60 protein-coding genes, 4 tRNA genes and 1 pseudogene (1 of these 65 cut by a window edge) are annotated in these 54925 nt (G+C 54.0%); 42 read left to right on the top strand and 23 right to left on the bottom strand.

From position 1 onward, the window contains the following. From E3E25_RS10500 to E3E25_RS10490, 3 genes are all read left to right on the top strand, one after another. Positions 1-900: the 3' portion of an AAA family ATPase gene (locus E3E25_RS10500; protein ID WP_167893259.1), read on the top strand. The gene continues 6 nt to the left of window position 1, outside the view; 900 of the gene's 906 nt are visible here — the last part of the coding sequence; its start codon lies off the left edge, out of view; the stop codon is at positions 898-900. A 131-nt stretch (positions 901-1031) separates the two neighbouring features. Next, positions 1032-1937 carry an Mrp/NBP35 family ATP-binding protein gene (locus E3E25_RS10495; RefSeq protein WP_167893258.1) on the top strand — a complete coding sequence of 302 codons (906 nt, stop codon included), beginning with the start codon at positions 1032-1034 and terminating at the stop codon, positions 1935-1937. Between the two features lie 87 nt (positions 1938-2024). Then, positions 2025-3392, top strand: coding sequence for a hypothetical protein (locus E3E25_RS10490; protein ID WP_167893257.1), 1368 nt, complete (start codon positions 2025-2027; stop codon positions 3390-3392). Here E3E25_RS10490 and E3E25_RS10485 read toward each other — a convergent pair. From E3E25_RS10485 to E3E25_RS10475, 3 genes are all read right to left on the bottom strand, one after another. Further along, positions 3376-4110, bottom strand: coding sequence for a DUF2110 family protein (locus E3E25_RS10485; protein ID WP_167893256.1), 735 nt, complete (start codon positions 4108-4110; stop codon positions 3376-3378). The two genes, E3E25_RS10490 and E3E25_RS10485, sit on opposite strands and share 17 nt — an antisense overlap. A gap of 43 nt (positions 4111-4153) precedes the next feature. Beyond that, entirely contained in the window at positions 4154-4687 is a 534-nt protein-coding gene (gene tfe, locus E3E25_RS10480; RefSeq protein ID WP_167893255.1) for a transcription factor E, read from the bottom strand. A gap of 142 nt (positions 4688-4829) precedes the next feature. After that, a complete protein-coding gene (locus E3E25_RS10475; RefSeq protein ID WP_167893254.1) occupies positions 4830-5114 on the bottom strand; it encodes a hypothetical protein in 285 nt (94 codons plus the stop codon). Positions 5115-5287: 173 nt separating this feature from the next. On the opposite strand from E3E25_RS10475, the gene E3E25_RS10470 reads away from it, so the two are divergent. Genes E3E25_RS10470 through E3E25_RS10460 form a run of 3 tightly spaced genes read left to right on the top strand, consistent with a single transcriptional unit; the run spans position 5288 to position 7864 of the window. Continuing rightward, positions 5288-6262 (top strand): ABC transporter ATP-binding protein, encoded by a 975-nt coding sequence (locus tag E3E25_RS10470; RefSeq protein ID WP_167893253.1) that lies wholly within the window; start codon positions 5288-5290, stop codon positions 6260-6262. Continuing rightward, positions 6259-7059, top strand: coding sequence for an ABC transporter permease (locus E3E25_RS10465; RefSeq protein ID WP_255496526.1), 801 nt, complete (start codon positions 6259-6261; stop codon positions 7057-7059). The genes E3E25_RS10470 and E3E25_RS10465 overlap by 4 nt, the downstream gene beginning before the upstream one ends. After that, the gene (locus E3E25_RS10460; RefSeq protein WP_167893252.1) at positions 7046-7864 is read left to right on the top strand and encodes an ABC transporter permease; all 819 of its coding nucleotides are present in this window, start codon (positions 7046-7048) and stop codon (positions 7862-7864) included. Before E3E25_RS10465 ends, E3E25_RS10460 begins: the two co-directional genes overlap by 14 nt. Here E3E25_RS10460 and E3E25_RS10455 read toward each other — a convergent pair. Further along, positions 7851-8741, bottom strand: a complete 891-nt coding sequence (locus tag E3E25_RS10455) for an ADP-dependent ribose-1-phosphate kinase (protein ID WP_167893251.1) — start codon at positions 8739-8741, stop codon at positions 7851-7853. The two genes, E3E25_RS10460 and E3E25_RS10455, sit on opposite strands and share 14 nt — an antisense overlap. Positions 8742-8857: 116 nt before the next feature. Here E3E25_RS10455 and E3E25_RS10450 point away from each other — a divergent pair, with 116 nt between their 5' ends. Further along, entirely contained in the window at positions 8858-9451 is a 594-nt protein-coding gene (locus E3E25_RS10450) for a regulator of amino acid metabolism, contains ACT domain protein (RefSeq protein ID WP_167893250.1), read from the top strand. On the opposite strand, the gene E3E25_RS10445 is transcribed toward E3E25_RS10450, so the two are convergent. Beyond that, entirely contained in the window at positions 9441-9716 is a 276-nt protein-coding gene (locus E3E25_RS10445) for an acylphosphatase (RefSeq protein ID WP_167893249.1), read from the bottom strand. The genes E3E25_RS10450 and E3E25_RS10445 overlap by 11 nt on opposite strands. Before the next feature lie 70 nt (positions 9717-9786). Between E3E25_RS10445 and cutA the strand changes: the two genes are divergently transcribed. Together cutA and E3E25_RS10435 are read left to right on the top strand one after the other, a co-directional pair. After that, positions 9787-10098, top strand: coding sequence for a divalent-cation tolerance protein CutA (cutA, locus tag E3E25_RS10440; protein ID WP_167893378.1), 312 nt, complete (start codon positions 9787-9789; stop codon positions 10096-10098). Next, on the top strand, positions 10095-10682 hold the full coding sequence (locus tag E3E25_RS10435) for a DUF99 family protein (RefSeq protein ID WP_167893248.1): 588 nt from the start codon (positions 10095-10097) through the stop codon (positions 10680-10682). The genes cutA and E3E25_RS10435 overlap by 4 nt, the downstream gene beginning before the upstream one ends. A gap of 92 nt (positions 10683-10774) precedes the next feature. Here the strand turns inward: E3E25_RS10435 and E3E25_RS10430 are convergent, their stop codons facing one another. Further along, positions 10775-11611, bottom strand: a complete 837-nt coding sequence (locus E3E25_RS10430) for a universal stress protein (RefSeq protein WP_167893247.1) — start codon at positions 11609-11611, stop codon at positions 10775-10777. Positions 11612-11713: 102 nt separating this feature from the next. Here E3E25_RS10430 and gcvT point away from each other — a divergent pair, with 102 nt between their 5' ends. The 19 genes and pseudogenes from gcvT to E3E25_RS10335 all read left to right on the top strand — a co-directional run bounded on the left by gcvT (position 11714) and on the right by E3E25_RS10335 (position 32768). Beyond that, positions 11714-12910, top strand: coding sequence for a glycine cleavage system aminomethyltransferase GcvT (gene gcvT, locus E3E25_RS10425; RefSeq protein ID WP_167893377.1), 1197 nt, complete (start codon positions 11714-11716; stop codon positions 12908-12910). Positions 12911-13039: 129 nt separating this feature from the next. Next, the gene (locus tag E3E25_RS10420) at positions 13040-13867 is read left to right on the top strand and encodes a DMT family transporter (RefSeq protein ID WP_167893246.1); all 828 of its coding nucleotides are present in this window, start codon (positions 13040-13042) and stop codon (positions 13865-13867) included. Between the two features lie 39 nt (positions 13868-13906). After that, positions 13907-14047: transfer RNA gene (locus E3E25_RS10415), tRNA-Trp, on the top strand. A 357-nt stretch (positions 14048-14404) separates the two neighbouring features. After that, positions 14405-14641 (top strand): hypothetical protein, encoded by a 237-nt coding sequence (locus E3E25_RS10410; RefSeq protein ID WP_167893245.1) that lies wholly within the window; start codon positions 14405-14407, stop codon positions 14639-14641. 108 nt (positions 14642-14749) lie between these two features. Next, on the top strand, positions 14750-15877 hold the full coding sequence (gene fbp, locus E3E25_RS10405; RefSeq protein ID WP_167893376.1) for a fructose-1,6-bisphosphate aldolase/phosphatase: 1128 nt from the start codon (positions 14750-14752) through the stop codon (positions 15875-15877). A gap of 122 nt (positions 15878-15999) precedes the next feature. Then, positions 16000-17476 (top strand): annotated as a pseudogene (gene glpK, locus E3E25_RS10400) (glycerol kinase GlpK). A gap of 159 nt (positions 17477-17635) precedes the next feature. Beyond that, positions 17636-19123 (top strand): NAD(P)/FAD-dependent oxidoreductase, encoded by a 1488-nt coding sequence (locus E3E25_RS10395; protein WP_167893244.1) that lies wholly within the window; start codon positions 17636-17638, stop codon positions 19121-19123. Next, positions 19123-20379 (top strand): NAD(P)/FAD-dependent oxidoreductase, encoded by a 1257-nt coding sequence (locus E3E25_RS10390; protein ID WP_167893243.1) that lies wholly within the window; start codon positions 19123-19125, stop codon positions 20377-20379. The genes E3E25_RS10395 and E3E25_RS10390 overlap by 1 nt, the downstream gene beginning before the upstream one ends. Further along, positions 20376-20720 carry a DUF1667 domain-containing protein gene (locus E3E25_RS10385; protein ID WP_167893242.1) on the top strand — a complete coding sequence of 115 codons (345 nt, stop codon included), beginning with the start codon at positions 20376-20378 and terminating at the stop codon, positions 20718-20720. Before E3E25_RS10390 ends, E3E25_RS10385 begins: the two co-directional genes overlap by 4 nt. Positions 20721-20797: 77 nt before the next feature. Further along, positions 20798-22756, top strand: a complete 1959-nt coding sequence (gor, locus tag E3E25_RS10380; protein ID WP_167893241.1) for a glyceraldehyde-3-phosphate:ferredoxin oxidoreductase — start codon at positions 20798-20800, stop codon at positions 22754-22756. A gap of 159 nt (positions 22757-22915) precedes the next feature. After that, positions 22916-23134: a hypothetical protein gene (locus E3E25_RS10375; RefSeq protein WP_167893240.1), complete on the top strand. Its 219-nt coding sequence runs from the start codon at positions 22916-22918 to the stop codon at positions 23132-23134. Positions 23135-23146: 12 nt separating this feature from the next. Continuing rightward, complete coding sequence (locus E3E25_RS10370; protein WP_167893239.1) at positions 23147-24157, top strand: hypothetical protein; 1011 nt, start codon at positions 23147-23149, stop codon at positions 24155-24157. Between the two features lie 82 nt (positions 24158-24239). Then, positions 24240-25502 carry an NAD(P)/FAD-dependent oxidoreductase gene (locus E3E25_RS10365; protein WP_167893238.1) on the top strand — a complete coding sequence of 421 codons (1263 nt, stop codon included), beginning with the start codon at positions 24240-24242 and terminating at the stop codon, positions 25500-25502. A 62-nt stretch (positions 25503-25564) separates the two neighbouring features. Next, complete coding sequence (locus E3E25_RS10360) at positions 25565-27724, top strand: ABC transporter substrate-binding protein (protein WP_167893237.1); 2160 nt, start codon at positions 25565-25567, stop codon at positions 27722-27724. A 129-nt stretch (positions 27725-27853) separates the two neighbouring features. Further along, complete coding sequence (gene arcC / locus E3E25_RS10355) at positions 27854-28801, top strand: carbamate kinase (protein ID WP_167893375.1); 948 nt, start codon at positions 27854-27856, stop codon at positions 28799-28801. A 47-nt stretch (positions 28802-28848) separates the two neighbouring features. Beyond that, entirely contained in the window at positions 28849-29691 is an 843-nt protein-coding gene (locus E3E25_RS10350) for an ATP-dependent Clp protease proteolytic subunit (protein ID WP_167893236.1), read from the top strand. 142 nt (positions 29692-29833) lie between these two features. Then, a complete protein-coding gene (locus E3E25_RS10345; RefSeq protein WP_167893235.1) occupies positions 29834-30736 on the top strand; it encodes a coiled-coil protein in 903 nt (300 codons plus the stop codon). A 9-nt stretch (positions 30737-30745) separates the two neighbouring features. Continuing rightward, complete coding sequence (arcS, locus tag E3E25_RS10340; RefSeq protein ID WP_167893234.1) at positions 30746-32452, top strand: archaeosine synthase subunit alpha; 1707 nt, start codon at positions 30746-30748, stop codon at positions 32450-32452. Positions 32453-32483: 31 nt separating this feature from the next. Beyond that, entirely contained in the window at positions 32484-32768 is a 285-nt protein-coding gene (locus tag E3E25_RS10335; RefSeq protein WP_167893233.1) for a DUF2103 domain-containing protein, read from the top strand. 9 nt (positions 32769-32777) lie between these two features. Here E3E25_RS10335 and E3E25_RS10330 read toward each other — a convergent pair whose 3' ends face one another. Then, positions 32778-33218, bottom strand: coding sequence for an emp24/gp25L/p24 family protein (locus E3E25_RS10330; RefSeq protein ID WP_167893232.1), 441 nt, complete (start codon positions 33216-33218; stop codon positions 32778-32780). A 127-nt stretch (positions 33219-33345) separates the two neighbouring features. After that, positions 33346-33981, bottom strand: coding sequence for a hypothetical protein (locus tag E3E25_RS10325; RefSeq protein ID WP_167893374.1), 636 nt, complete (start codon positions 33979-33981; stop codon positions 33346-33348). A gap of 94 nt (positions 33982-34075) precedes the next feature. Here E3E25_RS10325 and E3E25_RS10320 point away from each other — a divergent pair, with 94 nt between their 5' ends. Both E3E25_RS10320 and E3E25_RS10315 read left to right on the top strand, forming a co-directional pair. Continuing rightward, positions 34076-34678, top strand: a complete 603-nt coding sequence (locus E3E25_RS10320) for a class I SAM-dependent methyltransferase (RefSeq protein WP_167893231.1) — start codon at positions 34076-34078, stop codon at positions 34676-34678. A gap of 44 nt (positions 34679-34722) precedes the next feature. Further along, positions 34723-34800, top strand: a tRNA-Gly gene (locus E3E25_RS10315). Positions 34801-34907: 107 nt separating this feature from the next. On the opposite strand, the gene lrpA is transcribed toward E3E25_RS10315, so the two are convergent. Beyond that, positions 34908-35333, bottom strand: a complete 426-nt coding sequence (gene lrpA, locus E3E25_RS10310; protein ID WP_167893230.1) for an HTH-type transcriptional regulator LrpA — start codon at positions 35331-35333, stop codon at positions 34908-34910. A gap of 69 nt (positions 35334-35402) precedes the next feature. Then, entirely contained in the window at positions 35403-36656 is a 1254-nt protein-coding gene (gene rlmD / locus E3E25_RS10305) for a 23S rRNA (uracil(1939)-C(5))-methyltransferase RlmD (RefSeq protein WP_167893229.1), read from the bottom strand. Between the two features lie 109 nt (positions 36657-36765). On the opposite strand from rlmD, the gene E3E25_RS10300 reads away from it, so the two are divergent. Then, the gene (locus E3E25_RS10300) at positions 36766-36981 is read left to right on the top strand and encodes a helix-turn-helix transcriptional regulator (protein WP_088181196.1); all 216 of its coding nucleotides are present in this window, start codon (positions 36766-36768) and stop codon (positions 36979-36981) included. A gap of 52 nt (positions 36982-37033) precedes the next feature. Beyond that, positions 37034-37867: a MinD/ParA family protein gene (locus E3E25_RS10295; RefSeq protein WP_167893228.1), complete on the top strand. Its 834-nt coding sequence runs from the start codon at positions 37034-37036 to the stop codon at positions 37865-37867. Here E3E25_RS10295 and pyrE read toward each other — a convergent pair. After that, positions 37823-38374: an orotate phosphoribosyltransferase gene (pyrE, locus tag E3E25_RS10290; protein ID WP_167893373.1), complete on the bottom strand. Its 552-nt coding sequence runs from the start codon at positions 38372-38374 to the stop codon at positions 37823-37825. The two genes, E3E25_RS10295 and pyrE, sit on opposite strands and share 45 nt — an antisense overlap. A 116-nt stretch (positions 38375-38490) precedes the next feature. Here pyrE and E3E25_RS10285 point away from each other — a divergent pair, with 116 nt between their 5' ends. Beyond that, entirely contained in the window at positions 38491-39228 is a 738-nt protein-coding gene (locus E3E25_RS10285) for a PrsW family glutamic-type intramembrane protease (RefSeq protein ID WP_167893227.1), read from the top strand. On the opposite strand, the gene E3E25_RS10280 is transcribed toward E3E25_RS10285, so the two are convergent. The 5 genes from E3E25_RS10280 to E3E25_RS10260 form a co-directional block, all read right to left on the bottom strand. Then, positions 39212-40891: an ATP-dependent DNA ligase gene (locus E3E25_RS10280; RefSeq protein ID WP_167893372.1), complete on the bottom strand. Its 1680-nt coding sequence runs from the start codon at positions 40889-40891 to the stop codon at positions 39212-39214. The two genes, E3E25_RS10285 and E3E25_RS10280, sit on opposite strands and share 17 nt — an antisense overlap. A 43-nt stretch (positions 40892-40934) precedes the next feature. Further along, entirely contained in the window at positions 40935-41837 is a 903-nt protein-coding gene (locus E3E25_RS10275; protein ID WP_167893226.1) for a pantoate kinase, read from the bottom strand. 68 nt (positions 41838-41905) lie between these two features. Further along, positions 41906-43501, bottom strand: coding sequence for a Na+/H+ antiporter NhaC family protein (locus E3E25_RS10270; RefSeq protein ID WP_167893225.1), 1596 nt, complete (start codon positions 43499-43501; stop codon positions 41906-41908). Between the two features lie 311 nt (positions 43502-43812). Next, entirely contained in the window at positions 43813-44400 is a 588-nt protein-coding gene (gene udg, locus E3E25_RS10265) for a type-4 uracil-DNA glycosylase (RefSeq protein WP_167893224.1), read from the bottom strand. Positions 44401-44409: 9 nt separating this feature from the next. Then, on the bottom strand, positions 44410-44769 hold the full coding sequence (locus E3E25_RS10260) for a hypothetical protein (RefSeq protein ID WP_167893223.1): 360 nt from the start codon (positions 44767-44769) through the stop codon (positions 44410-44412). Positions 44770-44928: 159 nt separating this feature from the next. Here E3E25_RS10260 and tes point away from each other — a divergent pair, with 159 nt between their 5' ends. Together tes and E3E25_RS10250 are read left to right on the top strand one after the other, a co-directional pair. Next, a complete protein-coding gene (gene tes, locus E3E25_RS10255) occupies positions 44929-46698 on the top strand; it encodes a tetraether lipid synthase Tes (RefSeq protein ID WP_167893222.1) in 1770 nt (589 codons plus the stop codon). Beyond that, on the top strand, positions 46698-47009 hold the full coding sequence (locus E3E25_RS10250) for a DUF3213 domain-containing protein (protein WP_167893221.1): 312 nt from the start codon (positions 46698-46700) through the stop codon (positions 47007-47009). The genes tes and E3E25_RS10250 overlap by 1 nt, the downstream gene beginning before the upstream one ends. A gap of 10 nt (positions 47010-47019) precedes the next feature. Here E3E25_RS10250 and E3E25_RS10245 read toward each other — a convergent pair whose 3' ends face one another. Next, positions 47020-48486, bottom strand: coding sequence for a DUF2139 domain-containing protein (locus E3E25_RS10245; RefSeq protein ID WP_167893220.1), 1467 nt, complete (start codon positions 48484-48486; stop codon positions 47020-47022). An 83-nt stretch (positions 48487-48569) separates the two neighbouring features. Between E3E25_RS10245 and E3E25_RS10240 the strand changes: the two genes are divergently transcribed. Together E3E25_RS10240 and E3E25_RS10235 are read left to right on the top strand one after the other, a co-directional pair. Next, a complete protein-coding gene (locus E3E25_RS10240; RefSeq protein WP_167893219.1) occupies positions 48570-48917 on the top strand; it encodes a CidA/LrgA family protein in 348 nt (115 codons plus the stop codon). Next, positions 48914-49588, top strand: coding sequence for a CidB/LrgB family autolysis modulator (locus tag E3E25_RS10235; protein WP_167893218.1), 675 nt, complete (start codon positions 48914-48916; stop codon positions 49586-49588). Before E3E25_RS10240 ends, E3E25_RS10235 begins: the two co-directional genes overlap by 4 nt. Here E3E25_RS10235 and E3E25_RS10230 read toward each other — a convergent pair. Further along, complete coding sequence (locus E3E25_RS10230; RefSeq protein ID WP_167893371.1) at positions 49556-49993, bottom strand: Tfx family DNA-binding protein; 438 nt, start codon at positions 49991-49993, stop codon at positions 49556-49558. The two genes, E3E25_RS10235 and E3E25_RS10230, sit on opposite strands and share 33 nt — an antisense overlap. Before the next feature lie 156 nt (positions 49994-50149). After that, positions 50150-50227: transfer RNA gene (locus E3E25_RS10225), tRNA-Tyr, on the bottom strand. Between the two features lie 76 nt (positions 50228-50303). On the opposite strand from E3E25_RS10225, the gene E3E25_RS10220 reads away from it, so the two are divergent. Genes E3E25_RS10220 through E3E25_RS10205 form a run of 4 tightly spaced genes read left to right on the top strand, consistent with a single transcriptional unit; the run spans position 50304 to position 51935 of the window. Continuing rightward, a complete protein-coding gene (locus tag E3E25_RS10220) occupies positions 50304-50882 on the top strand; it encodes a hypothetical protein (protein ID WP_167893217.1) in 579 nt (192 codons plus the stop codon). Positions 50883-50917: 35 nt separating this feature from the next. Further along, positions 50918-51142 (top strand): type II toxin-antitoxin system HicB family antitoxin, encoded by a 225-nt coding sequence (locus tag E3E25_RS10215; protein WP_167893216.1) that lies wholly within the window; start codon positions 50918-50920, stop codon positions 51140-51142. Next, positions 51120-51368: a type II toxin-antitoxin system HicA family toxin gene (locus E3E25_RS10210; protein WP_167893215.1), complete on the top strand. Its 249-nt coding sequence runs from the start codon at positions 51120-51122 to the stop codon at positions 51366-51368. The genes E3E25_RS10215 and E3E25_RS10210 overlap by 23 nt, the downstream gene beginning before the upstream one ends. Positions 51369-51377: 9 nt before the next feature. Continuing rightward, positions 51378-51935, top strand: a complete 558-nt coding sequence (locus E3E25_RS10205; protein ID WP_167893214.1) for an aldolase — start codon at positions 51378-51380, stop codon at positions 51933-51935. A 53-nt stretch (positions 51936-51988) separates the two neighbouring features. On the opposite strand, the gene E3E25_RS10200 is transcribed toward E3E25_RS10205, so the two are convergent. The 3 genes from E3E25_RS10200 to E3E25_RS10190 form a co-directional block, all read right to left on the bottom strand. Beyond that, positions 51989-52240: a UPF0147 family protein gene (locus E3E25_RS10200; protein ID WP_014013138.1), complete on the bottom strand. Its 252-nt coding sequence runs from the start codon at positions 52238-52240 to the stop codon at positions 51989-51991. Positions 52241-52350: 110 nt separating this feature from the next. Next, a complete protein-coding gene (gene cobO / locus E3E25_RS10195) occupies positions 52351-52878 on the bottom strand; it encodes a cob(I)yrinic acid a,c-diamide adenosyltransferase (protein ID WP_167893213.1) in 528 nt (175 codons plus the stop codon). A 129-nt stretch (positions 52879-53007) separates the two neighbouring features. Beyond that, a tRNA-His gene (locus E3E25_RS10190) sits at positions 53008-53084 on the bottom strand. Between the two features lie 141 nt (positions 53085-53225). Here E3E25_RS10190 and E3E25_RS10185 point away from each other — a divergent pair. Next, on the top strand, positions 53226-53852 hold the full coding sequence (locus E3E25_RS10185; protein ID WP_167893212.1) for a hypothetical protein: 627 nt from the start codon (positions 53226-53228) through the stop codon (positions 53850-53852). 84 nt (positions 53853-53936) lie between these two features. On the opposite strand, the gene E3E25_RS10180 is transcribed toward E3E25_RS10185, so the two are convergent. Then, complete coding sequence (locus tag E3E25_RS10180; RefSeq protein WP_167893211.1) at positions 53937-54686, bottom strand: biotin/lipoate A/B protein ligase family protein; 750 nt, start codon at positions 54684-54686, stop codon at positions 53937-53939. Positions 54687-54925: the final 239 nt, after the last annotated feature.

Raw genomic sequence — 54925 nt, 5'->3', positions numbered from 1 at the left:
AAACCTCTGAATCCAGAGGATGAGAAAAGGAGAAAGAAGCTGTTTGAAATCGCCGATGAGTTAAGGGAACGAACCAAAAAACAGGGCCCTGAGGAGGGCTTCAGGGTCGTGATAACGGGCAAGGGTGGAGTTGGAAAAACCACAATGACGGCTATTCTCGCGAGGCTCCTAGCCAGGGATGGCTACCGTGTTCTGGCCGTTGATGAGGATCCTCAGATGAATCTCGCACACGCCCTCGGCGTTCCAAAGGAAGTGCGCGATAAGATAGTCCCCCTCAACAGAAACTTGGATTACATAGAGGAGAAGACCGGAGCAAGACCCGGTACCAACTGGGGGCTCTACTTTTCGCTTACCCCCGACGTCAGGGACGTCGTTGACCGCTTCGGTGTCGTTGGACCTGATGGCGTCATGCTCCTCGTCATGGGAAGTGTAGTTCAGGCCGCGGCCGGCTGTCTCTGCCCCGAAAATGCTCTTCTCGATGCCGTCATCAAGTACATAAACCTCCGGAAGGGCGAGATAATCCTGATGGACACGCAGGCCGGGCTGGAGCACTTTGGAAGGGCCCTAGCTAAGGGCTTCAAGCAGGCGGTTATACTCACAGAGCCAACCTACAACTCCGTTCAGGTGGCGGTTGATGCGGCGAAACTGGCGAAGCAGTTGGGCATAGAGCACATCCACTTGGTAATCAACAAAGTGAAGAAGAGTACTCACGTGGAAAAGGTCGAGAGAATCCTGAACGAGCTCGGCTTCAACGACTTCACCACGAAGACGGTGATCCCCTACGATGAGATGGTGGAGGAGTACGACCCGGAGATAGAGGCAATACTCGCCAATCCCGAGTCACCGACCTACGTGAAAGCCCTAGAGCTGAAAGATATCCTCCTGAAGTACGCGGAGTAGTTAACACGCTGCTCTCTCTGTTTCTTTCAACTTTCATCTCACAGCCTGATACCCATATATGTATAATACTGTAAAAGTTTTGGACAAAACTTTTAAGCACCTTAGGCCAACCTAAGCCGGAGGTGAATTAGATGACCATCAAAGCTCCCACACTCAACATAGGCGGACTGGGCGCTGATCCCCTCACCCAGAGGATAAACGAGAAGCAGGAAAAGTGGACGTACAAGATAGCCGTCCTGAGCGGTAAGGGGGGCGTTGGAAAGAGCACCGTTGCGGTTAACATCGCCGCCGCTCTGGCAAAGAAGGGCTACTTCGTCGGAATACTCGACGCCGACATACACGGACCGAACGTCGCCAAGATGCTCGGCGTCGACAAGGCCGAGGTTCTGGCCGAGAAGATGGAAGACGGCAGGTTTGAGATGATACCCCCGATGAACGACTTCCTTGGCCAGACAACCCCGATCAAGGTCATGAGCATGGGCTTCCTCGTCCCGGAGGATCAGCCGATAATCTGGCGCGGTTCGCTCGTCACCAAAGCCATCAAGCAGCTCCTCGGCGACGTCAAGTGGGGTTCGCTGGACTTCATGATAATCGACTTCCCCCCGGGAACCGGCGACGAGATACTCACCGTTACCCAGACCCTCAAGCTCGACGCCGCTGTGATAGTCACTACCCCTCAGGAGGTCGCTTTGCTCGACACAGGCAAGGCCGTCAACATGATGAAGAAGATGGAGGTGCCCTACGTCGCTGTCATCGAGAACATGAGTTACCTCATCTGCCCGCACTGCGGCAACGAGATAGACATCTTCGGCAAGGGTGGCGGAAAGAAGCTCGCCGAGAAGGAAGGTGTTGACTTCCTCGGAGAGATTCCGATAGACCTCAGGGCCAGAGAGGCCAGCGACGCGGGGATTCCAATAGTTCTCTACGAGGACACCGTGGCGGCGAAGGCCTTCATGGAGATAGTTGACAAGCTCGTGGAGAAGCTTGAAGCTATGAAAGGCGAGAAGGAAGCCCCCGATGAATCCAAGGGGGAGTAATCCTCTAACGAATCCTTTTCCTTCTTTATCGACTTCCTCTGCATTAACTTTTTAACCACTTCTGGGTATCTCACTGGGAGGGATACGATGAAACGGGCCCTCGTTCTGGTAACTCTAATCATCCTAACCGCCCTTCCACTGGTCTCCGCGGAGAGGTTAAGTTACTATCCCAGCCAGGATACGTTTCAGGCATTTCTAAACTCAAGCTCAACCTACACTGTCATAGCGGGTAACGATGATTGGGCAAGGGGATGGGCGTACTACGTGGACGAGAGGCTCTACACGATAAAACCCCACGGCAATGATACCTTGGTTCTGGTCGGAAACGTCTACAACAATCCCGCGATGGCAAAGATTTGGAACCTCACGGGGCTCCCCGCCAACGCTTCCCTTCTCCCCTCGATCGTCGTCCTCAACGGCACAGTCCTCATAACCGGCTCCGAGGACAACATCTACATAACCGAGAGGGCCTTCGAAGGGCTTTGGAATCCCCCTCGCGGCTCGGTGGTGGCTTTTTTAGCGCTCCTATCCATCATCATCCTGACGTTCCTGCTCGCCCTGAGGCGCGACAACAGCCACGCGGGCAGCTTCTATATCCTAACCGCATCGCTCTTCATCTTATGGTACCTGACCGCCCAGAGACCCGTCCTGACGGAGCGGTTCCTGCGCTACCTCCTCCAAGCGGTAACATTCGCCGTGGGCGGTTCTCCCGAGTCTCCCCTCAGCATGATAATGGGGTTCATCTTCAGGTTCGTGCCCCCCATCGAGGAGAACGTAATCTTCGTCCACTGGATTCTCATCCTACTGATAGCATCGTTCTCCTTCTACCTGGCACCCAAGAGGGCTCGTGAGCTCGGCTTTATGATATTCGGGCTTACGTTCGTTGCCCCCATGTTCAGGGAAAACCTGTATCACATCAACGGTAGCGCCCTCGGACTGGCGGGTCTCGCGATAACCCTCGCGATAATAAGCAATGTGACATTCTCCCCGGAGAAATGGAAGGCCCTGCTCCAGACCTTCGTTCTCTCGGTGTTCACACTGCTTACGGTGGCTATAAACCCATATCTGGCCTTCATACCAATAGCCTTCGTCATCACGTTCCCGAAGAGGCACCTGAGAAACTACGCGTACCTGCTGATAACAGGCGCGGGGATTCTTACCATGTACCTCCAGTTCGGAGTTCCCGTTGGCCTTCCGAAAGGAATGGACCCGCACGGATGGGGGTATCTGGAGAGGTTCCTGTTCAACAGCGCCCTAGCCCTGGTGACGATGGCCTACACGATGACCAAGGGAGAAAGGGGAATAAAGATGAAGGGCCAGAGTGCTTTCCTGCTCCTGATGACGATCCTGTACCTTCCGGTGTCGCTGTTCGTGCCCTCACTGTTCCCCTACTGCTTCATCCTTATCTCAGCCCTAACCGTGAGGCTAATCCACGGACTCACTCCCGGAACTTGACGGCCCCTATGAGGGTCCCCCTGAGGTGCGGACCGATTTCCTTGATTATTCCAGGGGCCTGGGTGCCCTTCTTGAGTATCAGGAGAGTTTCCATGAGACCCAACTCCTCTATGCGCTTCACGTCCCGTCCGTGGCCCGTTTTGATGAGGGCTTTTTCAATGTTCTCACTCACGGTGCCGGCTATGAAGAGTTTGTCGTAGCCGTCGCTGAGCCAGGTCTTTATGCGTTTTAACTGAGCGTCGCTGAAGGCCAGCTCGACTTCCCTGGCACCGAATTCAACCTTGGTAACGACGACCTCCACGGGCAGGTTGTCCACCCAGCCGAAGTCCCTTATCATTTGCCTTACCGGCATCTCACCGAAGGTCTCTTTGAGGTAGTAGAGGGGCAACAGTGCATCCTTCGGCCTGGGCGTGAAGATTCCGATGTCCACATAGGCGCCGTAGCCAACCTTGCCAAGGTCCACGAAACGACCGCGGTAGGTCTCCCCCTCTTTAACCGCGCTCAGCTTGTAGGGAACCTCACCGAACTCCTCGCGAACGAGGTTCGCGCTTATCTCCTCGTCCTCGCCGCTCAGAGACACCTTAATCCAGTTCTTCTTAACCGCTGAAAGTTTCCATTCGACTTCCAAATCTCCAAGGAGAGCCTTCAACTTCTTGTCAAGCTTAAGAAAGCCACTCCTATCCCCGTAAACCTTTTCAAGAATAACTACTTCCTGCATACTCACCATCCCCGAAGTTCATCACCAACCGTTCAAACAGGCATCACTTCTTCTTTTTGGGCTTCTTCCTGAGGCCAAGCTCTATCTCGAGCTCCTCGATGCGCCTCTTGAGCTCCTCAACCACCGCAGTGTTGTCGTACTGCATGAGCATCTGGCCACATATCGGGCACTGGAACTCGTACTCCATGGCCTCGTCAAAGGTCAGCTTCGGATGCCCCGGCGTACCGCAGTGGTAGTAAATCTCGCTGGTCTCTTCCTCCAGCATTTCCCGGAGCTTCTTCAGCTCTGCCATCTTCTTAGCCCTGATTATCTCTGGCAGCCTCTTGGTTTCAAGTCTCCAGTAGTAGTAATACCAGCCAGTTTCCTTGTCCCTTATGCGCTTGAACTCAGCCAGCCCCTGATCGTAGAGCATGTAGAGGACCTTTCTGACAGTGTTGACCCTAATGCCAGTTATTTCGGCGAGCTCTTCGTCAGTGGATTCCTTCTTCTTTTCGAGAGCCTTGATTACCTCAACGGCCTCCTCACCGCCCATGTCCATCGCAAGCTCAAGGAGCTCCTTGTTTTTTCTCCTCGCCACCATTAACGACCTCCAGAGAATATTCAACCATGCTGGATTTTAGCACATAAATACTGTCCAATAACAAACTATGTGAGCTGGGGTATATATAGGTTTTTGTCATATTTACAACGCCAGTGAACAGAAAAGAACGTTGAATGGGCTAATCGGTGAAGTACTCGTTAAGCAATTCCTTCGCGGAGGGCTTGTAGAGTTCGAGAACCTCTATGTCCTCAATAACGTTACCTTCCCTGAGTTTGAGCTTGACCTTGCCCCCGTAAACCTGAAGGTCGTCTAACATGCCGTAGATGGCATCTTCCGCCTCAAGGGGAGTTTTAAACTTCATTATATACTCCCCATCCTGAGTGATGAGCTTGACCCAGTACTCGTTCTTCCTTTTGAAGGGACGGGTAATCTTCGGCTTGAAGTTGTCGATTATGATTTCCAAGTGCTCCACCTCCAGCCCAAAGACTTTTTGGTCTCTCTAGGGCTTTTAGGTAGCGGATTTTTAAGGGTTTCCTAAGGCCCCTTAAATAACAATGATATCGACCATTATTTAAACGTTATGAGGCAATATTTTTATTGAAGTTTGAAGTTCACTAACTCGATAGGGGCTGTGTTATGTGGGCGATAGAGACCGAGGGGCTTAGAAAGAGTTATCCAAAGAAGATTCCCCTCCCCTTCAGGAAGGTAGAGTGGGTGGAGGCCGTAAAGGGTGTCAGCTTCAAAGTCAAGAAGGGGGAGCTCTTCGGACTCCTCGGACCCAACGGTGCGGGGAAAACCACCACGATAAAGATGCTGACGACCCTTCTGGAGCCCAGCGGGGGGACTGCAAGGGTTTTGGGGCTGGACATAAGGAGAGACGCCAGGGAAATCAGGAGGAGGATAAACCTCGTGGCCGAGGGCGAGAGAACCCTCTACTGGCGCCTGTCCGCCTATGAGAACCTCAAGTACTTCGCCAGAATATATTACGTCCCCAAAAGTGAGGAAAAGGAAAGAATAGAAAGCCTCCTTAAGCTTGTAGGCCTCTGGGAGAGGCGGAACGACCTGGTGATGAACTTTTCCCGCGGCATGAAACAGCGCTTGGCCATAGCCAAGGCGCTCATAAACGACCCCGAGGTTCTCTTTCTGGACGAGCCAACTCTCGGCCTCGACGTGCAGAGTGCGATATTCGTGAGGGAGTTCGTGAAGAGGCTCGTGAAGGAGGAAGGCAAGACTGTTCTTCTAACGACCCACTACATGGCCGAGGCGGAGGAGCTGTGCGACAGGATAGCGATCATCGACCACGGGAGGATAATAGCCATGGACACTCCTGGGGGCCTGAAGAGGCTCGTTAAGGACGAAGAGACCGTCGAGATCAGGGTAAGGGAGCTAAACCCCAAAAGTCTCAAGGAGAGCCCCTTCAGTATGGCGGTGGTTGAGGAGGACGCCTCGGCCGGAACAGTAAGGCTCAGGGCCCAGGTTGACGAGGAAGACCTGCCCCGGCTCGTGGAATGGCTCGTAAAACGGGGCGCCAAGGTGCTTTCGGTCGAGAGAATGGAGCCAACCCTTGAGGACGTCTTCATAAAGCTCACCGGAAGGGGGCTGAGGGATTGATACTGGCCGTTGTAGAGAAGGAGTTCCGGATGTTCTTCCGCTACCCTCTTAGGGTCATAAGCTCGATCCTCGTGGGGATAGTCTTCCTCCTCCAGTTCGTTTACTTCGGGCAGGCCGTTCTCGGAGGCAGATACTCGGCCCTGCTTGAGGCCTCCACGGGAATGGGAGACTATCCCACCTACGCCCTCATAGGCTATGTCCTCTGGTGGGTCTCCGTCTCGCCAATGGAGGCTTACGTCTGGGGCGTCAGGAGGGAGCTCCAGAGGGGGACATTTGAAACCAACGTCCTGTCTCCGGCGAGGCTTATCAGCCTGCTCTTCGGGCTCTCGCTGAGCTGGCTCCTCATGGATTCCATCCTCATGGCGATAGTCTTTGTCATGGGGGTAATAATCTTCAAAATCCCCATAACCGCGGTCATCGTCCTGAAGTCCCTGCCGGCTATAGCGGCCTCACTCCTGGCGTTTTTGGGCTTCGGCTTTGTATTTGCCGGCTTAGTTATGCTCCTGAAGAACATCGGGCCCTTCGCCCAGATATTCGAGTTCGCAATGCTGTTCCTGTCAGGCGTCTTCTTCCCCCTCACTGTAATGCCAGCGCCTATTCAGGCCCTCTCCAACCTGTTCCCGCTGACCCATTCGGCACAAATCGTCAGGACGCTCTTTGCAGGCGAGGGGTACCCCGCAGTCTCAGGTTCCGTGGCGTGGCTGATGCTCCTGATACCCGCCTACTGGGCCATTGGCTACCTGCTCTTCCGGTGGGCGGAGAGAACGACGAGGGTGATCGGGTATGGTGGCTACTGAGCTCAGGGCCCTCTGGGGGGTGGCCGTTAAAAGCTGGCGCATCTTCCTGAGCTACAAGCTCTGGTTCGTCAGCGATATAGCCCTCGGCTTCTTCTTCGTTGGACAGGCCCTCCTCATAGGGATAGGCCTCACAGGGGAGAGAAACTCGGAGGCCCTCCGCGAGCTGACCGGCTACTCGGACTACGTAACATTCGCCGTCCTCGGCTTCATGGTTCTGGGGTTCGGGCTGACGTTTCTCAGCGGTTTCGTCTGGAGTGTCGTCGATGAACTCTACGCCGGAACCCTTGAGTACTCCTTCGCCGCCCCGATGAGGAGAATAACCTTCTTCCTCGGCAACGTCCTCACGAGACTGCTCCTTTCATTCGCGTACATGTCGCTCTACGTCCCCCTGTTCGTACTCCTGTTCGGGCTGAACTTCGACATCGTGGCGTTCTCCAGAGCTATTCCGGTGCTCCTGATAGGGACCATCGGAATGGTGGGAATGGGAATGGCCACAGCCGGGATAGTGCTCTATCTGAGGGATCCAGGGCCGTTCATAAGCATACTGGAGATGCTGGTGTTCGCGCTGAGCGGTGCGATGTACCCCATCTCGATACTCCCCGGCGGACTGCAGTTCCTGGCCAGAATACTGCCATATGCACCCACAACTGAGGCCGTGAGAAGCGTCGTTGCCCACGGTTATGGGGCAGCTGCTATGGAGATAGCGTATCTTTCGGTTCTCTCGGCAGCATACGGCCTTCTCGGCTACTTGGCATATAAATGGAGTGAAAAACAGGCAAAAATCGTCGGCCTTAAGGCCTATTGAAGGGCAGCTCGATGCCCGTCTCTTCCGCGACTTCTATGACTCTCTCCAGCGGAACTATTGCACTTCTCGCACCGACCTTCTGAACGGTGAGATAAGCGAGCACCATGCCAAGTCTCGCTGCCTCTTCCAGCGACCAGCCTTTGAGGACTCCATATATAACCCCCGCGTCGAAAGCGTCTCCAGCTCCGGTCGAATCGATGACTTCCGCGCTGAGCCCGCGAACCTCGCGGACACTTCCGTTCTCATCCCTCACAAGGGCACCGCCGCCGTTGAGGGTGACCACGAGGTTCTTAGCCGAGCAGAGCGATAAATCGAGGGAACCGAACTTTCTCCTATACTCGTCCTCGTTCATCATGAGGTAATCAACTTTTTCCTCTATTTCCCTGGGTAACCGGGCCTCACCTATGTCAAGGGAGACCGTTACGTCTCTGGCACTTGCGAAGTTCACGACCTCAACTATGGTCTCCGGAGGGTTCGAAGAGAGGTGGACGTGCCTCGCCCCCGAGAGGTAATCGAAGTCTATCTCCTTCATGAGGTTGGCACCGGGATACTTCACTATCCTCTTGTCCTCTCCATGTATTATGGCAACGGCAACCCCCGAGGGCGCGTCCACTGTCCTGATGCCTCCAGTATCAACGCCCAGTCTTCTAAAGTACGAGATGTGAGCCTCTCCAATCTCGTCCCTTCCAACGGCCCCTATATAGCCAGTTCTCAGTCCAAACGTGGCCAGCCAGCTTATAGTGTTTGCGGCGGCACCGCCCAGACCGAAAAACGCGTTTTCGGCGTTGACCTTCTCGTGGAACTTAGGAAAGCGCTCTACGAGCAGTATGATATCGTAGTTGAGGTTGCCCACACCCACAACGTCGAACCTTGCCATGACCCTCACCTCTGAATAGAGAGATGGGCCGGGCATTGTTAATAAACTTGCGGAGGAATCCGGGGAAAGATTTAAATATCCATTCCTACCCACATATGAGTAAGAGGTGAACAAAAATGATGCTCATACTGGAGGCGTACTTCAAGAACTATCCCGCCAGGAGGAAGGTGGCGGAGTTCCTCTTTGAGAACGGCCTTAGCGTGAAGAACGGGAAAATATACCTCAGGAACGTGGAAGTTCCGATAAGCGAGCTCGCCAGGGTAATCGGAGTCAACAGAAAGATAGTCTATCACACCATAGAGTACATCGAAAAGACATACCCCCTTAAGCTTATCTTCGAGAGGCTCAACCCCCTTCCGAGCCTCATAGACGTCGCACCCCTGATGGGATGGGAGGTCCTGGAGATAGAACTGGAGAAAGAGGGCTACCTCAGGGGTTTTTCGGAGGTGCTTCGCCTGCTGTCAGAGAGCGGTGTCCCGGTTATGGAGGTATTCAGCAGGAACCTCAGGGAGGAGCCCACAAAGCTGTACATAGTCATAGACGGCACTCTGCCGGTCGAGGTCTTCATGAGGGTAAAGGAAATGGAGGGGTTCAGAAAGCTAATCCTCCATACCCCGGAGAAAGACAAGGAGAAGTTCGTCTGCAACTACTGCGAGGTCAAATACTGCCCGAAAAGGATCCTAATCGAGAGGCTAGAGGCTACCCCGTGACCCTGAACCCCTCAAGCCCCTCCGGTTCTTCCCATTTTACATCAACCCTCGTGACCCTCGCCAGGAGCGGGCCCTGGTGAGCCCAGCCGATCAGCGCCTCAACCCTCTCGGGGTCACCTTCTATGACAGCCTCGACGGTTCCGTCGGGCAGATTCCTCACCCAGCCGCTAACGCCGAGCTTTCTCGCCTCCCTCTGCATGCTCCACCTGAATCCAACCCCCTGAACGCGCCCGTAGATTCTAAGGTGAGCCCTTACCCTCCTCATACACCATCCCCTCGATGGTACTCCCACAACCGATTTAAGCTTATCCGTCGAGCTTAATCCGGTGGGGAAGATGGAGATGGTAATGGTTTACACAACCTTCCCCGACTGGGAGAGCGCCAAGAAGGTGGTTAAGGCACTCCTTGAGAAGAAGCTCATCGCCTGCGCAAACCTCAGGGAGCACAGGGCGTTCTACTGGTGGAACGGACAGGTGGAGGAGGACACAGAGGTGGGAGCACTTCTCAAGACGACCGTGGAAAAGTGGAAAGAGCTGAGGGAGGCCATAAGGGAGATGCACCCTTACGAGGTTCCCTTGATAGCCAGGATAGAGGTAGACAAGGTGAACAGTGAATACGCGGAGTGGCTCGAGAAGGTGCTGTCATGATAAGGAAAGTCAAGCCCCAGATACGCGTCGTTGGGTTTGACGATGGGACGTTCTCTTTCTCCTCCAAACTCGAACGGGAGAAGACGATTCTGATAGGCGTCGTTATGAAGGGCTCCCAGGAGGTTGTTGGCGTTCTCTCGCGCTGGATAACCGTCGACGGAAACGACGCCACCGAGGCAATGATAGACGCCGTCAACTCCTCCAGATTCAAAGACTTGCGCGTGATAATGCTGAAGGGAATAACCTACGCTGGCTTCAACATCGTTGACCTTGAAAGGCTCCACTCCGAGACGGGCCTGCCTGTCGTTGTCGTGGTGAGGAAGAGGCCAGACCTGGCGGCCATGGAAGGGGCGCTGAGAAAGCACTTCAGCGATGCCGAGGAGAGGATAAGCCTTCTGAGGAAAGCCCCATCCATAGTGGAGCTCGTCCCGGAGAGGCTCTACATTCAAGCCCTGGGCCTCGAAGCCGATAGAGCCGCCGAGATAGTCCAGGTGACCACCAAAACGGGCCTGATTCCGGAGCCCCTAAGGCTGGCACACATGATAGCCAGCGCCGTCATGAGGGGAGAAAGCACGAGGGAGTAGGTTTATAAGATGCCCCTGGAAAGAAAGAAACGGCCGATGATGGCAACAGGGTAGCTACCGAATCTTGATGTGGAAGCCGTTCCAGTCTGAGGTCAATCACACGGTACCAGCAGCACCGGGACTTTTGAGTCCCTCATAACCCTCTCAGCGGTGCTCCCTAGGAGCAGGTCCTTCAGGAAGTTTCTACCCTTCTTACCGATGACTATGAGCGTAACGTTCTTTGCCAGTGCGGTTCCTATTATCGCCTGACTTGCGCTACCCACGAGAACCTCAACATCAAACTGTGCCTTCACGCCCTTGGCGGATTTCCTCAGGTTGAGCTTCGCCACCTCTATGTTGCGCTCAAGCTCGTCCATCTTGCCGTAGTCCACGGAGTGAACGAGGATTCCCTTCTCTATGAGCTCCTCGAATTCCCTCACGGTCTTGATTATCTTTATCGAGCACTTCGAGAAGTCCAGCGTGACCAGAGGGCGCTTGAATATCGCCGAGCAGTCCACCGAGGGCTCGAAACCGTCATCTTTCTTCTGGTACTTCAAGAGGAGAACCGGCCGCCTGGTGGCCCTGGCGAGGTTGGAGGCGGTGCTGCCCAGGAACATGGTTCTCCAGATGTTCTCGCCGACGCTTGGGATAACGACGAGGTCTATGTTCCTCTCCTCCGCCACCTCGGCAATCTCAATTGATGGGATGCCTATCCTGACTATCGCGTTTACGGTTACACCATCGGTTTTGAGCTCCTCGGCGAGCTTCTCAAGCTTCTCCCGGTAGATATCCTCGAGCTCGAAAGCCTCGAACTCGGCAATGGTTATGTCAACGACGTGAATGAGGTGGAGTTCCCTAACCCCCATGGAGACGAGTTCGGGAATGCATGTGCGAAGGGCGTGCAGGGAAACGTCCGAAAAGTCGGTTGGATATAAAACCTTCTCAAACATCTTGGACACCCCGGTATTAATTTGGACGTTGATGCTTATTATCGTTGCCCATGCATTGGAAAGGGTTATAATGCCCACGGCCAACTCTCAACGGTGATTGCTATGGTTAAGAGGGTTCACATCTTTGACTGGCATAAGGAGCACGCCAGGAAGGTTGAAGTTTTTGCCGGCTGGGAGATGCCCATCTGGTACTCAAGCATAAAGGAGGAGCACTTGGCGGTTAGAAACGGCGTTGGAATCTTCGATGTCTCCCATATGGGCGAGTTCATCTTCCGCGGAAAGGACGCCCTTGAGTTCCTCCAGTACGTGACAACCAACGACATCTCAAAGCCCCCGGCCATAAGCGGAACCTACACCCTCGTTCTCAACGAGCGCGGAGCAGTAAAGGACGAGACCCTTGTCTTCAACATGGGAAACGACACCTACATGATGGTCTGCGACAGCGATGCCTTCGAGAAGCTCGACGCCTGGTTTAACACCATAAAGAGGGGAATCGAGAAGTTCGGCCAGCTCGACCTCGAAATCGAGAACAAGACCTACGACATGGTCATGTTCTCAATCCAGGGTCCTAAAGCTAGAGACCTCGCAAAGGACCTCTTCGGCATCGACATCAACGAGCTCTGGTGGTTCCAGGCGAAGGAGGTGGAACTCGACGGAATCAAGATGCTCCTCTCAAGGAGCGGCTACACCGGCGAGAACGGCTTTGAGGTCTACTTTGAGGACGCCAACCCGTACCACCCGGACGAGAGCAAGCGCGGAGAGCCGGAGAAAGCTTTACACGTCTGGAAGACCATCCTTGAGGCCGGAGAGAAGTACGGCATAAAGCCGGCCGGACTCGGGGCGAGGGACACCCTCAGGCTTGAGGCAGGTTACACCCTCTACGGCAACGAGACGAAAGAACTGCAACTCCTCAGCACTGACGTGGATGAGGTTACCCCCCTCCAGGCCAACCTCGACTTCGCCATCTTCTGGGACAAGGAGTTCATTGGCAAGGAAGCGCTCCTCAAGCAGAAAGAGCGCGGCCTCGGCAGGAAGATGGTGCACTTCAAGATGCTTGAAAAGGGCATCCCGAGGGAGGGCTACAAGGTTCTGGCCAACGGCGAGGTCATAGGTGAGGTAACCAGCGGAACCTCTTCACCTCTCCTCGGAATGGGCATTGGAATAGCCTTCGTCAAGGAGGATTACGCCAAGCCGGGCGTTGAGCTGGAGATAGAGATAAGGGGCAAGCCCAAGAAAGCCGTAACCGTTGCTCCGCCCTTCTACGACCCCAAGAAGTACGGGGCCTTCAGGGAGGAGTGATCCCTCCTCTTCTTTTCTCCAAAAACCTTTTAGGTAATGGGGGCGTTACCTGGTAACGGGGGCAGAACCAAATTTTGTTCGGAGAGTCAAAATCGCTGAATTTATATGTCCCGAGAATGAATTGAACCCATGTCCAAAAAACACGCCGTCGGTGCAGTTCTCCTGTGGTCAACCGTCGCAAGTGCCTTCAAGCTCTCACTCCGCTACATGAGTCCTCTCCAGCTCCTCTTCTACGCGTCCCTAACCTCGCTCGTGCTCTTTGGAGTCATCTACGCGAGGGAGTTCACCCCCAGAAAGGAAAACCTCCGCTCGGCCTACCTCGGCCTTATAAACCCCCTCCTCTACTACACCGTCCTCTTCTCGGCCTACGACAGACTGCCGGCCCAAGAAGCGCAGGCACTCAACTACACCTGGCCGCTGATCCTCGTCCTTCTCTCTATTCCCCTCCTCGGAAAGAGACCCGGGGCGGGGACAGCCTTCGGCCTGTTCCTCGGATTCCTCGGAGCTTTGGTGGTGGCCACGAAAGGAAACGTTGCCGACCTGAACTTCAGGGACCCCCTAGGAGTGGCCCTCGGCCTTGGAAGCGCGGTGGTCTGGGCAAGCTACTGGCTCCTCAACCTGCGCGATGATAGGCCACTCATCGAAAAGATGTTCTGGAACTTCCTTTTTGGATTCCTTTACATCTCCATCGTTGTGGTTGCAACCGGCAACTTCTCAGTGCCTCCCCTGGAAGGGCTCGCCGGAGCGGTCTACGTCGGTCTCTTCGAGATGGGAGTTACCTTCCTCCTCTGGTACCGGGCCGTTGAGGGGGATATGGCGTTTGCATCCAACCTGGCCTACCTGGTGCCGTTTCTCAGCCTGTTCTTCATCTCCCTCTTTGTTGGGGAGAGCATAGCCCCGGCAACGGTAGTGGGGCTGGCCATGATAGTGGGTGGCATCATCATCGGGAAGAGATAGCAAAACTTATAAACTCGGCTTGGGTAGGTTAAGCCGGATGGGGGCGTGGTGTAGCCTGGTCCATCATCGCGGGCTCCAGAGGTATGAGGACTTGCGGGTTTGCTGATTTGGGGATGAGCCTTTGGAGCTCTGACCCGGAGAAACCCGCGGACCGGGGTTCAAATCCCCGCGCCCCCACCAGTACAAACTTTTCTGGCGAAAAGTTTGATCAAAAGCTTGTGATTCTTTATTGAATGGCTGCTTTTGGAGTGGATTTTCTTCAATGGTTGTTTTTTGATATTGGGATTTGCTCCAAAGGCGCTTCTTAATGGGTTCAAGTTTTTTAGCGCTCCCTTGGAGCGCGGTTATAGTGGAACCCGCGTGAAAAAGCCTTATTCGAATGATTCCCTTTCTAAGTGGCCAAAATTGAGTTTGGAATCCAATTTAGGGAAGTCCTGCAGATGAATCACAAACTTTTGGTGAAGCTTTTTCCAAAAGCATCAGTGCCGGCGGAAGTTTTATTAACTTTGACTTACAAAAAGTTTACGAGGTGATACCATGGAGGAGCCCGTAAGGATAGGCCACGACAAGTTTTACATAGGGGAGGGGGAGACCGCCAAGAGGGAGCTTCGAGTGGTCAAGGTCAGTGACGACGTGATTCAGGTTCAGGAGGAGGTTCACGGCATCATCGCCCTAGTCGGTGCGAGCTCAAGCGTCAACATCAAGAAGGAGGAACTCAAGAACCTCATAAAGGTCGCCAAGGAAGAGTTTGGCTGGACCGACATCTGCGAATGAATCCTCTTTCCATTTCTGTGGAGAATTTGCCGCCCGCCTGGTATCATCGGCGGTGATATTAACGTTTTATAAGCATAAAAGTGCTTAAAAGCCATCGAGGTGATTGCCATGGCAGTTGGAGAGAAGATAACGATCAGCGTTATAAAGGCAGACATCGGCGGCTGGCCGGGTCATTCAAGGGTTCACCCCCAGCTCGTCGAGACTGCCGAAGAGGTTCTTGCCAAGGCCCAGGAGGAGGGTACCATAATAGACTTCTACGTTGCCACCTGCGGCGATGACCTGCAACTCATCATGACTCACAAGAAAGGTGTCGACAGCTCCGAGATACACGGCCTCGCATGGAGAACCTTTGAGGAGGCCACCAAGGTCGCCAAGGAGCTCGGCCTCTACGGGGCCGGTCAGGATCTCCTCAAAGATGCATTCAGCGGAAACGTCCGCGGAATGGGGCCAGGAGTTGCGGAAATGGAGATCACCCTGAGGAAGAGCGAGCCGATAGTCACCTTCCACATGGACAAGACCGAGCCTGGCGCTTTTAACCTGCCCATATTCAGGATGTTCGCCGACCCGTTCAACACGGCCGGCCTTGTCATTGATCCCAACATGCACATGGGCTTCCGATTCGAGGTATGGGACATAAAGGAGCACAAGCGCGTTATCCTCAACACCCCAGAGGAGCTCTACGACCTCCTCGCCCTCATCGGAGCCAAGAGCCGCTACGTCATCAAGCGAGTCTTCCCGAAGGAGGGACACAAGATACCGAAGGATGAGCCGGTCGCCGTCATAAGCACGGAAAAGCTCTACGAGGTAGCCGGCGAGTACGTCGGAAAAGACGACCCGGTAGCTATCGTCAGAGCCCAGAGCGGACTGCCTGCCCTTGGAGAAGTTCTTGAGCCCTTCGCATTCCCGCACCTCGTCAGCGGGTGGATGAGGGGTTCCCACAACGGCCCGGTCATGCCGGTCCCGATGCACCAGGCCAACCCGACGAGGTTCGACGGCCCGCCGCGCGTCGTCGCCCTCGGCTGGCAGATAAGCCCAGAAGGGAAGCTCGTCGGTCCGGTTGATCTCTTCGATGACCCGGCCTTCGACGGCGCCAGGCAGAAGGCCGTCGAGATCGCCGAGTACATGCGCAGGCACGGCCCGTTCGAGCCCCACAGGCTCCCGATGGAGGACATGGAGTACACCACCCTCCCGGGGATTCTGGAGAAGCTCAAGGACAGGTTCGAGCCCGTGGAGTGATCTCCCTCTTTATTTCCTTGCCTCCACTATTCTCCCCATAAAATCTTATAACCCGTGAGCACCATAGCCCTCAATATACATCCTCCAGCCAGGAAGGAGAGCAATGTACATCGGTGGTTGAAATGGGCGATGATAAGTTTGTTCTCTCCCTCGATGAGGGAACCACAAGCGCCAGGGCGATTGTCTTCGACAGGGAAAGCAACGTCCGGGGCATCGGGCAGTACGAGTTCCCGCAGCACTACCCCCGGCCCGGCTGGGTCGAGCACAATCCAAAAGAAATCTGGGAAGCCCAGTTCAGGGCGATAAAGACCGCACTTGAGAGGGCCAGAACGGATAGCGGCGATAGGCGTCACAAACCAGCGCGAAACCACGATAGTCTGGGACAGAAACGGAAGACCGCTCTACAACGCGATAGTCTGGCAGTGCAGAAGAACCGCGGAGATGGTAGAGGAAATAAAGAGGGAATACGGGGAGGTTATCAAAGAGAAGACCGGCCTGGTTCCGGATGCTTACTTCTCGGCGTCAAAGATTAAGTGGCTCCTCGACAACGTTCCAGGCTTAAGGGAGAAGGCTGAGAGGGGAGAGGTTCTCTTTGGGACGGTCGATACGTTCCTAATATACCGCCTGACAGGGGAGCACGTGACCGACTACTCGAACGCCTCAAGAACGATGCTGTTCAACATAAAGAAACTCGACTGGGACGACGAACTCCTAGAAATCTTCGAGATTCCAGAAGGGATTCTTCCCGAGGTCAGGGAGTCGAGCGAAATTTATGGCTACACAAAGAAGGAGCTTCTCGGCGCGGAAATCCCGGTGAGTGGAGATGCCGGCGACCAGCAGGCGGCTTTATTCGGCCAGGCGGGTTTTGATGCTGGAATGGTGAAGGCAACCTACGGAACCGGGAACTTCATCCTGGCAAACACCGGTAAAACCGTCCGCTATTCCGATAACCTCCTCACAACGATAGCATGGGGCCTCAACGGAAAGGTCATCTACGCCCTTGAGGGAAGCATATTCGTAACTGGGGCGGCCGTCCAGTGGCTCCGCGATGGAATAAAGATTATCAATCACGCCTCCGAAACAGAGAAACTCGCAAGGAAGATTGAGAGCAACGAGGGCCTTTACTTTGTCCCGGCCTTCGTTGGATTGGGAGCGCCTTACTGGGACCAATTTGCAAGGGGTCTAATAATCGGCATAACGCGCGGAACCGGCAGAGAGCACCTCGCGAGGGCGACGCTGGAGGCGATAGCCTACCTCACCAGGGATGTGATCGAGGAGATGGAGAGGCTCGTCGGAATTAAAGAGCTGAGGGTTGACGGTGGGGCAACCAAAAACGACTTCCTGATGCAGTTCCAGGCGGACATACTAAACAGGCGCGTTGTGAGACCCGTCGTGAAGGAAACAACAGCTTTGGGGGCGGCCTATTTAGCGGGCCTCGCCGTTGACTACTGGGAGAGCCTTGAGGAGATACAGAGGTTGTGGAAGTCAGAGAAGGTGTTCGAGCCAACTATGGGCGAAGAAACGAGGGAAAAACTCTACCGCGGATGGAAAGAGGCAGTGAAGAGGGCCATGGGCTGGGCAAAGATCATCGGAAGTTAAGCACCACCCGCTGCACTAATTTATCCATTATATCAATGTTCCCCCCTGTCCTTTCTTTTAATGTCCCAAACGGTTCTTTCCAGCCTCATTTAGAAAACCTAAGGTTTAGGAAAGCTTTAAAATGTTAAAACCATTCTCAAATCAGCTGGAGGGAGGACTATGAAAACCAAAGTTGCCATAATTGGAGCGGGCATAAGCGGGGCCAGCATAGCACGCGTCCTGAGCAGGTACGAGAACCTCGAGGTTCATCTAATAGAGAAGGCCCCTGACGTTGGCTGGGGCGTCAGCAAGGCCAACACGGCTTTGATCCACGGCGGTTACGACGACGATCCTGACAGGTACCCGACGAGGGCCAGGCTGTGCATAAGGGGAAACAGACTCTGGCACCGGTGGGTGAAAGAGCTTGAGATTCCCCACGTCTGGAATGGTGCTCTGATAGTTGCAACCAAGGAGGAGGACTTCGACGAGCTTGAAAAACTTTTGGAGCGCGGAAGAAAGAACGGCGTCCCCGAGATGAGGATTGTCGATAGAGAGGAGCTTTTCCACCTCGAGCCGGGCCTGACGCGAGAGGCTATTGGAGCGCTGTGGGTTCCCATAGTCGGGCAGATTGGGCCGATTCCGGCGGTTATAGCGATAACCGAGAACGCGGTAGCGAACGGCGTCAAAACCCACCTCGAGACCGAGGTTAGAGGTATAAAGGTTGAGAACGGAGAGGTAAAAGGAGTTGAGACAAACAACGGCTTCATCGAAGCTGACATAGTAATCAACGCCGCCGGTCTCTATGCTGACAAAATAGCGAGAATGGCCGGGATAGACTACTTCGAGATACACCCGAGGAAAGGCGAGTACTGGATTTTTGACGACGACGTTCTGGGTCCGAGGAGGGTCCTCTTCCCGACTCCAACTCCAATAAGCAAGGGGATAGTGGTCACCACGGAGATTTCTGGACACTTGATGATAGGACCGAACGCCCAGGATCTGCCACCTGAGGAGAAGGAAAACCTCGCCACCACCAGGGAGGGGCTTGAGCAGGTCTGGGAAGGGGCCAAGAAGCTCTGGCCGCAGCTACCGCCGAGGAGCAAAGTCATCAGAACCTTCGCCGGCTTAAGGCCTGAACCAACGGGAGGGGACTTCATAATTAAGGCTGAAGAAGAAGTCTGGGGCTTCATCAACGTAGCGGGCATTCGCTCGCCCGGGCTGACGAGCGCCCCTGCAATAGCTTACGAAGTGGCGGGGATAATTCAGAGAGACCTCGGGATAGAACTCAAGGAGAAGTCCAAGTGGAACCCCTACAGGAAGGAGATAAGCCACTTCTTCATGATGAGTCCCGAGGAGATTAACGAAGCGGTCAAGAAGAACCCCTCCTATGGAAAGATAATCTGCAGGTGTAACAACGTGAGCGAGGGAGACATCTTAGAGGCCATCGAGAGAATGAAGTTCATAGGCGTCAAAACGCCGAGCGTTGACTCCGTCAAATTCAGGACGAAGGCCACAACAGGCACATGCCAGGGAAGCTTCTGCAGGCCGAAGATAGTCCAGCTTTTGGCGAGGGAGTACGGCGTTGAGCCATGGAAGGTCACGCTGAAGGGTGAGGGAAGCGAGATTGGAATAGGCGACGTTAAGGTTCTCCTCAGGGGGGATGCCTGATGTTCCCAAGGATTCCGATGCTGAACTACGACGTCGTCGTCATCGGGGGTGGGCCGGCTGGAATGGCGGCAGCGATAAGGGCGAAGGAGCTTGGATTGAGGGTTTTGCTCCTCGACGAGAACGACTACCTCGGCGGAATCCTCCCGCAGTGCATTCACCCGGGCTTCGGGCTTCACTACTTCAAGGAAGAGCTGACCGGCCCGGAGTTCGCGTCGAGGCTCGCGAAGAGGCTGGTGGAGCTCGGGGTGGAGTACAGAACGGCCGCGAGGGTTTTGGAGATTAAAAACTACTCCGACTTAGAGAAGGTCGTAATCTTCACATCCCCGAGCGGTGCCTACGGGGTCTGGACTAAAGCTATTATCTACGCCGCCGGCGCTCGCGAGAGGCACGCCTTCGAGGTAGGTATAGTGGGCGACAGGGTTGCGGGAATCTACACCGCCGGAGAGGCCCAAACGCTGATGGACATCTACGGGGTTCTGCCTGGGAAGGAAGTCGTCATCGTCGGTTCAGGGGATGTCGGCCTGATAATGGCTCGCAGGTTTGCCCTTGAGGGGGCCAAGGTCAAGGCCGTAATCGAGCTGATGCCCTATCCGGGTGGTTTGGCAAGGAACGTCATGATTCTGAGGGACTTTGATATTCCTCTCTACCTGAGCCACAAGGTGGTGGAAGTTCGTGGTAAAGGAAGGGTCGAGAGGGTGAAAGTAGTTAAGGTTGACGAGAACCTCAGGGAAATCCCTGGGAGCGAGTCCTGGATAAGCTGTGACACGTTGATTATCTCCGCCGGGCTCGTGCCTGCCGTAAAGAAGCTAAAGGCAATAGGCGTTGAGATTGATCCCGCAACAGGTGGGCCAGTTGTCAACGACAGACTCGAGACGAGCGTTCCGGGGATTTTCGTTGCCGGAAACTCGCTCCTCATCAACGACCTCGTTGACTACGTTGCCGAGCAGGGTGAGTTAGCGGCAGAAGGAGCCAAGGAGTTCATCGAGAAGGGCGGAATAGAGAGCAGGAAATGGATTAAGGTTGAGAAGGACCAAAACGTCCGCCTTCTCGCCCCACACCACCTCAGCGGTGAGAGGGACGTTTACCTCTACCTCAGGGTTACGAAGCCGATGGAAGAAGTGGAGCTTAGAATCCCCGAAATCAGCAGGAAGATAAAGCTCCCGGTGGTCAAGCCAGCGGAGATGCTCAGGGTAAAGCTGAAGGCCGAGGAAATCAGGGAGGTAGAGAAGCTCACCGTGGAGGTGGTTAAGGGATGATTTACCGCTTCACCTGTATAGTGTGCCCGCTTGGCTGTTCGATTGAGGTGGAAGTGGAGAACGGAAAGGTCAAAGAGGTCAGAGGGTGCACATGCCCGCGCGGTGAGGAGTGGGCAATTGGGGAAGTTACGAACCCCAAGAGGGTCGTCATGAGCGTCGTGCCGGTTGAAGGCGGAGCGTTGCCGACGGTGAGCGTTAAAACCGTGGAGCCGGTGCCGAAGGAGCTGATTCCGGAGCTGATGGAATTCCTGGCGGAGTTGAAGCTCAAAGCCCCGGTTGAGGTTGGGGAAACAGTTGCCGAGTGGAACGGAATAAAAATAGTGGCCACGAGGGGGGCTTAGCCTCTCGTTTTTCAATCCTCAAAACTCTTAAATACATTGATTGTAAATAACACTGGGAGTGATACGGGGTGAGGGATATGAGGTTCACGGTTCTCAGGATCAACCTGAACGAAGGAAAGGTCGAAAGCGAGGAGCTGGAGAGGGATGGAATATACGGGGTTATAGACTACGGAATAGAAGTTCACGAGAGCCTGGAAACCCACAGCCTTGAACCATACGACCCCCAGAACATCATGGTAATGGGAATGGGGCCCTTCTCAGGCTCGACCCTGCCCGGGGCGCACAGGCTCATGTTCTTCTTCCGCTCACCGCTATACGGAACGCTCTTTCCATCGGCAATGGGCGGAGCCGCCTACGCCTTCAAGAACGTTGGCGTGGATTTCGTTACCTTTGAGGGTAAGGCCGAGAAACCCGTCGTTGTTCTGCTCTACAACGATGGAGAGAGCGTGAGGGTTGAACTCCACGAGATCGAGCTTGAGAAGGTCGTTGAAATCTGGAGGGGCTACAAGGATGAGGAAGGAGTCTATGCCCTCACTCAGTACCTCATCGATACCTTTGGAGATAAGTTCGACTTCGAATACCGCATAGCCGTTGTAGGGCCCGCCGCTCTAAACACCAACTACGGGGCGATATTCTCCCAGGCTCTGCGGAAGGGGGAACGGCTTGTAGGCAGCGAGGACTGGGCCGCGAGGGGTGGTTCGGGAAGCGTTTTGCTTAGAGCCCACAACGTCGTCGGAATAATCTTCGGCGGGAAGCCGAGGAAGAGAGCCTTCCCGGGAGAGGACATCGGCAACTTCAGAACTTCCAAGGGCATCGTCGAGGGCGTGCACAAGAAGCCCTACAACGAGATTATAAGCGAGAAGACCACCAAGTACCGCTTCAACCCCAAGCTCAACACTGGCGGAACCTTCGGCGGTAACTACCCTGCCGAGGGCGACTTCGTTCCGATACTGAACTGGCAGATGCCGTACATCAAAAAGGAAGAGCGCATAAAAATCCACGAGAACATAATGAAGCACTACTGGGAGCCCTTCAACGAAGAAGCCATAAAGCCCAAGAACTGGACGACGTGTGGCGAGCCCTGTCCGGTCGTGTGTAAGAAGCACCGCAGGGGGCACCACGTCGAGTACGAGCCCTACGAGGCCAACGGGCCGCTGAGCGGAAGCATCTCTCTAAGGGCAAGCGACATAAGCGTCCACGCGGCAGATGCCATGGGATTTGACGCGATAGAGTTCGGCGGAACGGCCGCCTGGGTGTTGGAATTAATCCACCGCGGTCTGCTCAAGCCGGAGGAAGTGGGCATAAGCGGAAAGCCGGAGTTCACCAAAGAGGCCCTTCTTGAGAGGCCGGTCGAGGCGAGTGAAATCAACGCCAAGCTCGTCGCCGAGCTGGCCCACCGCGTTGCCTTCGCCGAGAACGAGATAGCGAGGATAATCGGCCTCGGAAAGAGGAAGGCGAGCGTCATCTTCGACGAGCGCTTCAAGGACAGGCTCAGCTATGGAGAGAGCTTCAAAGACTACGGCGTCTTCGTTCCGCTCGGCGAGAACGGAGAGATGACGCCGACGATGTACTGGGCGATAGGCAACTACATACCACTCCCGATTCAGGGAAGGTACTGGACCTTCTACCAGTTCGGCGTCTTTCTTGAGCCGGAGGAGCTGGCGAGCAAGATAATCGCGAGCGCCCTCTGGGAGTTCTGGTACGACAACGTCGGCTGGTGCAGATTTCATAGAGGCTGGATGAAGCCCGTCCTTAAGGCCCTCTTCATGGACGCCTACGGCGAGAACGTTGACATGGAGGAGCACGCCAGGAAGCAGATTAAGAGGCTGATAGAGTACGCCAGAAAGGCCGGCTACACCCCAGTCTTCTGGGACAGCATGCGCGTCATAGACCTCGTCTCAGCAGGAAGCGAGGAGTTCGGAAACGAGCGCTGGGCCGAAAAGTTCAGGCTCGACAAAGTAGGCACGGCAAAGGAATACCTTGAGAGGGTTCTGGAGGCTTACAGCGAGATTCTTGGGGTGGAGTGGAGGTTTTGAAGTTTTTATATAAAATCCAGGAAATTAACGGTGATTATTCTAAAAATATTCTTAAATAACCGGTCTAAGTCGAAAATTTTTATAAAATCCGCACCTAATAAAAATCTTCGACCATAATTTTTAAATAGGTTAAGAGTAATATTGTTGGGGGGTGACTAGATGAGATTTACTGTGAAGAAGTTAACACTTCCTCATTCCGGTAGGATATATCTATGTGGAGTTGGAGCATGCCCATATTTTGAATTTAACCAAGGACAAATAATACTATACGACGACCTTGGGAAAGTGAAGATAGAGTCCACTAAAGACGGAATTAAGATAACTATTCCAAAAGAATATATAGAAGAGCTTCTCAAGAATGCTATACACCAGCAGTAATGGGGAACAAAAATGCCCAGAATTCTTAGTAGGGATGAACTAATACGATCACAAAAAGTTCATAATTTTTTCATTTTCTCATTTAAACATGCCCAAGTGATTTTATTGACACTTTTAATCATGACCTTAGTTTTAATGTTCTATGGGCACTATATTAATAATGAGTTATATGCTACGCAATTACCTCTTGCAACGTTCACTGGATTCATCGCAAGTTATGGAGCTGGGTATTTTCTAGCCACGGTAGTATCTTATATTGAAATCGAAGAGAGATACGAAGGATATCCCTATATCGCAGAAAACATTAAGCTTAATCTCAAGCTACTGGGAATTAAGAAAGAGACAGGGACTGATAACACCACCGAAACCAGATACACATATGGACTCAAAATTGAAGAGATACGAGAGGGGCAAATTATACGAGATGATTTGAAGGACTTTTTTGATGTATATCATTTTGACGTTCTTTATGGAAAGTGCGATAAAACTAACTTCGAAAGTGTATCAGTTTCTATTGGGAATAAAGTTTTTACACTAATAGACAAGAATGGCATTGATAACGACAGATGCAAATTCATATCAATCTCACCTAAGTGGATTAGGCTAGATATAGAAATAAAAATGGACAATGACGAAGAAATGCTCCAAAATATTAAGATTGGCAGGGATATAACTACAAAAGTTATAAGAAAGTCTAAGGAAGGTTACATCCTATACATCGAAAACGGAAAACTACCGACATTTAAGTTTGGATATTTAATAGTAGTCCCAACAGAAAAGATAACATTTTCAATAGATTTCTCTGAGCTTACAGAAGAACATAATCTATGGCCAAGAGGGGCAATATATAAGCAGGATAGAGGATGGGTAAAAATCCGGAGTAGTCATAGAAGTCCTCTTAAGTACAAGTATAGACTTAAAGACGATGGAAAGAGACTTGAGATACAAATAAAAAGAAACCCTAGATTGTTTGTTGGAGAACAATTAGAACTTGAGATTCAATTATCACCAAAGGAAGACTAACGATAGCCGTATAATTCTAACAAGCTCTGTAATGTCTCATACAAAGGCATCTAAGGACCCTGAAGTTTCACAGGTGATAACTATGCAAAGTATTGTAATAGGCTCCGGAATCGGCGGCCTTCTGACGGCCTCGTTCCTGGCCAAAAACGGCTACCAAGTTACCGTCCTTGAAAAAGCCCCCTACACTGGCGGTCGCTTCACCAACCTTGACTACAAAGGCTTCGGCCTCTCTACTGGAGCGTTCCACATGCTTCCCCACGGTGAGGACGGACCTCTGGCTCACCTCCTTAAGCTCCTCAACGCAAACGTTCAAATCGTCAATTCAAATCCAAAGGGCATGATTTTCTACAACGGGAGAACCTTCCACTATCGCGATGGCTGGAAGTACCTGAGCTTTACCGAGAAGGCAAGGGCTACAAAGCTCCTGCTCGACATCAAGAGGAACAAACTGCCGAAGGGAGAAGAGGCCGAGACGAGCGGGAGAGAATGGATAAGGGAAAGGATAGGCGACAACGAGTTCGTTGACCTCTTCATCAAGAGCTTCCTCGGCTGGGCCGACAGCGTCCTAGAAGTTCCTGCTGGTGAGCTGGCGAGGGAGATAAAGGCTGCCCTGAGGTGGGGCGGGCCCGGACTGGTCAAGGGCGGGTGTAGGGCGATAACCGGGGAGCTGGCAAGGATAACTGAATCCAAAGGCGGAAAAATCCTCACTAGGAAAAGGGCCGTCGAAGTTGACCCCGAGGCGAAGAGGGTCATCACGGCAGACGGTGAGGAGTTCGCCTACGATGTTCTCATCTCCAACATCGGAATAAAAGAAACCGTTGAGCTTATCGGAAGGGAGAACTTCGAGAAAAATTACCTCAAGCGCGTTGATTCCCTCAAGCCGAGCGAGGGGATAAAGTACAACGTGGCACTGAAGGGTGGGCCAAGGATAGGGAACACCGTCGTCTTCACCCTCGACACCGAGAGGATAAATGGTTACAACGAGCCTTCAAGCCTTTCTCCCGAGCTGGCCAAGGAAGGTTATACCCTGGTAATGCTCCACCACGCTTTGCAGGGCAGGAACGTCAAGGCAGAACAGAGAAAGGGCATCGAAGACATCTACAGAATCTTCCCGAACCTCGATAGCGAGGGAGAACTCCTGCTGGTACAGACCTACCTCGATGGGAATCCCGTTAACAGGGTCGCCAGCGGCCAGACCGTTGAGGACTTCCCAGTGGAGGACGTTTACATCGTAGGCGATGCATACAAGCCGCCGGGGGGAATCGAGGTTGAGGGCATAGCCCTGGGGGTCATGAAAACCCTTGAGAGGCTCGGCCTCGGTAACTTTTCAGAGTGGTACCTCTGAAGTTCCACCCCATACCGAAACTCTTTTTTATCATAAGTTCGTACCATGGAACGTGGTGAGAGATGAGGAGGGCGGCCGCTGTTACAGTCGTTATACTCCTTCTGACGGCTCTTCCCACGATGCATGCGGACAGGAGTGACCCCTTCAAGCTCCTCGGCCTTGAGTACTACCGTGACTGGGGCTCCGTTGGGGAGATTTCGAACCTCACGATGCACGGTCTCATAGAGTTCGCCAGGAACAACGTGAGCGACGAGTCTCAGTACCGGGACGTGATGAGACTCATAGCGGCCCTACAGGCCTACGAAAGCACGAGGATAGCGCTCATCGATGCAGGAAGGTTTTACATAGCCGGCAGTCGTGTGGAAAGCCCCTTCTACAGTCCTTACAGGGGCTTCGACGTCAGATGGACTCCGATGACTGCCAAAACAGCTGACGGGCTTTTAAGGGCTGCGTTCATGGTATACACCTGCGGCGTCCATAGGCCCTTCAACCCAGTAGCGGGTCTCGACCATTATCCTGCGCAGTTTCTCAGCAGGGCATTCGACAGGGGTACCTATCTATTCAACGGCACGTACGTCCCGTACAGGTGCACCTGGGAGATAAGCAAAAAATCCGGAACCGTTCCATCGGGGGTGGTTCTCTACAACCAGACTTTGGGATGGGTGAGTGTTAATGGAAGCGAGGATTACAGCGTCTCGATAACCTACCGCTGTGGCCTCGGCCAGTGGCAGAACGGGGCGTGGATGACTGGAGAGGACATCAAGAACTACATTGCGTTCCTCTACACCTGGGCCTACGAAGACTTCCAGGGCGACCCCTACTACGAACCGAAGCTGGAACTCGCGGAGAACCTGTCAAACATCGTGGGATTTTCCTTCAATGGGAACTCGTACACGGTCTATCTGAGGGCAAGGGAGCCACTGGTGGACGATCTCCTAGCCAGTAAATACCTGTTCTACCCGCAGCTCCCATGGGAGCTCTACTGGGCCATGGGTGAGCTGGTGGCGAATGAGGAACGCTATGGGATATACGGCACCAACTACGTTTTCATCCCTGAGGAGCTCTCAAGCTGGGGCTATCCAGAGGACGATTATCCGGTAGACCTCTTCGACAACAAGTCTCTGGAGGACCTCGATAGAGTCATCGTTAAGCTGATGACAGGAAAAGGGCCGGATATCCCCGGGATAGACTGGGGAAAGGCCTTCGTCAGGCTCATCCTCGACAGAACCTTCCACAGCATCTACGGCCACTTCCTCATCGGGAACGGTCCCTACGTCTTCGTCGAGGCGGCGCCGGAGAAGATCTCCTACAGGATGGAGCGCTTCAAGGGATGGCGGGACGTTGTTGGAGAGATCCTGCCCACGGAGGGGAGCGCCAAGACGATATACTGCGTGGGAACATCTTACGCGGACAGACTCATAGAGAAAGTTGCCGCCGGTGAATACGACGTCTTCTTGAAGGGTTACTCGACCGATTACTACCAGAAACTGCAGGAGTACGCCAAGGAGGGAAAGATCAAACTCTACCGTGCCTCCGATGGTGTGTACGGTGCAGTTTTGAATCCCTACGGGGAGAACGGTCTTCCAGTGATAACGGACGAGTATGGAAAGCCCCACTTCAACCCGTTCGCCATCAGGGAGGTGAGGCTCGCCCTCAACTACCTCATCAACAGGAGCGAGCTCGCTTCGGGGATTCCCGGGGCACTTCCGGCATTCGACAGGCTTGGCCCGTTTCATCCGGGGGAAGGCATCGTGGAGAACCTCTACGGGGCCTTCAACCTAACTCAGGGAGGGAACTCCGACTACGGCATGGCCCTTTTTGAGGAGGGAATGGAGAAGGCGAAACTCATGCTCAACGGCACGAACCACACCCTTGAGAGAATCAACGGAACCTGGTACTTCGACGGAAGGAAGGTCGAGATAATCCTCGCTGTGGAGGAAAGGAATCCCCGCTACCGGGAGCCCCACACTCTAGAGGTTGGGAACTATCTCAGGAGGGTCCTCCAGAGGCTGGGCTTTGAGGTTCGTCTGGAGTACTGGGACGTTTACCACATGTACGGATGGATATCAAAGGACGAAGGTGCCTGGCACGTCTACGTCATGCGCTCCTGGCCACCGTCTTCACACTGGACGGCGAGGCCTCAATTCGTTCCGTGGGGTTTCATTGACGTGCCCTCGGAGGTGACCGTGGGGGAGCTGCTCCGCCACCTCTCGGAGGAATGAGGGCCCGTTAGCTTTACCTTTGCCAACTTATCTTCCCTCCTCCCGAACCTTTTTCCAGTGAACAGGGCTGGCTCCTAACGAACGTTTTTATCCTCCCCCGCGTATCTATACACCCCGGAGGTGATGCTCATGAAGAGGGTTGTTATAGCCTTGGGCGGTAACGCTATTCTCCAGCGAGGCCAGAGGGGAACCTACGAGGAGCAGATGGCCAACGTCATGAAGACGGCCAAGCAGATAGTGGATATAATACTTGACGGTGACTACGAGGTTGTAATCACCCACGGTAACGGTCCCCAGGTCGGTGCTTTACTCCTCCACATGGACGCCGGTCAGGCTACTCACGGCATTCCTGCCCAGCCGATGGATGTGGCTGGAGCAATGACCCAGGGCCAGATAGGGTACATGATACAGCAGGCGATAAGGAACGAGCTGAAGAGGCGGGGGGTAGACAAGCCCGTGGCGACGATAGTAACCCAGACCATCGTTGACAAGGACGATCCAGCATTCCAGCACCCGAGCAAGCCGGTTGGGCCCTTCTACGACGAGGAGACGGCCAAAAAGCTCGCGAAGGAAAAGGGCTGGGTCGTCATAGAGGACTCCGGCAGGGGCTGGAGAAGAGTAGTGCCGAGCCCCGATCCAAAGGGCCACGTTGAGGCTCCGGTGATAGTTGACCTGGTGGAGAAGGGCTTCATCGTTATAGCCAGCGGGGGCGGTGGGGTTCCCGTCATCGAGGAGGACGGCCAGCTCAAGGGCGTCGAGGCGGTTATAGACAAGGACTTGGCAGGAGAAAGACTGGCGGAAGAGGTAAACGCTGATATCTTCATGATTCTGACCGATGTGAATGGTGCCGCTATAAACTTCGGCAAACCCAACGAGAAGTGGCTCGAGAGGGTCACCGTCGAGGAGCTGAAGAAGTACTATGAGGAAGGGCACTTCAAAAAGGGGAGCATGGGGCCGAAGGTTCTAGCTGCCATGCGCTTCGTCGAGTGGGGCGGGGAAAGGGCGGTTATAGCCCACCTCGAGAAGGCCGTCGAGGCCCTTGAGGGAAAGACCGGAACCCAGGTCATAAAGGGCTGAACCAAAGCCTATAAATATCTCCCCTTCCTTCTTTATTCGGTGATAACATGAGCGAGGCCGCCACCGGATTCTTCGGTTCGCTGCTGTGGTGGTTGTTCTTCATGTACATCTTGCTGTGGCCTCAGATGCAGTACAGGAGCCTGCAACTGGCTAGAGCCAAGCTCCTCAAAAGACTCTCGGAAAAGCGAAAATCAACGGTAATAACAATGATTCACAGGCAAGAAAGCATAGGACTCTTCGGAATACCCTTCTACAAGTTCATAAGCGTCGAGGACAGTGAGGAAGTCCTGAGAGCCATCCGTTCCGCCCCTAAGGATAAGCCGATTGATTTGATAATCCACACGCCTGGGGGGCTTGTTTTAGCGGCCACGCAGATAGCGAAGGCCCTCCATGATCACCCGGCCGAAACGCGCGTTATAGTCCCCCACTACGCCATGAGCGGCGGAACGCTGATAGCCCTCGCCGCCGACAAGATAATAATGGATCCCCACGCGGTCCTCGGCCCCGTTGACCCGCAGCTTGGCCAGTACCCCGGACCAAGCATCGTCAGAGCGGTCGAGAGGAAGGGCGTTGACAAGGTGGACGACCAGACGCTAATCCTAGCGGACGTGGCTGAGAAGGCCATCAAACAGGTTCGCGACTTCGTTTACAGTATCCTGAAGGATCGCTATGGAGACGAGAAGGCCAGGGAGCTGGCTCAGATACTAACAGAGGGTCGGTGGACCCACGACTACCCGATAACCTACGACCATGCAAAAGATCTCGGTCTCCACGTGAGCACAGATGTTCCCGAGGAGGTCTATGCCTTAATGGAGCTCTACAAGCAGCCGATGAAGCAGAGGGGCACCGTCGAGTTCATGCCGTACACCCAGAAGGGCGAGAGTTCCTGAAGGATTAAGTTTTCCCTTACTCCCACCTATTTTGGCCGACTCGCAAAATTTCAGCCAAAAAGTTTTTATTTACTCTTGCCGTTTTCAGTCCAGATGTTTGGAGTGAAGAACGCTGTTCTAAAAAGAGGGAAGGGGAAGAGAGATGCAAGCGAAAGTGGACCCAGAGGAAATTAAGAGGATCAAGAGGGAGATAGAGGCCCTTGAAAAGGAGAGAAACGAGATAAGGGCCAAACTGGAGGAGCTTGATAAGGAGCTTCAAATCTGGATTCAGAAGAGAGATGAAAAGAACAACGAGGTCAAAGCGCTTCGCCAGAAGGGGCGCGAGTACAAAGCCAAAAGGGATGAAATCAACCAGCAGATACAGGAGCTCAAGAAAAACCGCGAGGAAATAAACGCGAAGCTTGACCTACTCTACCAGGAGATACTCGAATACAGGACGAAGAGGGACGAGTACAACCAGCTTCGCAGACTTAAGATGCCGCCCGAGAAGATACAGGAGCGCATAGAGAAGCTGGAGTGGGAGCTCCAGACCAACCCGAACATAACTCCTGAGAGGGAGAAGCAGATAGTTGACCAGATTCAGGTTCTTGCTACCGAACTCGAGATACTTCAGCAGGCCCAGAGGTTCCACACCAAGCTCCAGGAGACCCGGAAGAAGGTGGACCAGCTCAAGAAGGCCAGGAGGGCAATAAGCATGGAGATACAGAAGTTAGCAAACCAGAGCCAGCAGTTCCACGAGCAGATGATAAAGGCCTTCAACCAGGCGGACGAGGTCAAGAAGGAGGCCGACGAGTACCATGCCAAGGTCGTCGAGCTCCGCGAGAAGATCAAGGAGGTCAGGAAGGAGCTCCGCGAGATCGAGAAGAAGATAAGGGAGTACGACGAGAGGCACAAGGAGCTCATAGCCTACAGGCTCGTCGCAAGGATGCGCTCCAAGAAGGACGCCAGCTTCGAGAAGGCCGTCGAGGCCCTTGAGAAGTTCAAGAAGGGTGAAAAGCTCACCCTCGACGAACTGCTCCTCCTCCAGAGGTACAACCTCGTCTGAGGCCTGGCTATGGAAGTCATCAGGCATGAGGGGCCTGGAAGGCTGGGCCTCGTAAGGCTTGGGGAGTACTCGTTCAAGACCCCCGCACTGGCAGGGGTAGACTTTACACTCTCTCCCTTCAACTCCTTCTTCTACCCCAAGGAGCCCGGGGAGTACGACTTCAACCTGGCCCCATCCATACCCCTCGGCTTCTACACGCCGGGCGATGTGATAGAGAAGGCCCTCGGGAGGCTCTGGAGCGTAAACTACGACGGCTTCAACGCCTTCTACCTGCCGGCTTTGAGAAGGACCTCCTACCTGGGCGAGTTCTTCAAGATAATCGAGCGCTACAGCTTCGATGCCGTCTATCTGGGCAACTCAAAGATTCTGGTGAGGGAGTACCGCTACTTCGTGAAGATAATCAGGGAGCTGCGCGAGAGGTTCCCCAACGTTATGATAATCGCCGATCTGGAACCGTTCTTCTATCCGCTGGCCGCTTACCTCGGCGTCGATGCCTTCGACACCCGCTCGCTCAAGCTCTACGACTTCGAGGGTAAGGGGTTCACCGGGTATAGCCCCTTCATCTGGAGTGAAAAACCCAACTCCCTCGACTTCGCCAGGGAGACGATACTCCACGTGAGGAAAGCCTTGAAGGAAGGGAAGCTCCGCTACCTCGTTGAGAACTTCTTCAGCACCCAGTACCACGCGGGAATACTCCGCATAGCCGATTTGGAGCATCACGACTACCTCGAGAAATACACGCCGATCCAGAGGGAGACCGTTTACTTCATAAGCGACGCCTCGATTAGAAGGCCGGAAGTTAGGAGATGGCATTCAAGAGTTGCCGAGCGCTTCGTCCCACCGAAGAACACCGAGCTGGTTCTCCTCTTCCCCTGCTCTGCCAAGAAGCCCTACTCCTTCTCCCGCTCCCACACCCTCTACCGGAAGGCGGTTAAGGAGGCCCTTGGCTCAGGAATAGCCAGAGCCCACGAGCTGATTCTGACTTCGCCCTTCGGTGTCGTTCCACGGGAGTGGCAGTGGTTAGCAAAGTACGACATAGTCGTCACCGGCCACTGGAACGAGGAGGAGATTAAACCGGCGGCCGAGCTTCTGGCGAAAACCCTTGAAAAGTACCCGAAGGACGTTCCGATAATAGCGCACCTGGATGAAGCCTACGTGGAGATAGCCAAGATGGCCGCTGAAATGACAGGCAGGGAGATAATCTTCACCCGCCTTGAGAACGGGACCACGAGCAAGGAGAGTCTCAGGTCACTAACTGAAACCCTCGGGGAGTTCGAGCTTGAGGGAACCAAGGAAGACAGGACGTACCGCTACTTCGAGGGCATAAGGAAGGTCTTCGACTTCTACTTCGGCGTTGGTGCCGGAGAGGCGGTTCTGCCGGACGGCGGGAAGGTCAAGGGCTCCAAGATGCTCCGCCTCTTCATTGACAACCAGCAGACCGGAACCTTCAAGGACGGCGTGATAAGCGTCACACCCTATGGAATGCAGAGGATATACGATGCCCTCGAGGCCTACTGGGTGAAGGTGGACTTCGAGCTCCGCGGTGACGTCTTCGCGGTCGGCGTTGACGAGGCCGATCCGGCAATAAGGCCGGACGACATAGTGGGCATAGTGAGGGACGGAAAGGTAACGGGCGTCGGGAAGGCGGTTTTGGCTGGAGAGGAGATGGTTAGAGCCAGGAAGGGTGTTGCGGTTAAGGTCAGGAAGAGGGCGTAACTCCTAAAAACCCGCTTTTCTATCTTCCCACATGCCGAAGCACTTCAAGAGGGGAGTCAAGAGGGAGCACCACTTCCTGAAGGGCCTTGAAAAGCCACTGGAGAGGATAGCAGCCATACCGGGAGTTAAGAAAGTCATTCCAGGCAGGATTTACGCGAGCGATTCGAGGGGCTTCGAGATAAAGGTCTCGCGAGAAACGACCACAGGGCTGAAGCTGATAGCCAAGAGCGACGGGAGCGTCCAAGAGGTATTTCTGGTGGTTGACAAGGCCGACAGGGAGAGGGTTTGGAGGGAGATAGAGAGAGTAGTGAGGTAAAGAATAAAACTACCCAATATATACTAATCTGGCATGCACAGTAACTTCTTTGGATGAGACTAACGAAAAAGTATTATCTAGTATCAGATAATATGTACCCTCCTTGTAAAGGTTAATTGTGGTATGTGCCCTCGTGACTTGACCACTATTGTATACAACTCTCCCGGTAGAATCAACAATTTTAACAATAATATCATCTCCTGAACCACCTCTAGCTTCAAACTCTAAATTGATCCTCACATCACTGGCACCATATGGAATACTAAAACTAAACTTTCGGGTGGTTCCTGGATCAACAGCATATGTACCACTAGCAATAGTTACCATTCTCTCATGGGGTACCGCTTCTTGAACAGTTTCCGGGGCAAATGCCATTAACCCCAAAAATATAATCAGTAGAATCCCAATCACAGCACCAATCCATATCAAGAGTTTTTTCATATTTGCCATAGTACCACCCATCTTATTAGTACCGTTCAGATTAAAAAACTTTTTGTTCCTACCACAATGTAGCAATCAAAAACATTGCTATACCGTTGATTAAGCTACAACGCACATAATAATTAACAATTCAAACTCAAAAATACCTCTCCCCCTCAAAAAACTCTATTAGCTCCTCGTCGCTTATCTCATCGTCAGCCTCGGTGTACCCAAGCTCCCTCTTCTGGAGTTCTATCAGGCCAGGCGTTAGTAAGAGCTTTCCGTTCAGCTTTGGCACCGCGTAGTGGAGCGTTATCTCGCTGAACTCGTCCAGCTTTATCGTCGGGTTCAGCTCGTACTCAATCTCCTCCAGCCTCTTCCCTTCGGCGATGAGCTTTGCCACTATCGCCGAGCCGTCTATGGAGAACTGCACGCTCCCGATGTGCCTGGCCTTCGCTCCTTCGATCTTCTCGGTTATGAACTTCTTTGTTTTTCCGGTGAACTCAAAGTCTCCGAGGATTCCACCCACGACGATTATGCTGTCCTCCTCAATGTCCTCAGGTTTCAGCTCCTCCTCCGCGAAGGGGTCGAGGATTATGAGCTTTGACCTGTTGAATGGGAACTCGGTAACGCTCTGGGTCAAAACGCTCCCCAGCTTCGCCAGCTCTTCCCTCTCGTGCGGCTCTACGTTGGTGAATATCAGCTTTTCCCCCCACCACTCGCTCGCGTGCTTGTACTCCAGCAGAACCCACTCCCTCAGCTCCTCAAGGTGCTCTATCAGCAGATACGGCATGAGCATCACCGGGGGGAGCTTTGGGGTCGGGCCTTAAAAGCCTGCCGACCCGGATCGGGGGAGGGTTTTTAATCTCAACGGCAGACCACCTGGTATGAGCTTCAGGGAGAAGTACGCGAAGCTGGGAGAGCGCTACGATGTCCTGGAAAAGCCCCTAGACAGGTTTTTCTGTCCACTCAGAAAAAAGGCGGCAAGCTTTGCCCGCGGAAGGGTCCTCGAAATCGGCGTTGGCGTTGGAAAGATGCTTCCTTACTATCCCAAGGACATCGAACTCCACGTGGTGGATGCCGTCCCGGAGATGCTTGATATAGCAAGAAAGAGGGCCAAAAAGCTCGGCCTGGAGGCTAGTTTTCACGTCATGGACGCCGAGAGGCTCGAATTTCCAGGTAAAAGCTTCGATACAGTGGTGAGTTCCTTCGTCTTCTGTACGGTTCCAAATCCTGAGAAGGCCATGAGAGAAATCCACCGCGTCCTAAAGCCCGGCGGGAGGGCGATTTTCCTTGAGCACACGAAGAGCGACTGCAGACTCTTGAACTGGCTGTTCCTCAAGCCCCTTGACGTTCTCCTTGGTCTGTTGCTGGACGACAACACGCTGAGGGAAACGCACCTTTTGGCCAGAAATTACTTCGAAATCGAGCACGAGGAGAGCCACTACCGGGGAATAGTCCGTCTCATCGTGGGGAGAAAGAAGGGATAAAACTTTTAAAGTTAGGGGATGCCCTATATTACGGGCTGGGCCGAGCGGTGGTAGTCTAGCCTGGTCTAGGACACCGGCCTCCCAAGCCGGTAACCCGGGTTCGAATCCCGGCCACCGCACCATAATATTCTCGTGGACACCTCTTCTCAGATCCAACAGTTTTTAGAGCAACTAGTATACTCGTATATAAGGCCAAAAACTGTAAAAATCCAAAAAGAGAAAGAAGGGCTCACTTCAGCTTCTCAAGGATTATTGCCGGGCAGACCTTGGTAACACCGTCTATCTTGCCTATTTTGTTGGAGATTATGTCGGAGAGGTCCTCCCCGTCCTTGGCCCAGACCTCGGTCATTATCATGTGGTCACCGCTGGTGAGGTAGACGCTCCTGACAAACTCAAACTCCTTGAGCTTGCTCGCAACGTCGAATATCTTCTCCGGCAGTGTGTCAACGCCAGTGAGGCTGACGAGGTTGTAGCCGAGCTTCGATGGGTCAACGACAACGGTGTACTGCTTTATAACTCCGGCCTCTTCGAGGGCCTTAACCCTCTTCCTTACGGCGGTCTCGCTTATGCCAAGAACCTTGGCTATCTCCGTGAACGGAGTGCGGGCGTCCTTGGTGAGCATTTCGATTATGATCCTGTCCCTTTCATCAAGCATTTTTCATCACCTCTGTTTAAAGTTATGGGGACTAGGTATATTAAGTTTTTGAACCTATTGGTTCTAAAGTTAAACCTTGAGTTTAAGTTTGACAACCGTCTCCACGTGAGGCGTGTGCGGGAACATATCGATTCCCACTGCAGTCTCTGGAGAGTAAACTCCCTCCAGTTCATCGAGATTAGCTCTGAGGGTCTTCGGATTGCAGGAGACGTAAACGATGCTTTGCGGTTTGTCTTTTAAGATTTTCTTTATCAGTTTGGGATGCAACCCCGCCCTTGGAGGATCAACGATTATCGTCTCGTATTCCGAAAGATTTTCGACGTTCTTGTCCTCACCAACACTGAAGGTCGCATCAACACCGTTCAGCTCAACGTTCCTGTTGGCCATTTCCACAGCAAAGGGGTTGGCTTCGATTCCCTCCACCTCGAAGCCCCTCTTGGCCAGGTAGATGCCGAAGGTCCCAACGCCGGAGTAGAGGTCAAGAACCCTCCCACCGTCGACCAGTTCGGCCACCTTCCTAACCAGCGTTACAGCGGCATAGCTGTTCGTCTGGAAGAAGCTGTTTGGATGGATCAGGTAGGTAACGTCGTCGAGCCGCTCCCGTATGAACTCGCTTCCCCAGAAGCGCTCTATCTCACCATACGAAACGTCGCTCTGCGTTCTATTGACGCTCCAGTAGACGGAAGTCGCGTAGTTGAAGTATTCCGGGAACTCCGGGGGGAGCTTCCCCGGGGAGGTTACTAGGTTAACCATCAGCTCGCCCGTGAACTTGCCCTCACGGATGACGATGTAGCGCAAAAAGCCTTCATTCTTCCGTATCTCGTACAGACTCAGCCTAAAGTCCTCTACAAACTCCCTGAGGGAGCGGAGAACCCTCCTGCTGGATTCGCCGAAAACTGGACACCACTCGATGTCAACCGCGTCCCACCAGGTACCGCGCCTTCTGAACCCAATTCCATTTGTCGAAATGACAACATCGATGCGGTTTCTGTGACCATAAATCACGGACGATGGAAGGACTTCGACATCGAAGCCCAAAATCCTGGACAATTTGTCGGATTTAAACCTAACCTGCTCCTCGTAGGGGATATGCTGGAGAAGGCAGCCACCGCACGTTCCAAAGTGGGGGCATTTGGGATCGACCCTGTTTTGAGAGGGTTCCACCACCTCAAAATCCGTGGCTATTAGTGTTCTCTTTCTCCGCCTCCATCTCCGGACTTCCACAACATCGCCCGGTGTGGTGAAAGGAATGTGAATTTCTTTTTTTCCCAGTCCCACGACGCCCAAACCTTCCATGTCAAGCCTCTCGACAACTCCCCGCATGGTTTTTCATCCAGTGGGCACCTTATAAATCTGCCCTTCGTACGTGTGCCGAACTCTACCCCAGAAGGTTTATTTAGTAGGAGAGAGTAATTAGATATCGGTGCCCTTGATGTTCGGCAGGCGTAAGGATGTTGTTTATAAGACCCTCGCTACCAAGAAAAGGGCCGTGGCGCTTCAGACGTTGAGTGCCGAGCTTGAGACTCCAATGCCAGCGGTTCTAAAAACCGTTAAGCAGCTTGAATCCGACGGCTTAGTTGAGGTCTTCTACGGCCAGAAGAAGGCTTCAATAATGGTCAAGGCCAAGACCATAGAGGATTACCTCTGATTACTTTCAATAATTTTTGCTGAGAATAACAAGGACCTCCGGAGGGCTAGAGGTGGTATCAGTCGTTATAACTGGAAGAGGCGGTGCAGGGAAGACCACCATGACCGCCAATCTAAGCACCTACTTCTCCAGGAATGGTTACAGAACGCTCGTCATAGACGGTGACCTGTACCTGCCAAAGCTTGCATTTCATTTCGGCATATACAACCCTGTCTACAACCTTCATACCCTCCTAAAGAACCCGGACATGAGGGTTCTCAACGCTGTGTATCATGATGTGAACACGGGAGTTGATGTTCTTCCAGGGAGTTCACGGCTGTACGACGTTCTTGACATTGACAACAAGCGCCTCAGGAATATAGTGCGGGAGATCTCGGCCAGGTACAGGCTGACGATAATAGACTCCCCCGTCGGAATACCCTTCGACACGATATCCACCTTCCGACTAGCCCAATACCAGCTCATCATACTCGAGATAGAGCGCTGTCCAATACACTCGGTACACAAGATGGTGGAGAACGAGGTCGTCAAGCTAAAGGCCCTTGGGGAAGCCTACGGCCTGAAGGTGGGTGTCATCATCAACAAGGTCAGGGAATCCTCGGCCAACATCGACGACGTGGTGGACTTCCTCGAGTACAGCGTCGACGTTCCAGTCGTCGGCATAATACCCCACGACTACAAGGTTCCGGAGGCAACGAACATGGGTCGGCCGGTCCTAGAGTACGCGCCGCACGCACCAGCTTCAAGGGCCATAAGCGAGGCCGGCTCGGTTCTTGACGAGTGGATATTCGGAAGGAAGAAAAGAAACGGCCTTCTCCACAGGCTTTACGAGGCGATACTTTCATTCCTTCACTCCGGCAGAGTCCCTGCGGGCAAAAAGCTCTGAAACCGTGACCAGGGGCATAAACAGGTACTCCCCCCCTATTCTCTCACCGGCCCCTTCCTCCCTGTCAACCACCACGCTTATAGCTGCTATCTCCGCCCCAGCCTTCTCCAGAACCTTAGCGGCTTTCAGAACGCTCCCGCCGGTTGTCGTAACGTCCTCAACCAGGAGTATCCTCTCGCCCGGTTTTACTTCCCCCTCGATCTGGCTTCCGGTGCCGTGTCCCTTGGGCTTCTTGCGGACTATGACTAGGGGCTTTCCGGTTTCCAGGGACAGGGCCGTCGCTATCGGCACCGCTCCAAGCTCCGGGCCAGCAATCCTGTCGAACTCGATGCCAAACGCTTTAGTCCTCTCTGCCATCAGCCTCGCGATTATCCTCAGTGCTCTCGGGTTGGTGGAGAGCTTCTTGACGTTGATGTAATAGTCACTCTCTTTTCCGGAGGTGAGAACGAAGCGGCCGAAGAGTATGGCTCCCTCGGAGAAGAACATGTCGATGAGTTGGCCTTTCATATCCTCCATTTTGGACACCCTCGTGTAAATTTCTTGATAGTTCTAGAGAAAAATCCACATCAAATTTAAAAAAGTTGGGGCCAACGTTAATAAGGGAGAATGGTGGAGAAAATACCATGCTCACGCCGGAGAAGGTCATCGAATACTACTTTGGTATCATAACCGTAGTCGGCGGTCTCTCCGTTCTGCTGGCAGTCAAGTACACCCTCCAGAGGTGGCGCTCTTTCCCGGAGAGCGGCTGGAAGGTTCAGGGATTCGCCCTCGGCATCCTTGGCCTCGTCATAGCCTCCGTCCTTGAGGCGCCCCTCCTGTTCCTCAAGACGTGGGTTGCGCTGGCCTTTGCTGCCGGAATAATTGAGGAGTCTGTGAAGCTCCTGCCCCTAAAGTTCTTCGAGCGCTCGCCGGAATGGGAGAAGTGGAAGCTCGTCATAGGTGCAGGCCTCTTCCTCGGGGTTATAGAGGGAATAATGTACACCGCGGGAATCTTCGCCCTGAACCAAGAACCATACTTAGTGGCCGTTAGAATAGTGCTTATGGGACTGCACACCATATGGGCGGCCATCTCGGTCGGCTTCCTGCTCGGCGAGAGGGGATGGAAGCGCTTCACGGGGCTGGTCTTCTCGATGATAGCGCATGCCCTCTACGACCTTCCCTCCCTGGCCATGGTGGACGGCTACTCCGGGACCGTTGTGGCGTATTTAGCTGGACTCTCAACGGGCTTCCTTCTCGTGACACCGCTCATGGCAAAGAAAGCCGCCGAACTGGCCGGAAAACTGGTTCCAAGGAAGGATGAAGAGACGGAAAAAATACGGGAAGACGCCGGAGAAACCGGGGAAATCAGCGCTTTGCCTTGAACCTCTCCTGGAACTCGTAGAGCTGGGCTATGCGCTCGATAGTGTCGGCCTCCTCGGGACTCTTGTCCTCCCTCAAGGCCACGTAGCGCGGGAAGCGGAGGGCAAAGCCGCTCTCGTACTTCGGACTCTTCTGTATCTCCTGGTAGGTAACCTGGATAACGACCTTTGGCTCTATCTCGACGAGCTTTCCTTCTTCACGGACTATGAGGGGCTTGAGCATCTTGGTGAACTCTGCTAAGTCCTCATCGGTGAAGCCGCTCCCGACCTTTCCGACCGGGACGAACTCGCCGCTGTGCGGGTCGAAGGCCGCAACTAGGAAGGAGCCGAGGAGGTGTGCGCGCCTGCCTTCACCCCATTCGGCACCTATGATGACCAAATCAAGGTCCTCCATCGTGGGTTTTATTTTCAGCCACTTCTTGCCCCTGTTCCCGGGCTCGTAAACCGAATCCAGGCGCTTCGCCATCAGACCCTCGTGGCCGAGCTCAAGGGCGTTCTTATAGAATTCTTCCGCCTCCTCGGCGCTGGTGGTTACCAGCTGCTCCGCCAGCCTTATCCGCTCCCCCAAGGAAATTATCTCCTCCAGCTTCTTCCTGCGCTCGGAGAAGGGTGTATCTATCAGCCCATCGCCGTCAACGTATAGTATATCAAAGAGGTTCAGCTCCAGAGGGATTTTCTCTATCATCTCCTCGATGTTGTACTTTCTCCTGAAGCGCCTAAGAACGTACTGGAAGGGCCTGGGCTTCCCGCCCTCACCCACGGCAACGAGCTCGCCCTCCACGATGGCCTTTTCGGCCTTTACGCTTTCCCTTATGGCGTCCACAACTTCAGGAATGGACTTCGTCACGTTCTCCAGCCTTCTCGAATAGATAACGACCCTATCGCCGTCCTTGTGAACCTGGACGCGCGCGCCGTCGTACTTTATTTCAAAAGCGGCCTTTCCGCCCATCTCCACCAAAGCCTCCTTCACGTTGGCCGCGTTCTGGGCAAGCATCGGCCTTATGGGTTTGCCCACCTGGATTCTGACCTTTGAGAGGCCCTCGTTGCCCTCGAGCCTGGCCACCCTCGCGACGTAGCCGAAGTCACTCGTGAGCATGTAGGCCCTCTCGACGAGCTCGGCCTTGACGCCGAAGGCGCTCGCTATGGCATCCCTAAGGATTCCCTCCGCAACGCCGGTTCTCATCGTTCCAAGAACCGTTCTGGCGAGGTACTTGCCCTCCTCGGGTTGGGCGTCCATGAAGAGATTCGCGAGATACTTCAGCTTCCTGTCCTGGCTCCCCTGACCCTGGGCTTCAGCCATCTTTACAAAGGTGTCGTAAACCCTCTTAATCGTCAGCGGCTGGGAGAAGAAGCTCTTCTGTTTTTTCTTCTTCAAAGCTAAGGCAACGCTCTCTCCCAAATCGCCGGTGTCCCTCACCGAGTTCTCTATCTCCCGCTCGGGAACGCCGGTAGCCATGGAGACGGCCTTTATGAGAAGCTTCTCACCGACGCCGAGTTCCCTCTCGTCCCAGTCGGGGAAGACCTTTCCGAGAATTAGGTACGGTACTATCTCAAGGAGCTCATCGGGGGTTCTCTTGAGAAAGTCAGCAACGAACTTGGTCTTTAAGGTCTTGAGGGTCGTTTTTTCCAGGCGCCTGTAAAGGTCAGCGAGTTCGGCGTATTTCATCTCCACCACCTGAATGGAGTTAGGGATAGGGAGATAAAAGGGTTTAGCCAATCCACCTTCCAACCTTTGGCTTTCCTTCGTGGATTTTGGCCACGTCGTAGGGCAGGTTGAGGTCGGAAACCACACCTATAGCATTCTCCACCTCATCTTCGCGGAGAAGGGCAAAGAGACCCCTTCCGAGCATTATCATGGAGCTGGGAGTGGAAATAACTTTGTCCAGTTCCTTCGCCAGCTCAAGGAGCTCGCCGCTCAGAAGGCCGGTTTTCTCCGCGAATTCCCTCGCCAAGAGCATCATCCTTTCCGGACTTGGACTCCCGAGGAGCTTTTCGAGGGCGAGCTTTCCTTCACGCTCTATCGCTTTAACGACATCCCCATCGAGCACCTCTCTGGTCGAGAGCCTGCCCAGGGGGACGACGAGAACGCGGTAATCCTCAAAGAAGAGATTGTCCACCACACCTATTCCCGGACCGCCGGGTTTAACGCGAACCTCTATCCCGCCGGCCAGCTGGGCTATCACATCACCGAGGCCGCCCCTGTTGAGTACCTCGTGTCTATGCGCTATCTGCGCGGCTTTAAGCCACGTCCCCCCGAAGGTGTAGCTCAATGCCAAGGCAGTTCCCAAAGCTCCTCCCGCGCTGTTGCCGAAGCCGTACCCGTTCGGGAAGTCGAAGTACTGCCAGATTTCAACCTCACCCACGAAATCGTTTGGAACCAGCTCATCCGCGACGGAGTAGCTTATGATTGCCCTCTTCTTCCTAACCGGTTCGCCGTTGAAGGCTATGTGGATGTGCCTCTCAAGCGTGCCGGTTTCTATGCTCGCGAAGACGTTGGTTCCTTTATCGAGGTTTATCCCTGCCCCGAGGGAGCCGGCCTTGAGCGGATCATCGTGAAAGACCGGAACGAAGAATGCCGTTATGTGGGCTGGAACGAAGGTTCTAACGAGCAACCTCTCACCTCCGAGAAAAAGTGCTTCATTGGCCTTTTAAAATTGGTGAGAAAAGGGAAAGGAAAGGCTCACTCCTCGGCCACGTAGACCGGAACCTTTCCGTGCGGTATGCCGTACTTCTTGCCGTACCACTCGCTGAGCACGTACCAGGCGCCCACGAGTAGGACAAGGCCAAGCGGAAGGAGTACCGCCCAGCTGTGGACGCCGAAGCCGAAGAGGAGATAGAGTATTATGCCAACTCCTGAGGCCGTCACCGCGTACGGCACCTGCGTTGTAACGTGGTCTATGTGGTCCGAACCGGAGAACATCGAACTCATTATCGTTGTGTCGCTGATCGGTGAGCAGTGGTCGCCGAAGATACCGCCGGCAAAGACCGCACCGATGGCCGCGAAGACCTCGGGACCAACGTAGCCAGTGACTCCGTAGGCGAGCGGTATGGCGATGGGCAGCATGATGCTGAAGGTTCCCCAGCTCGTTCCGGTCGTGAAGGAGATGAACATCGAGATGAGGAACACTATCAGCGGCACCCAGCTACCGGTGACGCCTGCACTCTTGGCGAGGTCGACGATGTACGGAGCGGTTCCGACGGCGTCGGTGGCGCTCTTGATGCTCCAGGCAAGGAGCAGGATGGTGTTGGCTATGATCATCTGCTTCATACCGCGGACGATGGCGTCCTCTGCTTCCTCGATGGTCATGCGCTTCATGGCCAGGACGAGGAAGAAGGCAACCACGACCATGGCAAAGGAACCCCAGAGCAGAGCAAGTGCAGAGTCTGAGTTTCCAAGAACGCCCATCAGCCCGTCGGTGGCATAGACTTCGCCCCCACCGCCGGTGTACCACATTCCGTAGAGGGTGACGAATATGAGCGTCAGTATCGGCCAGATGAAGATGTGGACGCTGCCGTCCTCCTTCGGCATGCCGAGGTCAACCTCTGTGGTCATGAGCGGCTTTGCCCCGTCGCGGAGGACTTTGCCCTCGGTCCTAGCGCGGTACTCAGCGTGGAGCATCGGGCCGTAGTGCCTGTGGGTGAAGGCCACGATGAAGACCAGTATTATCGCGAGTATCGAGTAGAACCTGAAGGGAACGCTGTGCATCCAAGCGACGTAGGCACCATAGCTGACGTTTAAATCCTTAAAAGCATCGCCGATGAGACCGACCTCGTAGCCTATCCAGGTCGAGACGAGCGCCAGTCCCGCAACGGGTGCCGCAGTTGAGTCGTCTATGTAGGCGAGCATCTCACGGGAAACGCGGGTCCTGTCGGTGATGGGCCTCATGGTGTTACCTACGATGATGGTGTTGGTGTAGTCGTCGAAGAAGATTAGCACACCGAGGAGCCAACCCATAAGAGAGGCACCGCGGCTGGTTTTGACCTTGCTCGCCAGGGCGCGGCCTATCGCCATCGCTCCTCCTGACTTGTATATGAGCCCCACGCCCGCACCGATGAGGAAGTCGAAGAGCAGTATCTTGACGTTCCAGTCATCGATGGCGTTGCCGACTATCCAGTCGAGGGTTTGAGTCGTTCCCGTCACCGGGTTCCAGCCGGAGACCATTACGCCTCCAATCCAGACACCGGCGAACAGAGCCAGTATAACCCTCTTCGTCCATATCGCTAGGATAATAGCCACCAGGGGTGGCAGCAGAGACAGTACTCCGAAATCCGACACAGTTTCACCCCCACCTAAATATCATGCCTTGGAATCCTTGGGTGCAATATAAGGTTTCCTGAAAAGTTTTTGACACAATGACATGTTTTCGAAAATCCCGTGGACCGGTTCCATACATCTGAAGCGAATTCCCTGCGTTCTGGTGAATACTGGTGTACCCCTGCATTAATGCATGCTCTCAGGTACAATAATGCGCACCAATACCATAAAAATCTTTCCCAGAAAAAGATTCAGAAAATTAGTTTTTGGTCTTAAAAAACGCTAAGGAAGGAAGATTCACTCGGAATAGTATTTGAGACATGAAGTGCCTTTCATGGTTGACTCTCTATCAGCTCCCTGAGCCTCTGGAAGTCCTTCCTCAACTCCTCCTTCAGGGGAGGTCTGTAGAGGGCAACGGCCGGATGGTATGTGGGCATTATGACGAATCTTCCGAAGAGCGTGTGAGCCTCGAAGGTTTTTCCGTGTATCTTGCTTATGGGCTCTACTTCAAAGCCGAACTTCTCAAGGATGTACCCCATGGAGTGTCTTCCCAGGGGCACTATGACCTTCGGCCTGATTAGGTCTATCTGTCTGTCGAGGTAGGGCGAGCAGGCACGTATCTCTTCCTCCGTGGGGTCCCTGTTCTCCGGAGGGCGGCACTTGACTATGTTGGTTATGTAGACCTCCTCCCTGCTCAGGCCTATTTCAGCGAGAAGTTCGTCGAGTATCCTTCCTGCCCTACCTACGAAAGGTAGACCCTTCTGGTCTTCCCAGTAGCCCGGTGCTTCGCCGACGAACATCACCTTGGCGTCGTAGCTTCCCGAGCCGGGAACTGCGTTGGTTCTGAGCCTTCCGAGGGGGCATTTCTGGCAGTTTCTTATGCGTTCCTCGAGCTTTCTCATTGCCTCTTCCTTCCCCATGAAAACACCTCATCTCTTGAGTGCAAGAGTTTTCTGGGCGAGGTAGGCGTTGAGGAACTCGACCCAGGCTGTGTAGTAACCCTTCTCATACTCGTCACGGAACTCGTGTTCGAGAATGGATTTGAAGTGATTCAGGAGCTTCTCGGCTTTCTCCCTGTCGTGTTCGTTTAAGAGCTGAACTATGAGGGCATCACCGTCGTTGTCCTTGAGGGCGCTTATGAAGCCGTTTATGGCCTTGCCGTAGCCCCTTCCCCACTCGTCACTTCCAGCCATCTTCTGGAGCTTCTCGAGGTGGGCTTTTGCCTTGGTGAAGTCCCTCCTGAGCAGGGCGCGGAGGAACATCTCCATCCTCATTTCTCTCGCCGGCATCTCACCACCGGAGTAACTTTGAGGGCCTACTTTTAACTCTTAGCCTTTTACCCAAATGTGGGCCATAGATATGCAGGAAAATCTTCATATTTACGCAAAAGTTTTTATACCTGATGATTGGATAAATGACCAAAGGCAAAAGTTGAAGAGGTGGCTGATATGGCAGAGAGCGTTGGTGAAGTACCCAGCGGCGAAAAAGAATTCAACCAGCTTACAAAGAGGATCAGGGACATAATCGAGTTCCCTGAGATCAGTGAGGAGCAGTTCGAGGAGATGATTAGGAAGGCCAGCAGGGCATACGGTGGGCCGCTGCCGCACAGAACGTACTCCCTCTGTCCCGAAACTAGAAGGGTCGTTCCGGCCCTCGTATGGGAGAAGGATGGTAAGGTATGGATAACGAAACGCTGTCCGGAAGGTATGATAACCGATGTCTATTACGAGAGCGTTGAGCAGTACTACCGCTTCCAGAGGTGGAAGTTTGACTTCAAGCTCATGAGTGCCAACGTTGAGAACAGCGGTGTTAACTGTCCCTTGGATTGCGGTCTCTGCGCAAGGCACCGCTCACACACCAGTTTGCTCAACATAGTTCTCACCAACCGCTGTAATTTGAGCTGCTGGTACTGCTTCTTCTACGCCAAGGAGGGCCAGCCGATATACGAGCCCACCCTTGAGCAGATACGCATGATGCTCAGAAACGCCAAGAAGGAGTATCCGGTTGGAGCCAATGCCGTCCAGCTGACCGGCGGAGAGCCAACCCTCCGTGAGGACCTCATAGAGATAATTAAGATCGCCAAGGAGGAAGGTTACGATCACGTCCAGCTCAACACCGATGGAATAAAGCTCGCCTTTGAGCCCAAACTGGTTAAGAAAATCCGCGAGGCGGGCGTTAATACCCTCTACCTCAGCTACGATGGTATGACCCCCCAGACAAACTGGAAGAACCACTGGGAGATTCCGCTCATATTCGAGAACGTGAGGAAGGCAGGGGGTCCGGGTATAGTCTTAGTGCCAACGACCATAAGGAACGTTAACGACCACGAGCTTGGGGCCATTATAAACTTCGGCCTGAACCACCTCGATATAGTGCGCGGTGTCAACTTCCAGCCGATTTCCCTCGTCGGAAGGGTTCCGAAGAAGGAGCGCCAGAGGTTTAGAATAACTATACCGGGCGCGATAGCGAGGATAGAGGAGCAGACCAACGGTGCAATAGCGATGGACGACTGGTACCCGATTCCTATCGCTGGCCACATAGCGAGGTTTTTTGAGGCCTTCACCGGCTCGCGCTACTACATGACGAGCCACTACTGCTGTGGTGCAGCAACCTACGTCTTCCTTGACAGGGACAACAAACGCGTTGTGCCGATAAGCAGGTTCCTCGACGTTGAGGGCTTCGTTGAGTACCTTGAGAGCAAGGCGGAGGAGATAGAGAAGTGGAAGAGCCTCGGAAGGCTCCAGAAGCTCAAGCTCGGGGCGGAGATATTCATGAAGTTCAAGAGCTTCTACGATGAAAAATACGCCCCCAAGGGGCTCGGGGTACTCGAACTCATAAAGAACGCCTTCATGCATGGAAACTACGACGCCCTCGGCAAGTTCCACACCAACGCCCTCTTCCTCGGGATGATGCACTTCATGGACGAGTACAACTACGATGTTGAGCGTGTGGAGCGCTGCGTTATCCACTACGCAATGCCCGACGGCAGGATAGTGCCCTTCTGTACCTTCAACGTGATTCCAGAACTCTACCGTGACAAGGTTCAGGCCCAGTTCAGCTACACATGGGAGGAGTGGAAGGCCATGCACCCAGACTGGGAGTACCAGAAGGACAAGTACATCAGGACGAAGGAGTTCGTTGAGAGGATGAAGGGGAGCGAGCTCTACAGGAAGACCTACATCGACATTGAAGACTACTTCGGAACCATAAAGGGGTGATGGAAGTGACTGTCAAGCCCGGGAAGAGGCTCACCAAGCTGGTCTTCAGGTTTGGAAGGATAAACTGGGAGAATGCAATGGCCAAGCAGTACGAGCTTGAGAAAGATGAAAGGGTGTGGAGGATATTCCTCAACGGCTACGCCAAGAACGGCTTTGTAATATTCGATGAGGAGACCCTTCCGCGGGAGGAGCTCCTCAAAAAGCTCAGTGACCTTGAGCCGGAGATAACGGGTGAGGAAACCGTAACCGTTGGGGAACTCATAGAATCCAGCTACTCGTGGAACAACCTCCTCGGAAGAATGGAATCGTAAAGGGGAAGGTTCATCGGAGCTCTATTCTTACCTTCCCCCCCATATCCGGTTTTTCCAGCTCGAAGCTCACGATGCCGCTGAACGAGCTGAGGTCGAGCACGTTCTTTCCGGCCCTCACTTCGAAGGTTTCGCTCACCGCCCCTCCAGCCGGCAGTACCAGCTCGTACTCGTGAACCGTCAGCCTGTTGTCCGTGCTCAGGTAGAGAACCATCCTTGGCTCGCGGTAGCCGTCCAGTGGGATACCACCGAAGGTTCCGGCACCCAGGTTCTTCGCCATGCTCGGAAGCGCGAGCGGAAGGGAGAAGCTCACCGCGGGGGGCTTTTCCTGGATTATCTTCTCGTCGAGAACCACCACATCCCTGCTCCCCGTATCAAAGGGCGTCGCCTCGGTTGAGCCCGTGTTCGGTGCCGTGTTGGTCGCCACGAGGAGCTTCCCGTCCACTTTCTCGATGCTCGTCACCCTGGCGCCAAAGGCTCCCACTATTTTCACCATTGGCGGGGCAAGGTAGAGGAGAACGCTGGGTCCGGTTATGGTGTTCGTCGCCGCCCACTCCATGCCGACATCGGCCGGGTTCCCACTATAAACCGCATCGTGGTGGGCGTTGTAGGCTGTGAGGATGCCCCCTCCGACGTTTATCGCGTTTACCCTGAAGGGGGCGTAGAAGGTGTAGAAGTCAAAGAGACGGAAAAAGGTAAACTCCTCACCCATGAATGGGTTTCCTGCTATGACTCCACCGCGAACGAAGGCAAAGGCCCTGTTGTAGGCGCCCGCCAGTGGGCCGTACTCTGGCCGTATGTAGGGCCTCCCATCGACGCTCTCTCCCGGCTTGAAGGTCTCCCATTTTCCATCTATCAGGTCCAGGGCCTTTATCTCCCTAAGCCCCTCGGTGAAGTTGTTGCCGATCCCGAAGAAGGCCGCATCGTGAACCCTCGTCCCCTTGGCAGAGGGTTCGTGAATCAAAGGTTCGGCCTTCCCGGTTCTCCGGTCCAAGGCGTAGACGCCGAGATTTGCGTGCCCGTCCTCCCTCGCGAGCAATAGACTGTCGTTGTAGGGGTCGTAGAGTATATCGCTCACCTCTCCGGCCCAGTCGGTGTCGTGATGGATGGAGTCCCTCCAGAGGAGCTTTACCGTTTCCTCCTCTGTGTCGTACACGTGAACGTGGGAGTACTTATTGTTGAAGAGTATCCTTCGGTCTTTCCTGTAAACGGCCGGTGCGTGAACCCAGCCGCCGAAGTATATGAACTCGTCAACCGTCTCGACCGCGTTGTAGGTGTCTCCGCCGCTCGTAGGGGCATCGCCGAGAAGGGTGAAGTCGTAAACCTTTTCCCCACCACTCTTCACGTCTATGAAGTGCGCCTCGGCCTCGAAGGCCAGCGTGAAGTAGAGCGTTCCATTGTGATATCTCAGCCCAAAGATTCCGCCGCTGCCCCACTCGGGACCGTACCTTCCAGAAAACCGGTAGTTCCTCAGGAGCATAATACCACCGTTGAGACTACGCCCAAGGTTTTATTTCCCTTTCGGGAGTTGGATTTTTATACGTTGGAATCCTAAACGAAACTATGAGGCCCTACCGCGGACTGGCGATAATCTTTGGCTTCTACGCCCTAGGGGAACTGATTAGCTCGTACCTCAAAGTTCCAATCCCGGGCAGCGTTCTCGGGATGCTCCTCTTATTGGGGGCACTTCTAAGTGGGAATGTAAAGGAGGAATGGGTGGAGGGCGAGGCAGAGCTGTTCGTCAGGAACATGAGCATCATGTTCATTCCGCCCGGGGTGGGGATAGTTGCTTATATCACTCTCATAAGGAGCCAGGCCACTCCGATATTCGTTTCCTTGGTTCTGAGCTTCCTGGTTACGCTTGTCGTGACGGCGAAGACGGTCGAACTGCTCAGGAGGGGTGAAGAATGAATCCCCTCGGGATAACGCTCACCCTCATTGTCTTCTACCTGTTCTCGGAGCTCCACTCCAGGAGGAGAACCTTCTACACCAATCCCGTCCTTCTGTCGATATTCACTATAGCAACAGTGCTTCACTTCGGCGGCTTTTCCTACGAGTCCTACATGGAGAGCGCGGTTATACTCAAGTTTCTCCTCGGACCGGCGGTTGTGAGTCTGGCGGTTCCGGTCTACAAAGGTAGGGGAACCATAAGGGCCTACGCGAGGGAGATAACGCTTGGGATAGCCTTCGGTGGAACGATTGCAATACTGAGCGCGTTCTACATCGCGCAACTCCTCGGCGGTAGCGAGGAGGTTCTCCTGAGCATAGCCCCCAAGAGCGTTACCACGGCCATAGCGATAGGCATAAGCGAGGAGATAGGAGGTATTCCAGCTTTAACGGCGGTACTGGTAATACTCACCGGCCTGCTCGGCAACGCCTTCGCCCCGGAGTTGCTCGACCTTATCGGGGTTAGAGACAGAATAGCACGCGGCCTGGCGACTGGCGTCAGCTCCCACGGTCTCGGGACGGCAAGAATAATCCTTGAAGACGAGCTGGCCGGAGCGGTGAGCGGCCTGGCAATGGCCCTGAACGGCGTCTTCACATCGTTACTACTTCCCTACCTTATCGAAGTCCTCAAGTAGGCACTCGCTTATCCTCAGCCTGTCCTTGGCGTCGAGGAAGAGCGTGAAGTCCCTCTTTGCCAGCCTGTCCTCGACAGGCGCGTGCTCCACGAGAAAGGCTATTATCTCCGCCGTGCTGTATGGAACCTTTATTTTCAGCTCGTCGGCCTTCTTGAAGAGCCTCCCAGGAACGGTAAAGATGTCTTCCCCCTTTCTCACTTCAACGCTTATCTTGGAGTTTATCTGCTCCCAGATGAGGATCGTATTCCGGGCCTTCTCTATCTTCTCAAGGGCGCGCCTCTCAAGTATACTGATGTTGGCCCTGCTCGTGCCCAGCATTTCGGCGATCTCGCTCTGTTTCAACCCCTTGGCTCGCAGGCGGAGGATTCTAATCTGCTGGTCTGTGAGAAAGCTCTTCGCAGGCATTTTAAACACCAGAGTTTAACACGACGCTGAAGATTAAAAAGTTTTTTCTCAAAAGGGCTGAAAGCCGGTCAGCCGGAAAAGTACCCACAGAGATAGAACTCCCGAACAAGGAAGACCCAGAGCTCAATGTTCCCAGAAAAGGCGTTAGAATTCTGGTGGTCCCGCGGCCCGGATTTGAACCGGGGACCTGCGGATCTACAGTCCGCCGCCGCTCCCAGGCTAGGCTACCGCGGGACCCTACAGGCAGCCCGTTCCATAATCCCCCGGGTAGGTTTATAAATTTTTCTCCCGAGGTAGTTGGGGTGGGAACATGAAGCTCTACGAACCCGTTACACTCGCCATGCCGCTCGCCAAGGAGATCGGGGACTTCATAATGCGCGAGGGCAAGCTGCCAGGCGGAGCCGAGATCCGTGAGATTCTGAGAGGTTTTGGGATGGAGGAGAGCTGCCTCGACCGGGGGCTGGCCCTCTACAGGAGCAGGTTCCTCATAGCCCTCGTCATCCCACGGGGAGAGACGCTGGTGGTTGACGTCATCTCGTCCAGCGGCGAGCTCAGCGACGCGCTGGAGGTCATAGCGTACCACGATAAAAAGCTAGATGCCTTCGTCGTTGAGATCCTCCCGACCAACGACCTCGAATACGAGGGGAACATAGGCGTTGAGCCGATGATCATAGACGGGAAAACCCTCGAACTGGAGAGCAACCCGGTTCTCGGCCACTTCGAGGAGGATGAAGCTGGCCTCTTCCTCGTTATAGACCGCGAGACCTACGAGCGCTGGAAGAGTGGGGGAGACGTTCACACCTGCCCCGTCTGCGGCGGAGAGCTCGTCTGGAAGGGGGAGAAGGCTTACTGCCAAGACTGCGGCTACGGCGTGAGGGTAAAAGGTTAAGTACCAAGATAAAGAACCATTCCCAGGGGAGTGTGATGATAGTAAAGTTTGACGTGTATTTCGATGGGAAGTACTGGTGTGCCAGAGGAATTAACGAGGACATTTTCACTCAGGGGAAAACCCTAGACGAGTTGATGGAAAACCTCCAGGAGGCTGTAGAGCTTCATTTCGAGGAGGATATCGAGAGAGGAGAGAAAATAATTGTCATGACGCTCTCGGAGTTTGAGGTGTCCAGAGTTGAGCAAACTGCCAGTAGTTAGCGGCGAGAAGTTGATAAAACTCCTCAAAAGGCTTGGATACACCGTTGTAAGACAGCGCGGAAGCCACGTCAGGCTCGAGAAAGGAACCCCGCTGGGAACGCATAAGATAACGATTCCGTATCATGACGAAATAGCCAAAGGAACCCTCAACGATATTCTGAACAAAGTCTCACTTTGGAACGGAATCCCCAAAGAGGAATTGATTGACATGCTAAAGAAGCTATGAGGTGGAACCATGAGCAGAGCAATCAAAGCCCAACTGGTGAGGTACTCCCGACTGGCCCACGAGAGGGGACTTACAGCTGCATTTGGCGGAAACCTGAGCATCAGGAAGGGAAGCCTCGTCTTCATCAAGGCCACGGGGGCGGTGATGGACGATATGACCAGGGAGCAGGTGGCAGTTATAGACATGGGCGGAAGGCAGGTTTCAGGCGTCAGACCGTCCTCGGAGTACAGGCTCCATCTGGCAGTTTACAGGAGCCGGCCGGACGTCAAAGCCATAGCTCACCTCCACCCCCCCTATGCAATAGCCGCAACATCCCTAATCGACTGGGAGCTGCCGATAATGACCCCCGAGGCGGAGATATACCTGAAGAGAATTCCAATAGCCCCGTTCAGGCCTGCGGGAACCCAGGAGCTGGCCGACGTTGTGGCAGACGCCATACTCCAGTCGGATGCAGTCATAATGGAGCGGCACGGCATAGTTACCGTCGGAAGAACACTGAGGGAGGCCTTCTACAAGGCCGAACTGGTGGAGGAGAGCGCGAAGCTCTGGCACCTGGGCAGAAAATAGCTCTCCTTTTTACTCATCAGAAACGCAGGGAAATGAGCGTAAAAAGAAAACGCTCACTTGACCTGCTCAAGGGCACCGAGGACTTCCCAGATGATCGTCCTCGTGTGCATCGGCATGTTCGGGTCCTCGCTTATCTCCTCAAGGATTGCTATGGCATCGGCCGCCCTGACGGCGGGCTCCTTGCTCTCGTCGAGGAGGGCCTCTATGGCCTGCTCGGCGGCACGCCTTATGTTCCTGGGGACAACGGTGTCCTGGACGACCTGCTCCTTGAGAACCTGCACGATCTGGCCGATGAGCTCGCTCATTCTATCACCCCCTTTTCTAAAGAATTGTTACTAAAATCTCCTCGGGTTATCTTAAGCTTTTCTAACTAAAAAACTTTTCGGTCAAGGTCGAAACCAGGGGAGGGCCAGAACTAAAACTCCACGCCCCTCCTCGCGAGGATTCCCTGCTGATAGGGGTGCTTTACCTCCTTCATCTCGGTGACGTAGTCGGCCAGCTCAAAGAGCTCCTCCGGGCAGTAGCGGCCGGTCAGGACGAGCTCCGTGTGCGGGGCTTTGCTCTTGACAAGCTCCCTGACTTCCTCAACGTCGAGCATTTTGAAACCCAAGGCAACGCAGATTTCATCAAGGATTACCAGATCCCACTCACCGCTTGAGACGACCTCCCTAGCCCGCTGAAGGGCCTTTTTGGCGGCCTCTATGTCGTCCGGTTCAGGTTTTCCGTGGACAAACTTGGGCAGGCCGAAGGACTCTATGACCGCGCCACATTCGGCTATCTTCTTCTGCTCGCCGTAAACGTCTCCCGCCTTCATGAACTGAAGGATGATGACCTTTCCGCCGGAGCCGAGCATCCTCACGGCCAGGCCGAAGGCCGCCGTCGTCTTCCCCTTCCCGTTGCCGGTGTAGATGTGAACTAAGCCGAGCTTGTCTTTCCATGTCATGTGGGTTCACCGGAATGGATATAATCGCCAGGGGTTTTAAAGGGTGTTGGATGAAAGTTTCAAAAAGTTTGCATTTAAAAACAGTAAGAACCCTTCCGCCAGCGATTTTGTCAGAAAGGGTTGATGTGATGGGGCCAGGGCCGGGATTTGAACCCGGGCTAGGGGATCCACAGTCCCCTGTGCTAACCAGGCTACACCACCCTGGCCATTTCCAGCTAAACCTTTTGGGTTAGCTTTATAAAGTTTTCGACGGAAGGGGCTGAAAGAGGGAGCTGAGACCTTTTACATACCATAACTAAGAGCTGGAGCGAGATTTAAGCTCTCAAAAGGCCATGGGAGGTTTAGATATGAAGGCAAAGCGCGAAGCCCTCCAAAGTCTCTTCACCGCGATGAGAGAAGGGAAAGTGGATGAAGATATAATCGACCTCCTCCTGCTCATCAACTCAATTAATGGAATCTACACGACCAGCTCCTGCTCCGGCCGAATAGGCATCATCGAGGAGCCCGCTTTGGGTGCAAAGCCCCTCTCAAGGTGGCTCATAAAGGTACACCGTGAGATGACATTTGAAGAAGCAAGAGAAGCGCTCAAAAAGGCAGAAAAGGGACTGATCTTCCTCAAGAGCCAGCCGCCCATATTCCACATCGTTGCGGAGGACATCGAGAAAGCGAAGAAGCTCCACGAGCTCGGTTTGGCATCGGGATTTAAGTACACCACCTTCAAGGTCATCTCAACCCGCTACCTCGTTGAGATAAACGCCACAGAGTACCTAACCGCGCCCCTCGGCAGGGACGGAAGGGTTTTAATCGACGATGAATACCTGAGCTTTGCTCTAGAAGTCGGCAATTCCATGCTGATGAGGAGTAAGGGGAGACTGCCGCGCCTGGGGAGAAACTTCAGAAAGCTGAGGGAAGAACTCGGCGAAGACGAGCTGTTCTACGAGCTGGCAGAGAAGTTCGAAATCAAAGCCAGGTGAGACTCATGTAGCTCTTCATGGAAAGGCATCCCGCACTGACCTCTTCCCCGCCCTAAAAGGGCGAGGCCTGCAAAAGAAAAAAAGTTACCTCATCTCATTCCACTCCGGGTTCCCGTACCTCTCTTCCACCAGTCTCTCGGCAAGCTCAAGCTCGTAGTCCGTTAGCCCCCCTTCTTCCAGCCCAAACGCGATAAAGAACTTGTCCTTCAGCAGTTCGTAGGCCTCCCAGCGGCTGAGCTTTATCCCCTCGCGCTCCAGCGTTGTTACCCTCTCCCAGATGCTTGAAACGCCCTTGTCGGCGAGCTTGGCCTTTGAAGCGCGGAGAACCCTTCCGAGAACCTCGACGCGCGTGGAGTACATGAAGGTGCCGTGCTGCAGGATGATTCCCTTCCGCCTCGTCTGTGCGGAGCCGCTTATCTTCTTTCCGTTGGCAACTATGTCGTTGAGGCCGGAGAAGCCGGCCTCAATGCCGAGCTCTTTCAAGGCATCGACGAGAGGGCCGGCCAGATAGAGGTAGCTCGTCTCGACGTTTTTGAGCATGGGGTGTAAATCTTCGCCGACAACGACGGAATAGGTTATCTCGCCGAACTCGTCGTGGAAGACCGAACCGCCGCCGGTTATTCTCCTCACGACAGGAATGCCGAGCCTCCTGGCTTCCTCAAGGTTGACGTCGTGGACGACGCTCTGGAATCTTCCAATAGTTACCGAGCTCGGCGAGAATGCGTATAGCCTAACGGTGTCTGGAACCTTCCCCTCGATTCTGGCGCGCATTATGGCCTCGTCTATGGCCATCTGGACCTCGGGCCTTGCAACTATGAGCGGGATGAACCTCATGACATCACCAAGGTTAAAAGGTCGTGGGCGTTTTTAAGCCCAGCGATGATGAGGCTAAGCCCTTCCGAAGGGTGAGGAGAGCGGTCACCACTGAGCGGATAGAAACTTTGCCTTGGCAAAGTTCTGGGGTGTGGGGGCGTTAGCCCCCCAGCAAGCTTTGCGCAAGCAAAGCTTGACCAAAAAGTTCCGACTGCCCAAGAGGGGCTTGAAGATGTTGCATGCATTGTTAAGCGGGAGGT

Origin of the sequence: Thermococcus sp. MAR1 (assembly GCF_012027305.1) — an archaeon.
In the GTDB taxonomy this organism is placed as follows: domain Archaea; phylum Methanobacteriota_B; class Thermococci; order Thermococcales; family Thermococcaceae; genus Thermococcus.
Note: the sequence above shows the minus strand (reverse complement) of the source record. Positions and strands in the feature narration are given on the sequence as shown.

Bases quoted from the DNA above. Each gene is read 5' to 3' on its own strand.
- E3E25_RS10495 (WP_167893258.1), top strand. From the start codon at position 1,032: ATGACCATCAAAGCTCCCACACTCAACATAGGCGGACTGGGCGCTGAT.
- E3E25_RS10490 (WP_167893257.1), top strand. From the start codon at position 2,025: ATGAAACGGGCCCTCGTTCTGGTAACTCTAATCATCCTAACCGCCCTT.
- E3E25_RS10485 (WP_167893256.1), bottom strand. From the start codon at position 4,110: ATGCAGGAAGTAGTTATTCTTGAAAAGGTTTACGGGGATAGGAGTGGC.
- E3E25_RS10470 (WP_167893253.1), top strand. From the start codon at position 5,288: ATGTGGGCGATAGAGACCGAGGGGCTTAGAAAGAGTTATCCAAAGAAG.
- E3E25_RS10460 (WP_167893252.1), top strand. From the start codon at position 7,046: ATGGTGGCTACTGAGCTCAGGGCCCTCTGGGGGGTGGCCGTTAAAAGC.
- E3E25_RS10455 (WP_167893251.1), bottom strand. From the start codon at position 8,741: ATGGCAAGGTTCGACGTTGTGGGTGTGGGCAACCTCAACTACGATATC.
- E3E25_RS10450 (WP_167893250.1), top strand. From the start codon at position 8,858: ATGATGCTCATACTGGAGGCGTACTTCAAGAACTATCCCGCCAGGAGG.
- E3E25_RS10445 (WP_167893249.1), bottom strand. From the start codon at position 9,716: ATGAGGAGGGTAAGGGCTCACCTTAGAATCTACGGGCGCGTTCAGGGG.
- cutA (WP_167893378.1), top strand. From the start codon at position 9,787: ATGGAGATGGTAATGGTTTACACAACCTTCCCCGACTGGGAGAGCGCC.
- E3E25_RS10435 (WP_167893248.1), top strand. From the start codon at position 10,095: ATGATAAGGAAAGTCAAGCCCCAGATACGCGTCGTTGGGTTTGACGAT.
- E3E25_RS10430 (WP_167893247.1), bottom strand. From the start codon at position 11,611: ATGTTTGAGAAGGTTTTATATCCAACCGACTTTTCGGACGTTTCCCTG.
- gcvT (WP_167893377.1), top strand. From the start codon at position 11,714: ATGGTTAAGAGGGTTCACATCTTTGACTGGCATAAGGAGCACGCCAGG.
- E3E25_RS10420 (WP_167893246.1), top strand. From the start codon at position 13,040: ATGTCCAAAAAACACGCCGTCGGTGCAGTTCTCCTGTGGTCAACCGTC.
- E3E25_RS10410 (WP_167893245.1), top strand. From the start codon at position 14,405: ATGGAGGAGCCCGTAAGGATAGGCCACGACAAGTTTTACATAGGGGAG.
- fbp (WP_167893376.1), top strand. From the start codon at position 14,750: ATGGCAGTTGGAGAGAAGATAACGATCAGCGTTATAAAGGCAGACATC.
- E3E25_RS10395 (WP_167893244.1), top strand. From the start codon at position 17,636: ATGAAAACCAAAGTTGCCATAATTGGAGCGGGCATAAGCGGGGCCAGC.
- E3E25_RS10390 (WP_167893243.1), top strand. From the start codon at position 19,123: ATGTTCCCAAGGATTCCGATGCTGAACTACGACGTCGTCGTCATCGGG.
- E3E25_RS10385 (WP_167893242.1), top strand. From the start codon at position 20,376: ATGATTTACCGCTTCACCTGTATAGTGTGCCCGCTTGGCTGTTCGATT.
- gor (WP_167893241.1), top strand. From the start codon at position 20,798: ATGAGGTTCACGGTTCTCAGGATCAACCTGAACGAAGGAAAGGTCGAA.
- E3E25_RS10375 (WP_167893240.1), top strand. From the start codon at position 22,916: ATGAGATTTACTGTGAAGAAGTTAACACTTCCTCATTCCGGTAGGATA.
- E3E25_RS10370 (WP_167893239.1), top strand. From the start codon at position 23,147: ATGCCCAGAATTCTTAGTAGGGATGAACTAATACGATCACAAAAAGTT.
- E3E25_RS10365 (WP_167893238.1), top strand. From the start codon at position 24,240: ATGCAAAGTATTGTAATAGGCTCCGGAATCGGCGGCCTTCTGACGGCC.
- E3E25_RS10360 (WP_167893237.1), top strand. From the start codon at position 25,565: ATGAGGAGGGCGGCCGCTGTTACAGTCGTTATACTCCTTCTGACGGCT.
- arcC (WP_167893375.1), top strand. From the start codon at position 27,854: ATGAAGAGGGTTGTTATAGCCTTGGGCGGTAACGCTATTCTCCAGCGA.
- E3E25_RS10350 (WP_167893236.1), top strand. From the start codon at position 28,849: ATGAGCGAGGCCGCCACCGGATTCTTCGGTTCGCTGCTGTGGTGGTTG.
- E3E25_RS10345 (WP_167893235.1), top strand. From the start codon at position 29,834: ATGCAAGCGAAAGTGGACCCAGAGGAAATTAAGAGGATCAAGAGGGAG.
- arcS (WP_167893234.1), top strand. From the start codon at position 30,746: ATGGAAGTCATCAGGCATGAGGGGCCTGGAAGGCTGGGCCTCGTAAGG.
- E3E25_RS10335 (WP_167893233.1), top strand. From the start codon at position 32,484: ATGCCGAAGCACTTCAAGAGGGGAGTCAAGAGGGAGCACCACTTCCTG.
- E3E25_RS10330 (WP_167893232.1), bottom strand. From the start codon at position 33,218: ATGGCAAATATGAAAAAACTCTTGATATGGATTGGTGCTGTGATTGGG.
- E3E25_RS10325 (WP_167893374.1), bottom strand. From the start codon at position 33,981: ATGCCGTATCTGCTGATAGAGCACCTTGAGGAGCTGAGGGAGTGGGTT.
- E3E25_RS10320 (WP_167893231.1), top strand. From the start codon at position 34,076: ATGAGCTTCAGGGAGAAGTACGCGAAGCTGGGAGAGCGCTACGATGTC.
- lrpA (WP_167893230.1), bottom strand. From the start codon at position 35,333: ATGCTTGATGAAAGGGACAGGATCATAATCGAAATGCTCACCAAGGAC.
- rlmD (WP_167893229.1), bottom strand. From the start codon at position 36,656: ATGCGGGGAGTTGTCGAGAGGCTTGACATGGAAGGTTTGGGCGTCGTG.
- E3E25_RS10300 (WP_088181196.1), top strand. From the start codon at position 36,766: ATGTTCGGCAGGCGTAAGGATGTTGTTTATAAGACCCTCGCTACCAAG.
- pyrE (WP_167893373.1), bottom strand. From the start codon at position 38,374: ATGAAAGGCCAACTCATCGACATGTTCTTCTCCGAGGGAGCCATACTC.
- E3E25_RS10285 (WP_167893227.1), top strand. From the start codon at position 38,491: ATGCTCACGCCGGAGAAGGTCATCGAATACTACTTTGGTATCATAACC.
- E3E25_RS10280 (WP_167893372.1), bottom strand. From the start codon at position 40,891: ATGAAATACGCCGAACTCGCTGACCTTTACAGGCGCCTGGAAAAAACG.
- udg (WP_167893224.1), bottom strand. From the start codon at position 44,400: ATGGGGAAGGAAGAGGCAATGAGAAAGCTCGAGGAACGCATAAGAAAC.
- E3E25_RS10260 (WP_167893223.1), bottom strand. From the start codon at position 44,769: ATGCCGGCGAGAGAAATGAGGATGGAGATGTTCCTCCGCGCCCTGCTC.
- tes (WP_167893222.1), top strand. From the start codon at position 44,929: ATGGCAGAGAGCGTTGGTGAAGTACCCAGCGGCGAAAAAGAATTCAAC.
- E3E25_RS10250 (WP_167893221.1), top strand. From the start codon at position 46,698: ATGGAAGTGACTGTCAAGCCCGGGAAGAGGCTCACCAAGCTGGTCTTC.
- E3E25_RS10245 (WP_167893220.1), bottom strand. From the start codon at position 48,486: ATGCTCCTGAGGAACTACCGGTTTTCTGGAAGGTACGGTCCCGAGTGG.
- E3E25_RS10240 (WP_167893219.1), top strand. From the start codon at position 48,570: ATGAGGCCCTACCGCGGACTGGCGATAATCTTTGGCTTCTACGCCCTA.
- E3E25_RS10235 (WP_167893218.1), top strand. From the start codon at position 48,914: ATGAATCCCCTCGGGATAACGCTCACCCTCATTGTCTTCTACCTGTTC.
- E3E25_RS10230 (WP_167893371.1), bottom strand. From the start codon at position 49,993: ATGCCTGCGAAGAGCTTTCTCACAGACCAGCAGATTAGAATCCTCCGC.
- E3E25_RS10220 (WP_167893217.1), top strand. From the start codon at position 50,304: ATGAAGCTCTACGAACCCGTTACACTCGCCATGCCGCTCGCCAAGGAG.
- E3E25_RS10215 (WP_167893216.1), top strand. From the start codon at position 50,918: ATGATAGTAAAGTTTGACGTGTATTTCGATGGGAAGTACTGGTGTGCC.
- E3E25_RS10205 (WP_167893214.1), top strand. From the start codon at position 51,378: ATGAGCAGAGCAATCAAAGCCCAACTGGTGAGGTACTCCCGACTGGCC.
- E3E25_RS10200 (WP_014013138.1), bottom strand. From the start codon at position 52,240: ATGAGCGAGCTCATCGGCCAGATCGTGCAGGTTCTCAAGGAGCAGGTC.
- cobO (WP_167893213.1), bottom strand. From the start codon at position 52,878: ATGACATGGAAAGACAAGCTCGGCTTAGTTCACATCTACACCGGCAAC.
- E3E25_RS10185 (WP_167893212.1), top strand. From the start codon at position 53,226: ATGAAGGCAAAGCGCGAAGCCCTCCAAAGTCTCTTCACCGCGATGAGA.
- E3E25_RS10180 (WP_167893211.1), bottom strand. From the start codon at position 54,686: ATGAGGTTCATCCCGCTCATAGTTGCAAGGCCCGAGGTCCAGATGGCC.